At 64.3% G+C, this 55060-nt stretch carries 57 protein-coding genes and 3 tRNA genes (2 of these 60 only partly in view); 23 read left to right on the forward strand and 37 right to left on the reverse strand.

All coding sequences use genetic code 11. The features are described 5' to 3' along the window. From ACE3TJ_RS01625 to recR, 5 genes are all read right to left on the reverse strand, one after another. A protein-coding gene (locus ACE3TJ_RS01625; RefSeq protein ID WP_374593213.1) for a hypothetical protein crosses the window boundary here: on the reverse strand, positions 1 to 646 show its beginning. 1043 nt of this gene lie to the left of the window's left edge; only the first 646 of its 1689 coding nucleotides appear in the window; the start codon lies at positions 644 to 646; the stop codon falls past the left edge of the window. A 105-nt stretch (positions 647 to 751) separates the two neighbouring features. Continuing rightward, on the reverse strand, positions 752 to 1990 hold the full coding sequence (locus ACE3TJ_RS01630; RefSeq protein WP_374593215.1) for a surface lipoprotein assembly modifier: 1239 nt from the start codon (positions 1988 to 1990) through the stop codon (positions 752 to 754). A 264-nt stretch (positions 1991 to 2254) separates the two neighbouring features. Continuing rightward, the gene (locus ACE3TJ_RS01635) at positions 2255 to 2647 is read right to left on the reverse strand and encodes a DUF983 domain-containing protein (RefSeq protein ID WP_374593217.1); all 393 of its coding nucleotides are present in this window, start codon (positions 2645 to 2647) and stop codon (positions 2255 to 2257) included. Further along, on the reverse strand, positions 2647 to 3192 hold the full coding sequence (def, locus tag ACE3TJ_RS01640) for a peptide deformylase (RefSeq protein ID WP_374593219.1): 546 nt from the start codon (positions 3190 to 3192) through the stop codon (positions 2647 to 2649). The genes ACE3TJ_RS01635 and def overlap by 1 nt, the downstream gene beginning before the upstream one ends. A 68-nt stretch (positions 3193 to 3260) precedes the next feature. Next, the gene (recR, locus tag ACE3TJ_RS01645; RefSeq protein ID WP_374593221.1) at positions 3261 to 3857 is read right to left on the reverse strand and encodes a recombination mediator RecR; all 597 of its coding nucleotides are present in this window, start codon (positions 3855 to 3857) and stop codon (positions 3261 to 3263) included. Between the two features lie 68 nt (positions 3858 to 3925). Here recR and fmt point away from each other — a divergent pair, with 68 nt between their 5' ends. From fmt to ACE3TJ_RS01660, 3 genes are all read left to right on the forward strand, one after another. Next, positions 3926 to 4831: a methionyl-tRNA formyltransferase gene (fmt, locus tag ACE3TJ_RS01650; RefSeq protein ID WP_374593223.1), complete on the forward strand. Its 906-nt coding sequence runs from the start codon at positions 3926 to 3928 to the stop codon at positions 4829 to 4831. Then, positions 4831 to 5571 (forward strand): tRNA pseudouridine(38-40) synthase TruA, encoded by a 741-nt coding sequence (truA, locus tag ACE3TJ_RS01655; protein ID WP_374593225.1) that lies wholly within the window; start codon positions 4831 to 4833, stop codon positions 5569 to 5571. Before fmt ends, truA begins: the two co-directional genes overlap by 1 nt. Before the next feature lie 231 nt (positions 5572 to 5802). Further along, positions 5803 to 6171 (forward strand): hypothetical protein, encoded by a 369-nt coding sequence (locus tag ACE3TJ_RS01660; RefSeq protein WP_374593227.1) that lies wholly within the window; start codon positions 5803 to 5805, stop codon positions 6169 to 6171. A 4-nt stretch (positions 6172 to 6175) separates the two neighbouring features. On the opposite strand, the gene ACE3TJ_RS01665 is transcribed toward ACE3TJ_RS01660, so the two are convergent. The 13 genes from ACE3TJ_RS01665 to ACE3TJ_RS01725 all read right to left on the reverse strand — a co-directional run bounded on the left by ACE3TJ_RS01665 (position 6176) and on the right by ACE3TJ_RS01725 (position 22458). Further along, the gene (locus ACE3TJ_RS01665) at positions 6176 to 8095 is read right to left on the reverse strand and encodes an XrtA/PEP-CTERM system amidotransferase (protein WP_374593229.1); all 1920 of its coding nucleotides are present in this window, start codon (positions 8093 to 8095) and stop codon (positions 6176 to 6178) included. Between the two features lie 3 nt (positions 8096 to 8098). Continuing rightward, entirely contained in the window at positions 8099 to 9634 is a 1536-nt protein-coding gene (gene xrtA, locus ACE3TJ_RS01670) for an exosortase A (protein WP_374593231.1), read from the reverse strand. After that, the gene (locus ACE3TJ_RS01675) at positions 9631 to 10875 is read right to left on the reverse strand and encodes a TIGR03087 family PEP-CTERM/XrtA system glycosyltransferase (RefSeq protein ID WP_374593233.1); all 1245 of its coding nucleotides are present in this window, start codon (positions 10873 to 10875) and stop codon (positions 9631 to 9633) included. The genes xrtA and ACE3TJ_RS01675 overlap by 4 nt, the downstream gene beginning before the upstream one ends. 4 nt (positions 10876 to 10879) lie before the next feature. Beyond that, on the reverse strand, positions 10880 to 11932 hold the full coding sequence (locus ACE3TJ_RS01680) for a FemAB family XrtA/PEP-CTERM system-associated protein (RefSeq protein WP_374593235.1): 1053 nt from the start codon (positions 11930 to 11932) through the stop codon (positions 10880 to 10882). Beyond that, complete coding sequence (locus ACE3TJ_RS01685) at positions 11929 to 12807, reverse strand: XrtA system polysaccharide deacetylase (protein ID WP_374593237.1); 879 nt, start codon at positions 12805 to 12807, stop codon at positions 11929 to 11931. Before ACE3TJ_RS01685 ends, ACE3TJ_RS01680 begins: the two co-directional genes overlap by 4 nt. Next, the gene (locus ACE3TJ_RS01690) at positions 12804 to 13883 is read right to left on the reverse strand and encodes an XrtA/PEP-CTERM system-associated ATPase (RefSeq protein WP_374593239.1); all 1080 of its coding nucleotides are present in this window, start codon (positions 13881 to 13883) and stop codon (positions 12804 to 12806) included. Before ACE3TJ_RS01690 ends, ACE3TJ_RS01685 begins: the two co-directional genes overlap by 4 nt. 71 nt (positions 13884 to 13954) lie before the next feature. Next, complete coding sequence (locus tag ACE3TJ_RS01695) at positions 13955 to 15637, reverse strand: hypothetical protein (protein WP_374593241.1); 1683 nt, start codon at positions 15635 to 15637, stop codon at positions 13955 to 13957. 1 nt (position 15638) lies between these two features. Continuing rightward, complete coding sequence (locus tag ACE3TJ_RS01700; RefSeq protein WP_374593243.1) at positions 15639 to 16628, reverse strand: XrtA-associated tyrosine autokinase; 990 nt, start codon at positions 16626 to 16628, stop codon at positions 15639 to 15641. Positions 16629 to 16666: 38 nt separating this feature from the next. Continuing rightward, positions 16667 to 18187, reverse strand: a complete 1521-nt coding sequence (locus ACE3TJ_RS01705; RefSeq protein WP_374593245.1) for an XrtA system polysaccharide chain length determinant — start codon at positions 18185 to 18187, stop codon at positions 16667 to 16669. Positions 18188 to 18282: 95 nt separating this feature from the next. After that, positions 18283 to 18921: an XrtA/PEP-CTERM system exopolysaccharide export protein gene (locus tag ACE3TJ_RS01710; protein ID WP_374593247.1), complete on the reverse strand. Its 639-nt coding sequence runs from the start codon at positions 18919 to 18921 to the stop codon at positions 18283 to 18285. 166 nt (positions 18922 to 19087) lie between these two features. Then, positions 19088 to 20317 carry a pyridoxal-dependent decarboxylase, exosortase A system-associated gene (locus tag ACE3TJ_RS01715; RefSeq protein WP_374593249.1) on the reverse strand — a complete coding sequence of 410 codons (1230 nt, stop codon included), beginning with the start codon at positions 20315 to 20317 and terminating at the stop codon, positions 19088 to 19090. Beyond that, entirely contained in the window at positions 20314 to 21804 is a 1491-nt protein-coding gene (locus ACE3TJ_RS01720; RefSeq protein WP_374593251.1) for an acyl-CoA ligase (AMP-forming), exosortase A system-associated, read from the reverse strand. Before ACE3TJ_RS01720 ends, ACE3TJ_RS01715 begins: the two co-directional genes overlap by 4 nt. Before the next feature lie 3 nt (positions 21805 to 21807). Beyond that, entirely contained in the window at positions 21808 to 22458 is a 651-nt protein-coding gene (locus tag ACE3TJ_RS01725) for a hypothetical protein (RefSeq protein WP_374593253.1), read from the reverse strand. A 107-nt stretch (positions 22459 to 22565) separates the two neighbouring features. Here ACE3TJ_RS01725 and ACE3TJ_RS01730 point away from each other — a divergent pair, with 107 nt between their 5' ends. Genes ACE3TJ_RS01730 through ACE3TJ_RS01740 form a run of 3 tightly spaced genes read left to right on the forward strand, consistent with a single transcriptional unit; the run spans position 22566 to position 24277 of the window. Next, complete coding sequence (locus ACE3TJ_RS01730; RefSeq protein WP_374593255.1) at positions 22566 to 22835, forward strand: acyl carrier protein; 270 nt, start codon at positions 22566 to 22568, stop codon at positions 22833 to 22835. After that, positions 22836 to 23513: a hypothetical protein gene (locus ACE3TJ_RS01735; protein ID WP_374593257.1), complete on the forward strand. Its 678-nt coding sequence runs from the start codon at positions 22836 to 22838 to the stop codon at positions 23511 to 23513. It begins immediately after the preceding gene. Beyond that, positions 23510 to 24277, forward strand: coding sequence for a hydrolase 1, exosortase A system-associated (locus ACE3TJ_RS01740; RefSeq protein WP_374599267.1), 768 nt, complete (start codon positions 23510 to 23512; stop codon positions 24275 to 24277). The genes ACE3TJ_RS01735 and ACE3TJ_RS01740 overlap by 4 nt, the downstream gene beginning before the upstream one ends. A gap of 57 nt (positions 24278 to 24334) precedes the next feature. Here the strand turns inward: ACE3TJ_RS01740 and ACE3TJ_RS01745 are convergent, their stop codons facing one another. From ACE3TJ_RS01745 to ACE3TJ_RS01755, 3 genes are all read right to left on the reverse strand, one after another. Then, positions 24335 to 25066, reverse strand: coding sequence for a PEP-CTERM sorting domain-containing protein (locus ACE3TJ_RS01745; RefSeq protein WP_374593259.1), 732 nt, complete (start codon positions 25064 to 25066; stop codon positions 24335 to 24337). A gap of 163 nt (positions 25067 to 25229) precedes the next feature. Beyond that, positions 25230 to 26255: an alpha/beta fold hydrolase gene (locus tag ACE3TJ_RS01750; RefSeq protein ID WP_374593261.1), complete on the reverse strand. Its 1026-nt coding sequence runs from the start codon at positions 26253 to 26255 to the stop codon at positions 25230 to 25232. Positions 26256 to 26346: 91 nt separating this feature from the next. Further along, positions 26347 to 26423: transfer RNA gene (locus tag ACE3TJ_RS01755), tRNA-Met, on the reverse strand. A 172-nt stretch (positions 26424 to 26595) separates the two neighbouring features. On the opposite strand from ACE3TJ_RS01755, the gene ACE3TJ_RS01760 reads away from it, so the two are divergent. The 5 genes from ACE3TJ_RS01760 to ACE3TJ_RS01780 all read left to right on the forward strand — a co-directional run bounded on the left by ACE3TJ_RS01760 (position 26596) and on the right by ACE3TJ_RS01780 (position 31242). Further along, positions 26596 to 27489 carry a sulfotransferase gene (locus tag ACE3TJ_RS01760; RefSeq protein WP_374593263.1) on the forward strand — a complete coding sequence of 298 codons (894 nt, stop codon included), beginning with the start codon at positions 26596 to 26598 and terminating at the stop codon, positions 27487 to 27489. A 136-nt stretch (positions 27490 to 27625) separates the two neighbouring features. Then, on the forward strand, positions 27626 to 28555 hold the full coding sequence (locus tag ACE3TJ_RS01765; RefSeq protein WP_374599269.1) for an isoaspartyl peptidase/L-asparaginase family protein: 930 nt from the start codon (positions 27626 to 27628) through the stop codon (positions 28553 to 28555). Next, positions 28552 to 29784 (forward strand): NAD(P)/FAD-dependent oxidoreductase, encoded by a 1233-nt coding sequence (locus tag ACE3TJ_RS01770; protein ID WP_374593265.1) that lies wholly within the window; start codon positions 28552 to 28554, stop codon positions 29782 to 29784. Before ACE3TJ_RS01765 ends, ACE3TJ_RS01770 begins: the two co-directional genes overlap by 4 nt. A gap of 19 nt (positions 29785 to 29803) precedes the next feature. Then, positions 29804 to 30739, forward strand: coding sequence for an NAD(P)H-dependent flavin oxidoreductase (locus ACE3TJ_RS01775; RefSeq protein WP_374599271.1), 936 nt, complete (start codon positions 29804 to 29806; stop codon positions 30737 to 30739). A gap of 101 nt (positions 30740 to 30840) precedes the next feature. Then, a complete protein-coding gene (locus ACE3TJ_RS01780; protein WP_374593267.1) occupies positions 30841 to 31242 on the forward strand; it encodes a DUF3775 domain-containing protein in 402 nt (133 codons plus the stop codon). On the opposite strand, the gene ACE3TJ_RS01785 is transcribed toward ACE3TJ_RS01780, so the two are convergent. Then, the gene (locus ACE3TJ_RS01785; protein WP_374593269.1) at positions 31239 to 31979 is read right to left on the reverse strand and encodes a class I SAM-dependent methyltransferase; all 741 of its coding nucleotides are present in this window, start codon (positions 31977 to 31979) and stop codon (positions 31239 to 31241) included. The genes ACE3TJ_RS01780 and ACE3TJ_RS01785 overlap by 4 nt on opposite strands. 125 nt (positions 31980 to 32104) lie before the next feature. Here ACE3TJ_RS01785 and ACE3TJ_RS01790 point away from each other — a divergent pair, with 125 nt between their 5' ends. The 4 genes from ACE3TJ_RS01790 to ACE3TJ_RS01805 are packed head-to-tail and all read left to right on the forward strand — an operon-like array spanning position 32105 to position 35043. Next, on the forward strand, positions 32105 to 33685 hold the full coding sequence (locus ACE3TJ_RS01790) for a hypothetical protein (protein ID WP_374593271.1): 1581 nt from the start codon (positions 32105 to 32107) through the stop codon (positions 33683 to 33685). Continuing rightward, the gene (locus ACE3TJ_RS01795; RefSeq protein WP_374593273.1) at positions 33682 to 34047 is read left to right on the forward strand and encodes a hypothetical protein; all 366 of its coding nucleotides are present in this window, start codon (positions 33682 to 33684) and stop codon (positions 34045 to 34047) included. The genes ACE3TJ_RS01790 and ACE3TJ_RS01795 overlap by 4 nt, the downstream gene beginning before the upstream one ends. Then, entirely contained in the window at positions 34037 to 34723 is a 687-nt protein-coding gene (locus ACE3TJ_RS01800; protein ID WP_374593275.1) for a glycosyltransferase family 2 protein, read from the forward strand. Before ACE3TJ_RS01795 ends, ACE3TJ_RS01800 begins: the two co-directional genes overlap by 11 nt. Next, positions 34720 to 35043, forward strand: a complete 324-nt coding sequence (locus tag ACE3TJ_RS01805; protein ID WP_374593277.1) for a DUF2304 family protein — start codon at positions 34720 to 34722, stop codon at positions 35041 to 35043. Before ACE3TJ_RS01800 ends, ACE3TJ_RS01805 begins: the two co-directional genes overlap by 4 nt. 7 nt (positions 35044 to 35050) lie before the next feature. Here the strand turns inward: ACE3TJ_RS01805 and ACE3TJ_RS01810 are convergent, their stop codons facing one another. From ACE3TJ_RS01810 to folK, 3 genes are all read right to left on the reverse strand, one after another. After that, positions 35051 to 36118 carry a phosphatase PAP2 family protein gene (locus ACE3TJ_RS01810; protein WP_374593279.1) on the reverse strand — a complete coding sequence of 356 codons (1068 nt, stop codon included), beginning with the start codon at positions 36116 to 36118 and terminating at the stop codon, positions 35051 to 35053. Positions 36119 to 36380: 262 nt separating this feature from the next. Next, positions 36381 to 36456: transfer RNA gene (locus ACE3TJ_RS01815), tRNA-Lys, on the reverse strand. A gap of 50 nt (positions 36457 to 36506) precedes the next feature. Continuing rightward, positions 36507 to 37031, reverse strand: a complete 525-nt coding sequence (gene folK / locus ACE3TJ_RS01820; protein ID WP_374593281.1) for a 2-amino-4-hydroxy-6-hydroxymethyldihydropteridine diphosphokinase — start codon at positions 37029 to 37031, stop codon at positions 36507 to 36509. 23 nt (positions 37032 to 37054) lie between these two features. Here folK and ACE3TJ_RS01825 point away from each other — a divergent pair, with 23 nt between their 5' ends. Then, positions 37055 to 37708, forward strand: a complete 654-nt coding sequence (locus tag ACE3TJ_RS01825) for a uracil-DNA glycosylase (RefSeq protein WP_374593283.1) — start codon at positions 37055 to 37057, stop codon at positions 37706 to 37708. Between the two features lie 3 nt (positions 37709 to 37711). Further along, the gene (locus ACE3TJ_RS01830) at positions 37712 to 38290 is read left to right on the forward strand and encodes a lambda-exonuclease family protein (RefSeq protein ID WP_374593285.1); all 579 of its coding nucleotides are present in this window, start codon (positions 37712 to 37714) and stop codon (positions 38288 to 38290) included. Here ACE3TJ_RS01830 and aguB read toward each other — a convergent pair. Genes aguB through ACE3TJ_RS01850 form a run of 4 tightly spaced genes read right to left on the reverse strand, consistent with a single transcriptional unit; the run spans position 38287 to position 41903 of the window. Next, on the reverse strand, positions 38287 to 39135 hold the full coding sequence (aguB, locus tag ACE3TJ_RS01835) for an N-carbamoylputrescine amidase (RefSeq protein WP_374593287.1): 849 nt from the start codon (positions 39133 to 39135) through the stop codon (positions 38287 to 38289). The genes ACE3TJ_RS01830 and aguB overlap by 4 nt on opposite strands. Further along, entirely contained in the window at positions 39132 to 40106 is a 975-nt protein-coding gene (locus ACE3TJ_RS01840; RefSeq protein ID WP_374593288.1) for an agmatine deiminase family protein, read from the reverse strand. Before ACE3TJ_RS01840 ends, aguB begins: the two co-directional genes overlap by 4 nt. Beyond that, positions 40103 to 40846, reverse strand: a complete 744-nt coding sequence (locus ACE3TJ_RS01845) for an RlmE family RNA methyltransferase (protein ID WP_374593290.1) — start codon at positions 40844 to 40846, stop codon at positions 40103 to 40105. The genes ACE3TJ_RS01840 and ACE3TJ_RS01845 overlap by 4 nt, the downstream gene beginning before the upstream one ends. A gap of 1 nt (position 40847) precedes the next feature. Beyond that, entirely contained in the window at positions 40848 to 41903 is a 1056-nt protein-coding gene (locus ACE3TJ_RS01850; protein ID WP_374593292.1) for a Ppx/GppA phosphatase family protein, read from the reverse strand. Between the two features lie 204 nt (positions 41904 to 42107). On the opposite strand from ACE3TJ_RS01850, the gene ACE3TJ_RS01855 reads away from it, so the two are divergent. Next, positions 42108 to 42181 (forward strand) — tRNA-Gln (locus ACE3TJ_RS01855). Between the two features lie 86 nt (positions 42182 to 42267). Continuing rightward, on the forward strand, positions 42268 to 42939 hold the full coding sequence (locus ACE3TJ_RS01860) for a DUF4197 domain-containing protein (protein ID WP_374593294.1): 672 nt from the start codon (positions 42268 to 42270) through the stop codon (positions 42937 to 42939). Here the strand turns inward: ACE3TJ_RS01860 and ACE3TJ_RS01865 are convergent. Genes ACE3TJ_RS01865 through ACE3TJ_RS01875 form a run of 3 tightly spaced genes read right to left on the reverse strand, consistent with a single transcriptional unit; the run spans position 42929 to position 45306 of the window. After that, positions 42929 to 44317, reverse strand: coding sequence for a sensor histidine kinase (locus ACE3TJ_RS01865; protein ID WP_374593296.1), 1389 nt, complete (start codon positions 44315 to 44317; stop codon positions 42929 to 42931). The genes ACE3TJ_RS01860 and ACE3TJ_RS01865 overlap by 11 nt on opposite strands. Position 44318: 1 nt before the next feature. Then, positions 44319 to 44987 carry a response regulator transcription factor gene (locus tag ACE3TJ_RS01870; protein WP_293781605.1) on the reverse strand — a complete coding sequence of 223 codons (669 nt, stop codon included), beginning with the start codon at positions 44985 to 44987 and terminating at the stop codon, positions 44319 to 44321. A 10-nt stretch (positions 44988 to 44997) separates the two neighbouring features. Further along, complete coding sequence (locus ACE3TJ_RS01875; RefSeq protein WP_339711231.1) at positions 44998 to 45306, reverse strand: hypothetical protein; 309 nt, start codon at positions 45304 to 45306, stop codon at positions 44998 to 45000. Between the two features lie 127 nt (positions 45307 to 45433). Here ACE3TJ_RS01875 and ACE3TJ_RS01880 point away from each other — a divergent pair, with 127 nt between their 5' ends. The 4 genes from ACE3TJ_RS01880 (at position 45434) to ACE3TJ_RS01895 (ending at position 51274) form a co-directional block, all read left to right on the forward strand. Then, complete coding sequence (locus tag ACE3TJ_RS01880) at positions 45434 to 47206, forward strand: ABC-F family ATP-binding cassette domain-containing protein (RefSeq protein ID WP_374593299.1); 1773 nt, start codon at positions 45434 to 45436, stop codon at positions 47204 to 47206. An 87-nt stretch (positions 47207 to 47293) separates the two neighbouring features. Continuing rightward, entirely contained in the window at positions 47294 to 49654 is a 2361-nt protein-coding gene (locus ACE3TJ_RS01885) for a TonB-dependent receptor (protein ID WP_374593301.1), read from the forward strand. A gap of 101 nt (positions 49655 to 49755) precedes the next feature. Next, positions 49756 to 50439, forward strand: a complete 684-nt coding sequence (locus tag ACE3TJ_RS01890; RefSeq protein WP_374593303.1) for a Fe2+-dependent dioxygenase — start codon at positions 49756 to 49758, stop codon at positions 50437 to 50439. Between the two features lie 85 nt (positions 50440 to 50524). Beyond that, positions 50525 to 51274, forward strand: coding sequence for an energy transducer TonB (locus ACE3TJ_RS01895; RefSeq protein ID WP_374593304.1), 750 nt, complete (start codon positions 50525 to 50527; stop codon positions 51272 to 51274). On the opposite strand, the gene ACE3TJ_RS01900 is transcribed toward ACE3TJ_RS01895, so the two are convergent. The 5 genes from ACE3TJ_RS01900 to ACE3TJ_RS01920 all read right to left on the reverse strand — a co-directional run. Next, positions 51275 to 52171 (reverse strand): FAD:protein FMN transferase, encoded by an 897-nt coding sequence (locus ACE3TJ_RS01900; protein ID WP_374593306.1) that lies wholly within the window; start codon positions 52169 to 52171, stop codon positions 51275 to 51277. 92 nt (positions 52172 to 52263) lie between these two features. Beyond that, positions 52264 to 53082, reverse strand: a complete 819-nt coding sequence (locus ACE3TJ_RS01905; protein WP_374593308.1) for a DUF4198 domain-containing protein — start codon at positions 53080 to 53082, stop codon at positions 52264 to 52266. A gap of 13 nt (positions 53083 to 53095) precedes the next feature. Next, positions 53096 to 53611, reverse strand: coding sequence for a DUF2271 domain-containing protein (locus tag ACE3TJ_RS01910; RefSeq protein WP_374593310.1), 516 nt, complete (start codon positions 53609 to 53611; stop codon positions 53096 to 53098). Positions 53612 to 53622: 11 nt separating this feature from the next. Next, entirely contained in the window at positions 53623 to 54264 is a 642-nt protein-coding gene (locus tag ACE3TJ_RS01915; RefSeq protein ID WP_374593313.1) for a PepSY-associated TM helix domain-containing protein, read from the reverse strand. Positions 54265 to 54356: 92 nt separating this feature from the next. Then, positions 54357 to 55060 carry the 3' end of an ABC transporter transmembrane domain-containing protein gene (locus tag ACE3TJ_RS01920; RefSeq protein ID WP_374593315.1) on the reverse strand. The gene runs 1078 nt beyond the window's last position, so only the last 704 of its 1782 coding nucleotides appear in the window; its start codon lies beyond the right edge, outside the window; it ends in the stop codon at positions 54357 to 54359.

A 55060-nucleotide genomic window follows, 5' to 3' on the forward strand; every position in this document is an offset into this window, starting at 1 on the left:
CGAAGTAGTATTCCTGAAGGTTCGTATCGATCGTGAACGTGCTGCGGTCGAAGTCGAACACGGTCGGCCCAGTCCCCGCAAATGTCAGCGGATCGCGGCCGACCTGCGTGGTTAGCCCGAACACGTCCGTCGTGTACTGCGCGGAGCCCATGCGCGGCACTGCGACGGTCTCGGTCGGAAAGCCATAAACGAACACGTCGAAGGCCGTGTTCTGCAGGCTGCCACTGCGCGTGTTGGACTGCCAGAACCCAAGACCCACAAAACGCGTCCTGAGATCGGATGTGTACGACGTGTCGATGAGCGTAAGCGCTTCGGAAGACCCGGTTGTCGTGACGACATACCGGCGGTCCGCATCGCTGCTGGTCGCCACGCGGTCAGCGGGCGAGAAGCTCTGGGTGATGCCGTCGCGGGTCATCGTATAGGTGCCGGTCCCCGCGTTGAAGGAGATGCTGATCTCCCCCAGGTTCACGGACGTATTTTGGACGATCCCCTCGGGCATCTGAAGCGACACCGTGTTCCGGCTCGAAGGTCCGGTGAAGGTCTGGCTCTCGACAAGGTCCGCGATATCAGGGTCGGGAGCCGGGGTCGGGGTGGGTGTCGGCGTAGGTGTCGGGGTTGGTGTGGGCGCTGGCGGTGTCGTCGTCACGCCTCCCCCTCCGCCGCCTCCGCAGGCCGCAAGCAGGAGAGAAACCGCGCCAAGGGGCGCCCATTTTACCCGTCCAATCGACTTCATTACGCTACTCCCAGCCCACTAGAACGCTGCCGTGACCCCGACTTCTCCTGAAACGCGCGTGTAATCATATAGTTCTATGGTCGACGTGTTCCGCTCACGAGAAAGTTTCAATATGGGCGCGAATGAACCTATCCTGAACTTTCTTAACGTTGCTGAAAGACCGACCTCATAGCGGTCATCGACACGCCGCTTCGGATAGAGAAATAGTCGGCGGTCGGCTTCCAGATGCTCGTATTTCGCGCTGAGCACGGTCGTGACCTTGCCCATCTCCAGAAACAGGTACCCGCCGATGCCCCCGCTCGCGGTGGAATAGCCCGGGTCGCGCGCTGCCTGCCGCAGGCCGGAAACCTGCACGCCGCCTCCAAAGCTGGATGTAAAGGCCCGGTCGATGCCGACGGACAGGCTGTAACGGTCCGCATCGCGCAGCGACGACCGGTGATCCTCGCTCCGCGTCGCCGCGCCGTCCACGCGCATCTGCCCCCGCCGCCCCAGCGGGTGCTGGATATTGCCGGTAAGGCCGTAGGAAAATTCGTACGGCTTGCGCCCATACCACCGCCAGGCCACCAGTCCCGAAAGGCTGATCCTGTCCGTACCCGAGAGCACCTGAGGTCCGGCCTGAAAAGACGCCGCGTAATCGTCGAACTCGCCGTCGCGGTACACGCGCGCCGCGCCGGAAGCGCGCAGCAGGATGTCGACATTGGGGTCAATGGGCGCGCGCGCATAGGCCTGCCCCCGCAGAGACACGCCCAGCCCCGATGTTTCCCGCGCATCCCGGCTGAGGTCGAAGTCCCCGATCACCGTTCCCAGCGTTTCGGAGCGCGTGGCGCGATTGACGTTGCTGTCCGGCGCAAATGCGACCTCCAGACTGCCGCCGAAAGGCTTTCGCGCACCGAGCGCCTGCGCATAAAAGCGCACCAGCCTCTCGATTTCCGGCGGTAGCCCAGCCGCCTGCGCCGCCCGCAATTCGCGTTCCGCCGCGCCAAGGTTTCCCATCAGCGCCTGAACCCGCGCCAGTTCGACCCGCACGCGCGCCGCGTTCGGCTTTTCATCCAGAATTTCGCGAAAAAGAACCGCCGCCTCGCGATACTGCTTCCGCGTGTCCGCCAGCATCATGGCGAGACGAAACCGGGCCTCGGTGCGGATTTCGATGTCAGGGTTCGCGGCCAGCGCGCGATAGGCCGTCTCAGCCGCCTCAAAGTCCTCAGCGGCTTGCGCCTGCTTGGCAAAATCGAACAGCTGCGCTGCCGAAAGCTCCATCGATTGCTGCGATGGAGGCTCAGCGTCGCGGGTTTGCGCGGAGGCTTGAACTGGCCACGCCAAGACCAGCATACCCACAAGGTAATGCAAGGCCTTAAACATGCGAAGCCGCGACCGAAGCGAATACTGGAAAATCACGCAACACGTTTCCGGCCTTTTCGCATTCTGACGAAACAGGACCGATGGACTAACGCCAAAACCTGAGCGTTTTATTGCTGAATCCCGCAGCACGTCGCCGGGGCAGGTTTTGGTACGGGGCCGCCCCTACTCCGCCGTCTCTCCAAACCCGTGCAGCCGCCTCGCCCACTGATACCCGATCACCGCGCCCTTCACGGGCTGCAGCATCGCCAGCGCCAATGCGGCGGTGAGGCTGATCCAGATCGGGATCTGCCATTCGTAGGGTACATCGAACGCCGTGTTCACCTCGTACATCGTCGGCACGAGGATGTGGCCGAGCAGAAGGATGACGATGTAGGGCGGGAAGTCGTCGGCCTGGTGATGGTGCCATGCCTCGCCGCAGCTCGGGCAGTGATCCACGGGTTTCAGGAAGCTGCGGAATAGCTTCGCCTCGCCGCAGGCCGGGCATTTGCCCGCGAGCGCGCGCGGCAGGAAGTTCCGGAAGCTCCGGTTTTCGTCGTCAGCGGTCTCGATGGTCATCAGGCAGCCTTTGAACCTTTGCGGAGCTTCGCGAGCTTCTTCAGCAGCATGTCGCGCTTCAGCTTGGAAAGATGATCCACGAAGAGGATGCCTTCGAGGTGGTCCATCTCGTGCTGGAGACATGTGGCGAGCAGGCCGTCGATCTCCTCATCATGTGTCTTGCCGTCGTAATCGAGCCACGTCGCGCGGATGCGTGCGGGACGGTCGACGTCCGCATACTGTTCGGGCACGGAGAGGCAGCCCTCGTTGTAGGTCGCCAGCTCCTCGGATTCCCAAGTGATTTCCGGGTTCACGAAGTAAAGCGGCTTTTTCACGCGGTTCGCAGGCACGTCTTCCGCGCCTTCGGCCGGCTCCTGCAGGTCGATCACCAGCACGCGCTTCGCCACGCCCACCTGAATGGCGGCAAGGCCGATGCCGGGCGCGTCGTACATCGTCTCCAGCATGTCGTCCATGAAGCGGCGAAGCTCGTCGTCCACGCGCTCCACGGGTTCGGAAACCTGCCGCAGCCGGGCGTCCGGCGCCTCGAGAATGGGTAGAATGGCCATGAACGCTAGCTAGGTACGCGGGCGCACGGGGTCAAGGTGCCTGAATGTCGCGCGGAGCCCGCACCCGATCAGGCCACGGGACGCCGCGCGCGCAATGCCTGCGCGATCGTGCCTTCATCGAGGTAATCGAGTTCGCCGCCCACGGGTACGCCGTGCGCAAGCTGTGTCACTGCAACGCCGGAGCCCGCCAGCCGCTCGGCGAGGTAGTGCATCGTCGTCGCGCCTTCCATCGTGGCGTTCATGGCGAGGACGACTTCATCGATGCCGCCCGCCGTCACCCGCGCCATCAGCTGCCCGATGCTGAGGTCGTCCGGCCCCACGCCCTCCAGCGCAGAGAGGCGCCCGCCGAGCACGTGGAAGCGGCCCGGGAACAGCCGCGCACGATCCATCGCCCACAGGTCCGCGACTTCCTCAACGACACATAGCAGCTTCGCGTCGCGGCGCGGGTCGGTGCAGACACCGCAGGGGTTCGCCGTGTCCACGTTGCCGCAGATGGCGCAGGTGGCAAGGTTTTGCTCCACCGCCTGCAGCGCCGCGATCAACGGCTTCAGCGCGATCTCGCGGCGTTTCAGCAGGTGCAGCACCGCACGCCGGGCCGAGCGGGGTCCGAGGCCGGGAAGCCGCGAGAGCGCCTGCGTCAGCGCATCGATTTCGGGGGACGACATAGGATGCCCATGTATCGGCGCGCGCGGGCGTCTTGCAAGTGCTCCGCGCGGGGGTTAGCGGGGCGGACATGCGGATTGTCTTCATGGGAACACCGGCCTTCGCGGTGCCGGCGCTCGAGGCCCTCGTGGCGGCAGGGCATGATGTCGTCGCCGTCTACACACAGCCGCCGCGCCCGGCGCAGCGCGGCAAGCAGCCGCAGGCGTCGCCGGTGCAACAGGCAGCCGAGCGCCTCGGCCTTCCCGTTCGATACCCCGTGAACTTCAAGGAAGAAGCGGATCGGCTCGCCTTTGCCGCGCTCGATGCCGACGTTGCTGTCGTCGCAGCCTACGGCCTCATCCTGCCGCAGGCGATCCTGGATGCCCCGCGTCTCGGCTGCCTCAATATCCACGCCTCGCTCCTCCCACGCTGGCGCGGTGCGGCCCCGATCCAGCGCGCCATCCTCGCCGGGGATACGTCAACGGGCGTCACCATCATGCAGATGGAGCGCGGGCTGGATACCGGCCCGATGCTGCTCGCCGCCGAAACACCGGTGGCCGCAAAGACCGCTGGCGAACTCACCGAAGAGCTGGCCATGATGGGCGCAGACCTGATCGTGGACGCCCTCACCCGTCTCGATGCGTTGGCCGCCGAGACGCAGCCCGCCGAGGGCGTCACCTACGCACACAAGATCGACAAGGCCGAAGCCGCGCTCGATTTCACGAAGAGCGCCGTAGAGGTCGAACGCGCCGCCCGCGCCTTCAACCCCGCACCGGGCGCCTTCACGCTGCTTGGGCAGGAACGCCTGCGCATCCTCGCCTGCACTGCTGTGGAGGGCGCGGGTGAACCCGGCACGACGCTCGATGACCGGCTCACCATTGCCTGCGGCACAGGCGCGATCCGCCCGACGCTCGTGCAGCGCCCCGGCAAGCGCGCGATGGATGTGGCCGAGGTGCTCCGGGGCTTCCCCGTTCCGGCGGGCACACGGCTCGGCTGATGCAGCGCTTCAAGCTGACCATCGAATATGACGGCCGGCCCTTCGTGGGCTGGCAGCGGCAGGATAATGGCCCAAGCGTCCAACAGACGCTGGAGGAGGCCGTCTTCGCCGTCACGCAGGCGGAAGCGCTCGTCTATGGCTGCGGGCGCACGGACGCAGGCGTTCATGCCGAGGGCCAGGTCGCGCACGTCGATATCGGCAAGCCGCTTGCCGCATTCCGCCTCCAGGAGGCGCTGAACGCGCATCTGCGGCCCGCACCGGTCGCGGTCGTTGCGTGCGAGGTTGCCGCGCCCGATTTCCACGCACGTTTCGACTGTACGGGCCGCCGCTACCGCTACGACATCATCAACCGGCGCGCTCCACTCACCTGGCAGTCCGGCCTCGCGTGGCATGTCGCGCGCCCACTCGACGCCGACGCGATGCACGCCGCCGCGCAGATCCTTGTCGGGCGCCACGACTTCACGACGTTCCGTTCGGTACACTGCCAGTCCGCGAGCCCTCTCAAGACGCTCGACCAGCTCGACGTCGTGCGGGACGGTGACCGGATTGCGATCCACGCCGCCGCCCGCTCGTTCCTGCACCATCAGGTCCGCTCGATGGTCGGCTGCCTGAAGCTGGTCGGCGACGGCAGCTGGAGCGCCGACGATCTTCGCCATGCCCTTGATGCAGTAGACCGCACGGCGCTCGGGCTAAACGCCCCACCGGACGGGCTTTTTTTCGCCTCCGCCTGTTATGGTTAAGTGTCGAAATTCTTTACGTTTTCACCAACTTCATTCCGGTTCTGTCACAAGCTGTGTCGTAACATCCTTGAAACACGCACGTTTCCCATTTTGGCACAGTCTATGCATTTGTTGCGTACAGAATTCGAAGAGTAACAAACTCTCAAGTCCTGAGTCGTAGGGAAAAGACCGGTGGCGCCTGTCGCAGCTTCGAAAACGAAGCCATGGCAGCTGCCGGAAGAAGGGTTGAAAATGGCGTCACACGTCCGCACGGAACGGCACACGGCTGCGCGTAACACGATTCTGCTCTGGCTGGCCGGGGTCATCCTCTTTGCCGGCATCGGGCTTCTGCTCACCTATCACGCACTGCGCGACAGCTCGATCTATGCGAGCACGATGACGCCGCTGATGTCGGAGCGAGACCAGACGCGCCCGGCGTCCAACCTGAAAACCGTGCAGGTCCGCCGCCAGACGGATGCGGCTGCCGATATTGCGCGCGCACATTCAAGCGCAGTCGCCTCAGCCAAGAGTGGCGCGGACGCGGCAGCACCTGTAATCGCACAGCCTGAAACCGCGCCTGCCGAAGCACCCACCGCCACACCGACGGCATCGGCTTTGTAACCCGTCAGGCGGCGAGCGCCGCCGCAGGCGTTGCCGTGAGCGCCGCGAGCGACCCTTCCAGCATCAGCATCTGCCACAAGAGCCGGCTGTGATCCGCGCGGCCGCTGCGATGCGCCGCCGCGCACGACGCGAAATAGGTCATATCGAACCAGCCGCTCCCTGCCACGTTGGAGCCGTTCGCGAGCGCCGCGACACGGTCGGCGAGCGCGCCCCGGAACCAGCGGTCGATCGGCACCGAAAACCCCATCTTGCGCCGGTACAGGATATCCTTCGGCAGATAGGGCTCCATCGCCTTCTTCAGCAGCCACTTGCCTTCCCCGCCGCGCAGGCGGAAGTCGCTCGGCAGGCCGGCCATCCAGCCGACGAGTTCGTGGTCGAGCAGCGGCTCGCGCGCTTCCAGGCTCACCGCCATGCTGGTGCGGTCCACCTTGGTCAGGATGTCGCCGGGCAGCCAGATCATCATGTCGGCGTATTGCGCGCGGCCGAGCATATCGTCGGCGGGCGCGTTACGCATCGTATCGGCATAGAGCGTTCCAGCCCAATAGCCGCCGATCTCGCGTTTCAGTGCATCCGAGAACAGGCGTGAACGGATGCGGTCCGGTGTCACGCTCACCGCGTGGAAATAGGCTTCCGCGCTGTCCATCGCGATGGCTTCGAATGTCGATTTCGCGCGCAGCACGCGCGGCGCCCAGTCGAGCTTCGGCCATGCGCGGCCCAGCCGTCCGAAGACGGTCTGCCGCAGTCCCGGCGAAAGCGCCCCGCGCACCCGCTCCTCGTTCATGTAGAGCCGGTAGCGGCGATAGCCCGCCATCGCCTCGTCCGCACCGTCACCCGAAAGCGCCACCGTCACCGTCTCGCGTGCGAGTTCGCTGACACGATAGGTCGGCAGCGCGGATGCATCGGCGAACGGCTCATCGAACGCGCGCACGAGCGTGTCGATGAGGCCGTAATCGTCGGTCGTCACCGTGCGGGCGCGGTGGTGCGTCGCATAGCGCTTCGCGATCGCCTCGGCATGGCCGGTCTCGTCGTAGGCCGGGTCGTCAAAGCCGATGGAGCAGCTGTTGACCGGCGTATCGATCAGTCCCGCCATCAGCGCGACAACCGCACTTGAATCGACCCCTCCCGAAAGGAACGCGCCCACCGGTACGTCCGCGACCAGTCGCAGCGCCACCGCCTCGCGCATCCGCGCGGTCAGTTCCTCGGCCAGCGCCTCGGGCGTTCCCTTCACGCGATTATCGAACGCGATGTCCCAGTAGCGGCGCGGGCGGGCGGGCGCAGAAGAGCCCCAGCGCAGTGTCAGCGTGTGCCCAGCGGGGAGCTTTTTCACCGCGCCCAGCAGGCACTTGTCGTCCGGCACGTAGCCGTAGGCGAAATAATCCTCGATGGCGCGCGGATCGATGGCGCGGGAAAGGCCCGGCCACATCAGCAGCACCTTCATCTCCGATCCGAAGATGAACCGCCCGTCGCCGAGATCGGCATAATAGAGCGGCTTCACGCCGAGTCTGTCGCGCGCGAGGAACAATGTGCGCGCGGTCTCGTCCCAGATCGCGAAGACGAACATGCCGCGCAGCTTGTCGACGCAGGCCTCGCCCCAGGCACGCCACGCTTCGATGATCACCTCGGTGTCGCTGTCGCGCTTGAACGTGTGGCCGAGCGCCTGCAGTTCCTTCCGCACCTCGCGGAAATTGTAGATCTCGCCGTTGAAGATGATCTGGATCTTGCCGTCTTCGCTCGGCATCGGCTGCACGCCGCCCGCAATGTCGATGATCGAGAGCCGCCGGTGGCCGAGCCCCACGCCGGGCGCGCGGTAGAAACCGCTACCGTCGGGTCCGCGGTGCGCGATCACGTCGGTCATGGCGCGGAGCACCGGCTCCGGGATGGTCCGGTGTTCGCGCTGGTCGAAATATCCGGCGATGCCGCACATGCCCTAGCGCTCCACCGTAGCGGTTTCGATCGCGGTATCGACGGGACCGAGCGCCGCCGCGAAGCGTTCGATCGCCGGCATGGCGCTTACGAGCTCGTCACGCCTGTCCGCCGAGATGACGAGCGTGCCCGCCAGCGTCTCGCCGCCAAGCAGCCGCGATTTCAGTCCCTCGATCTTGGCGGTGTAGTCGCTGCCGGTGAGCGTGCCGTTCACGAGGAAGAACTGCCAGTTGTCACGTACCGTGCCGCCGTTCTTGATCTGCTGCGCGCGGCCGTTCGCCGGCCCCTTCTCGTTGCGCGCCCACGACCATTCGGTCTCGGGCGGAAGCAGGCCCTGCTTGTAGCCAATGAGCTCGCCGTCCTCGCTCTGCCGGTCGAACACGCCGATGTAGAGGTCGATCGGTTGGCCTTCGCCATCCACGTAGCGTGCGATGGCTTCCGCGGAAACGCCGTTGTAGTGTGGCTGCCATTCTGGGCGCCCTTCGATCCGCTGCCAGCCCGCCACCTCGGGAAGAACGATTGCGGCGGTCTGGGTATCGGGCGCACGGTTCGCAACGACAAGTCCATACACGGGACCCGCCGCCATCGCGGCGATACCGATCGCCGCCGCAACATAGGCTGCGCGTGGCGCGGACGGCGCCGGGGGCGCAGGCTGCAGCCGCGCCGGATCGAACGCCGGGTCGTCGACCGGGCGGTCGAAGAAGCGCCAGCCGATCGCGACCAGCAGGAACATGACGATCGCGAAGAATATCCAGCCGTAGATGATGTGGTCCACACCCGCCGCGAAGCCCGGTGTCGTCAGGTGCGAGATGTAGATCGTGCCGAAAGCGCGGATGCCGTTCGCGATGATCGACAGCGCGATCGCCGAAAGCACGAACAGAATGCGCCGCGTCCAGCTCTTGAAGCACAGGTTTGCAACGAGCACGCTGAACGCGATCATCGCGATCAGGAAGCGCACGCCCGAGCACGCCTCGGCGACTTCGAAATTGCCGTTCGGGATGGCGATGAACACGCCGTCGATGAAGGCCGGGATGCCCGACCATTCGAGGAGCTTGATGCAGATCGCGGCCGTAACCGTCTGCAGGATGGGCACGAGCTGCTCGCCCGCCGGGATCATGAACAGCGCGAAGAACAGCACGAACGCGAGCCCGCGCGACACCGTGAGCCCGAAAACGAGCGGCACGCTGACGATGAGGAGGCCCACGACCGCCATATGGCGAAGCAAAGCGACGCCCGAAGCCTCGCCCACCAGCCAGCCCGCGCCGCCGATCACCATCAGGATCGCCGCCGGATACCAGGGCTTGGGTGTCAGCGCGGAAAGCTCGCTGCGACGCTGCCACACCAGATAGGCAAGGATCGGCGGGATCAGCAGGCAGTGCCCGAACGTGTCGGTATTCCACCAGAGGTTGAAGATGTGCGCGACATCGTTGCGAAGCAGCAGCAGGATCGCCACGGCCACCGCCGCCCAAGCGATGATCGCCGCGCGCCATCCTCTTCCGGTCGCACCTGTGCGGGCTTCGAACTCGCTCATATCGTTCATGCCGCTTCTACTTTCGGATCTGCCGCGCCGAGCCCCAGCCACGCGTCGAGTTTCGCGAGCTGAGCGGACCATGCGTAGCGGCTTTCGACTTGTCGCCGTCCGCTTTCGGAAAGGCGCGTGCCGAGCGCCGGGTCTTCCAGCACGGCGCAAACACCTGCAGCGAAGGCTGCCGCGTCGTCGCGCACGAGGAGATCCCGTTCCGGTTCGGCGTCGATGCCGGACCACGCCGCGTCGGTAGCCACCACAGGCCGGGCCATCGCCATCGCTTCCAGCACCTTGTTCTGCACGCCGCGCGCAATGCGGATCGGCGCGACCGCTACATCCGCCGCGGCAACATAGGGCCGCACATCGGGCACGCGCCCAGTCACGATAATGCCTTCGCGGCTGCCGAGCGCCTGCACCTCCGGTGTCGGCTTGCCGCCAACGATGAAGAACCGCGCTTGCGGATAGCGCTTACGGATAAGCGGCAGGATGGCATCGGCGAACCAGCAGACGGCATCGGCATTGGGCCGGTAGTCCATTGCGCCGGTGAATACGAGCTTCGGACCTGCCCCGATCCCGGCCTCATCGCCAAGCGGAGCGAAGTCGGCGCTGGGCGAGAAGTAATCGAGATCGACGCCGTTGTGCAGCGTATCGACCGTGTGCGCGTAAGAGCCGGCGATCCGCTTGAACATCGCGGTTTCCGCGTCGGAGACGAACAGGCTGACGTCGACATGGCGCGCCACCTGCTTCTCGAAAGACTGGAGCAATTTCGCCTCGCGCGCATAGAGCCACGATTTCGGCCAGCGGCTCTCCTTAGCGTACTGCGCGAACTTGTCGGAATCGATGTCGACGAAATCCATCACCGTGCGCCGGCCCTGCGACGTATGGCCAAGCGCATAAGGTGCCATTTGACTTGAAAACACGAACATGCGGTCGATGTCGTGCTGCTTCACGCGGTCCCACACCCAGCGCTTCATCGCGCGGTCGTCGAACAGCGAGATGCTGAGTGCCTCGCCCTTGCGCCAACCCGAAAACGCGCGCTTCAGCTTGTCCTTGGGGTCCATCGGGATGAGCTTCACGGATTTGCAGACGCTCGCCAGGAAATCGGCGTGCTTCATGTCCTCGGGATCGTCCACGAACGCCCCGAGATGGACCGGCGCGCGTTCCGCGACATATTTCAGGATGTTCCACGAACGGATCTTGTCGCCCTTGTCGGGCGGATACGGGATACGGTGCGCAAGGAACAAAAGATCACCCATCGCCCTACCCCAGCGACCGCGAAACGAGCGGCCCCATCCGGTTCGCAAGCCACAGCGGCAGGCGGCTCCATACCTCGGTCATCAGCTTGTACTTGGGGTTGTTCGGATTGACGTCGGGCATCGTGCGCCCCTCCGCCAACCGGTATTCGTAGACGAGCGGCTGCGGCTCGAAACCCCAGTTCTTCTTGAATGCGAACGCGCCTGTATCATACTTCGAACGCCCGAAATCAAACGCCCGGCGCCCGCGCGCCACGGCATGTTCCATCAGCATCCAGTACATGTGATCGTTGGCGCGCAGCGCCCGCGCCGCCGCCGTCCCGCCGCCGTAATAGGGATAGACCGTCTCCGCATCGTATACCGAAAGCACCGAGGCCACGGGCACGTCCTGATGGTAGACGGTAAGGATATCCGCATCCTCGCCGAAATGCCGGACGATCTCAGCAAACAGCCGCGCGGGAAACACCGGCGTGCCGAGATTGCGGACGCTTTCCGAATAAACGGCGAAATGGTCGCGCAGCGCCTTTTCGTCCGAAGCGACGCGCACGCTGAGGTCCATCGTCAGCGAGCGGCGGACTTCGGCGCGCTGCTTCCGCGGGATCGCCTTCAGGTTCGCCTCGCTGTCGGCTTCGAGCGGACGCACGAAGTTCGCATAGGTCTCGGCCTTCACCGCCCAGTCCGGATGCAACGCCTCAGTGCCGCGATATTCGAGCACGCCAATGCCGCCCGCCTCGGCGATCGCCCATGCAGCCTTGTCGAGCGCCGCAAGTGCCCGCGGATCGGCGGCAAGCGGCCCGCCGCGCACGGCGAAGGCATTCGAGATGAGCGCCGAACCGAACAGGCCGGACCTGAGCGCGATGAGCGGCAGCACGGCATCGCCCGCCATCAGATAGTGCGGAGTGTGCCCAAGTGCGTCGCGGATCGCCCTGCCCCACGCCGTGCGATGAAACGGCGTTGCGCCCGGATGCTTGAGGACCGCGGCGTCGAATGCCGCGGCAGCCCCCGCATCGTCGATATCGATTTCAACGACCGTCGGTGCGATTGGACTTTCCGCGTTCATGCCGCCGCCTTCAGCGTCTCGCGGCCAAGGAACACGCGGTCCATCCGGTCCCAGCGGAACCGATCCAGCAGGCGCGCGAGCTTCGCTTCCATCACATCAAGGTTCGTATAGTGGCGGATGCGCGATTTGAGCGGCGCGCCTGGCACCACGGGCTGTTCGGGGTCGATCTCCCACGGATGGAAGTAGAACACCGTCGCCTGCCCTTCGACCCTGTTCACACGATCGATCGCCCATTCGGAAAGACCGTATGGCAGAAGTCGGAAGAAGCCACCGCCGCCACACGCCATGCGGCGTCCCGCATACTCCACCGTCGTTACCGGCACCTCGACCATATCCGATCCAGCGACTGGCGTGTGCGGAAAGCGCGGCGCTTCCGGCCAACCGTAGTGGTCGTGCCGGATCGGCGCGACCGACGAACTGTACGCGTAGCCTTCTTCCGCCAGCACTTCGAGCGCCCAGCGATTGCCGCTGCCGATCGAGAAGCTGGGCGCACGATATCCCTTCACTTCCGCACCCGCGGCATCCTCGATCAGCGCCCGCGCCCTGCGGATATCCGCCCGGAAGCTCTCGGGCTTGAACGTGTGCACACGGTCGTGCGCGTAGCCGTGATTGGCGATCTCGTGGCCGTTCTCAACGATCCGACGGATCAGCGCCGGCTCGCGCTCCGCAACCCAGCCGAGCGTGAAGAACGTCGCGGAGACGCCCTTGTCGGCGAAGAGCTGAAGCGCGCGTTCGGTGTTGCGGACGACACGGCTATCCCAGCGCGGCCAGTCCTCTCGTCGGATGGTCGTTTCGAAGGCACCGACCTGGAAGTGCTCTTCCACATCGACCGACATCGCATTGCAGACGCCGCGGTTGGCCGCCGCGCCGCTCATGCGCTTCGGCTGACGCCGTATGGGCCGCGCTCGACCTCGTTCTGCTCGACGAGATCGGAAAGAATCCGCAGCACTTGCCGAAGGTTACGATCATTTTCTGAAGCATAATGTTCAAGGCGATCGATGCGCGCGAGCAGACGATCGTCGAGCGCCGCAACAGCACCGCCTGCCATACCAACCACCGGCTGAACCTGCTGCACGGCAGGAACGGCGGCGAATGATCCGCTGTTCGGCTGGATGATCTTTTCGCGGTCACGCGGTGCGTTGTCGCGCTGCAGATCGTCGGTCACCTCGCGCACGATCGAATCGTCGATCTCGTGCTTTTCTTCGAGCGCACCGAACAGCAGCACGCGCGCGCACAAATTATTCAGCTTGCGCGGAACCCCGCCCGAATAATCGAACAGGGCGTCGTAAGCATCTTCAGTAAAGGTCGGATCGCCGGCCCATCCGCAGAGCGCCAGCCGGTTCTCGACATAGGCGGGGATTTCGTCGCGCCGCATCGGCTCGAGATGGTGCGACGCGATCACGCGCTGGCGAAGCTGCTCAAGCTCCGAGGAATTGGCGAGTTTCTCGCGGAATTCCGGCTGCCCAAGCAGAATTGTCTGGCTGAGCGGCTGCGCGCCGGCGCTGAAGTTCGAGAGCATCCGAAGCTGCTCAAGCGAGCCGATCGGCAGATTCTGCGCCTCGTCGACGATCAGCAGCACGCGTCGGCCCTGCTGATGCTGCACACGCAGGAAATTCTCGATGCGCGTGAGCAGCGTCGCGACATCCAGGTTCTCGGCGTTGATGCCGAGCCCCGTTGCGATCATCTTGAGGAGATTGTCTGCATCCACCAGCGAGGTGACGATGTTCGCAACGACAAGCTTCGAGCGGTCGATCGTCTGCAGCAGGCGGCCGACGAGCGTCGTTTTGCCCGCGCCGACATCGCCGGTGATGATGATGAAGCCCTCGCCCTGGCCGAGACCGTAGGTGAGATAGGCCATCGCCTTCCGGTGCGTCTGCGTGTCGACGTAGAAGCGCGGATCAGGCGTCAGCTGGAACGGGCGTCCGTTCAGATTGTAGAACTCGGTATACATGCTCTTGCCTGTGTTCCTTGAAAACGCCCCTCAGCTTACCCCGAAGTCGTGACGTTTCAGTCAATCCGCCGTCAGAAATTATATCTCACACCCACGGATGCCGTGAAGGTTGACGAATCCTGACGTGTTTCCGTGATGCGGTGCGTGCCATAGAGCGAGGCATTGCCGCTTAGATTTTTGCTCAATCGGCGCGAATACTGCGTGCCGAGCGTCAGTTGCGTATCCTTGCGCTGGGACGACAGCGCATAGCTGTTGCGCGCCAGAAGTGCGTCGAAGCCCAGCGTCTGAAGCTCACCAAGCCGAAGTGCAACCCGGCCACGCACGCCGAAAGATTCGTCATCGCCGAAGAGATTAGGGGGAAGTTCCACCTCGGTAGGTGCCTGCAATTGCTGCGAATCTACATAGCGTCGCTTGTCGTAGTAGACCGTTGCCGACCACGTCAGCGCCTCGAGCGAGCGGGAAACCATCAGGAGCCCGCGATCAGACTTAAAGGTTGCCGGCGTCAGCGACTGCGTCAGTCCACGGTAACAGCCACCATCATCCGACGCCGGGTCTATCCCGAAAACACACAGCGGAACACCAAGCTGATCAAGACCGCCGACACGTGTCATACCAATAGGTACGCCGTTCTCGTACATCGTTAGCAAACGACTGAAACTGTTCAGCGTCTGCTGGAAATTGGCCCGAACCGACATGCCGTTTCGCGACCGGTGATTGAAATTTAAGAAGAAGTTCGCCGAACCGTACCGCTCACCGGCCCGGAATTCGAACGATGTGCGACGCGACGGGGTATAGCGAAATCCCGCATTCCAATAAGCGCCGCTGAAATCGTATGCCGTGCGACGGGGCATATCCGGGTCAACCTGGAAGTGACCATCCTCATCCAGGTCGGGCAATCCGGTTTCTTCATCGAAGAGAATAGAATCTTGTGTATTATCAATATCTTCGTAGCCACCACTCACCGTCAGCTCCAGCTTTCGAGAGATCCGGTATCCAAGCTCTCCGCCTGCGCTATAGCCACGATATTTCTGGTTTAGCTGATCGACGTCCTCGTGCGTGCCCTGCGCATTGAGCGACCAGTTGATCGTATTCGTCGCGCGTGTGGACGCCAGCGTTACGCTGGCCGTCTGCGTGATTGAATCGCTCAGCCTTGAACCGATGCCATCGCTCGGATCAAGCCCGATTGACCCGGGATTGCTGAGCCCTTCGCGCGGGGAATCCACCGATACGGCACCCACGCGATAACGCCCTTGAAACGTGGCGAAATCGCCGAAGCGTTGCTGGACGCTGGGCTCTAAATAACCTGAAAAAACCTGTGACTGGTTTCCGCTTTCATCATCCGGGTTCAAAGCATTGAACCCACGAAAGTCCGTTGAATACTGTGATGCCGTGCCGCCGGCATCCAGCATCAGAAAATCATCAATCAGTTCCGCCCGAATTTCGGCATTCGCATTGTGCCGGTTCTTCTGATTGATATTGCCGAATTCCTCCATTCGGCGCGCATAGCGATAGTTGAACTGGCCGTCGACGCGGTTCGTGTCGAGCAGCGCGGCAAAGCCGGCCCCAGCTTCCAGCCATCCCCGACCATCGCGGTTGGACCCATCCGACACGACTTGACGGAGGGACACGAACGGATTGACTTCGACCTCGGCCGACGCGGTGGTCGGCACCATCACCGCCAGCATCGACACGACCGCCGTCGCAATCGTCCGGCAGCGACCGCAGTTCCCGTCGATCTTTGTCAAATCGCCCACGTCAGCTTCCATAGCCGTAATAGGTTCCAAAGCGCCTACCCATGCCCGCATAGCGCACCTTGTTGATAAGCAGCTGCACGTGCTCGCAGCCGTTCATCATCGAAAGACCGTCGCGAAGCTCGGTTTCGCGGGTGTTTTCGGCTTCGACCACGAACATCACCTGGCCCACGTGCATCGCGAGCACCGAGGCGGCGGAGGATGCCAGCGCGGGGGGGGAATCGAAGATCACGATGCGGTCGCTGTAGCGCTTGGCGATTTCCTCGACCATGTCACCCATACGCTCCGACGCGAGCAGTTCGGTCGTGAGATTATGCTGGCGCCCTGCCGGCAGTACCGAAAGATTCTCGATGTTGGTGCGGATGAGGCAATCGGAAAGGTCAAGCGACGGATCGGCGATCACGTCGATCAGGCCCTTGCCGCCTTCGAGGCCGAGCGTCGAGAGAATCTCGGGCTTCGCAAAGTCGGCATCGACGAGCAGCACGGTAAGGTCGCGCTCAGAGGCGATCGAAAGCGCAAGGTTCGTCGCGCAGAAGGTCTTGCCCTCGTTCGGCTGTGCCGAACACACGAGGATAAGGTTTCCGTTGCGGATCTCGTTGTCACCGCGCGCCATGGCGTTGATGAGGAGCTGCCGCTTGACGATGCGAAACTCTTCCGCCGTGGCCGTGGCTGGCGCATCGGGCACCACATAGCCAAGGTCTCGAAGCTCCGCGAGATCGATGACGCCGCGGCGGCTGATGCGATTGCCGTCGTCCGCAGGCAGGTGCACTACGGGCGTTTCCGGCGTTGCGAACTGCGGCTGCGGGGCTGGTGCCGCGACGGCAGGAGCCGCCGGTGCGGGCGCCCGCGGTGCAGCGGCGGGAGCGGAAGCGGGAGCCGCCGCCACGGCAGGACGCGCCGCCGCAGGTTTCGCCCCTGTATCCTGATCCAGCCGTCCGGCGGCCCGCTCAAGCAGCGAGGCGCGCGGCGTTCCGGACGGTTTCTCTTCACTCATCTTCATTACCTTCCGCGCGCACAGCCAGGGCCAGGGCGTTAAACGAGTTCATACAGCAGCAGGGCAAGATAGATCACGATGAGCCCAAGGCTGAGCACGCCGAACCCCCACAGCCACACCCTGTTCTGGGCGCGCTGGTTGTCCGAAACGATCTCCGTGACCGAACCCAGCACCGGATAGTCGAAGCGCTTTTCGAGCTGCGCCGCCGTGATGTAGGTCGTGTGCAGCTGGCTCAGCAGGAACGACAGCGCCGCTCCCGCACCCAGCCCGACCAGCAGCACCAGGCTGAGGTAGAGCGGGCGGTTGGGCGCGATCGGCTCACGCGGCTGTGAGGGCGGATCGACGACGCGGAATTTCACCTGCTGCGTCTTGGTTTCGACATCGCTCCTGAGGCGGACTTCCTCACGCGATTTCAGCAACTGGTTATACTGCGACTGCAGCACTTCGTAATCGCGGTTCAGCTTGGCCTGCTCGGCAACGATGCCTGGCTGCTGGACCTGACGTGACGACATCTGGGAGATGGCGCCCTGCAGCTGCGCGCGACGCGCTTCCAGCGCCGCAACAGCGGACTGGCGCTCGAAAACCATGCTTCTGAGGTTGACGTAGACCGGGTTCGCCTGCGCAGCCTGCTGGCGAAGCGCGGGGTCTTTCGCTTCACGCGCGGCCTGCTGTTCGAGGCGGCGCACCTGCGCCTTCGTGGCGACGACGTCAGGGTGCTGATCGGTCCAGCCGCGCGCATACATGTCGCTGAGGCTGCGGCCCAGCGCCGCGATCTGCTGCTGCGTCGGGCTGGCACCCATTGATGAACTTTCGATCACGAACGAAGGCGCATTGATGGTCGAAGGCGTTCCGCCGATCTGACGCTGCAGGGCCTGAAGCGAATTCCGCGCCTGCGCAAGCTCGATCTCGACATTGTCCAGATTGTTGCGCGACTGCGACAGCCGGGTCGAAATGTTGCCCTCACCGGGCAGCATTCCGAGGTATTTCTCCTCGAACTCCGCCTTGCGCCGCTCGGCCTCTTCGAGCTGGCGCTCGCGCTCGGCGAGCTGGTCCTCGAAGAAGCGGATCGCCTCGTTGATGTCGTCGCGGTCGGACGCGACATTCTCTTCCATGAAGATCTGGATGAGGTTGTCGACCACGCGCCGCGCGAGATTGGCATTCTGGGCGTTGCTACGCTCCGGATCGTCGGACTTGTAGACGATCGTGAACAGGTCGGCCTGCTGGCTCTGAACCGCAATATTGTTCGTCATCCGCTCGATGAGCGCGTCCAGATCCTTGTCGTTTTCGAGGCCGACATCGAGTTCGGTGCGGCGAACGACCTTCTCCATGTTCACACGCGACGTCAGCGTGCGCCGCACGACGTCCACCTGCCGTAACAGGTTCGTCCCCTCGTAGCCGAGCTTCTCGGGAATCAACGACGCCCAGTCGACATAGACGCGGGCACGCGATTCATAGGTGTTGGGGATCGTTGCCACGAACACCCAGCCGATGAGGCACACGGCCCACATCAGCGCAAGCCCGTACCAGCGTTTGCGCCAGACCCCGTAAAGGGTCGTCATCACTTCTTCCTGGATCGAATTCATGGCTCTCGCGGACCGCCTGCGTGACTGGAATGAACGGCCAACGGCCGACCACCATAACTAGCCCGGAAAGCTTAGAAAAAGCTTTCCGGGATGATGATGACATCGCCAGGCTGCACGGCGATGTTCGCGTTCGTCTTGCCGCCTTTCAGCAGGCTTTCGATCTTGACCGCGTATTCCTTCTGCGTGTTGCTCGCCTTGTCGTACCGGATGAGGCGTGCACTGTCGCCGGCGGCATATTCGGTGAGACCGCCGACCGCGATCATGACGTCGAGCAGCGTCATGTTCGAACGGAACGGGATCGCCTGCGGGCGCGCGGCTTCGCCAACGACGCGGACCTGCTGCGAAAGCGGCCCGTTGAAGTTGTTCACGATCACCGAGACGATCGGCTCCTGAATGTAGGTCGCGAGCTTCTGTTCGACTTCGCGGGCGAGCGCCGAGGGCGTCTTGCCCGTCGCCACCATGTCCTCGATCAGCGGCGTCGTGAAGCGACCGTCAGGACGCACCGTCACCGAGGTCGAAAGCTCCGGGTTGCGCCACACGAAGATGCTGAGGGAATCGAGCGGGCCAACCACGTATTCGGCACCGGGACCATCCTCGGAAGCCTGGAATTGCGCGGGCGGCAAGGTCGGCAGCCCACCGTTCGAGGCGCAGGCGGAGAGCGCCAGGGCCGCCGCCAGGGCCGGAACGACCACATTAAAAGATTTCGCCATCTGAGATGAGTCCCCTCTTCAAACGCCCCCGCGTCCGCGGGAGACAAAATCAGGCCGACACGCCCTATGCGTGCCGGCTGGCCGCCTTTCCGCCCCTGAACCCGATACCGTCTAAAGGTTACGGCATCGTTCGTTTCCCTGCCTTTCCAATAGCAAATTTTGCAATTTATGCAAGCATTTCGGCGGGAGGGTCGTGGCTCAGGAAGGCTGTTGGGCTGGCTGTAAGGCCATAGGCGCCTGCCATGAAAACCGCAATGACGTCACCAACCTCGGTTGCCGGAAGCATGACCTTGTCGCCAAGCCTGTCGAGCGGCGTGCAGAGGCAGCCCACGACGTTCAGGCTCTCAGCGTCCCTGGCGCCGAAACGGCTTGCGTTCGCAAGGGGATAGTTGCGCCGGATCACCGTGCCGAAGTTGCCGCTTGCCGCCAGCTGATGATGCAGGCCGCCATCGGTGATGATAAACACCTCGTCCTGGCTCATTTTCCGGTCGATGGCGCGCGTCAGATACACGCCACTCTCGCCCACGAGATAGCGCCCGAGTTCCACGACGAACCGTGTTTCCGCCAGGATCGGATCACGCGCCGCGAGCGCCTTGCCGAGCGCCTGGCCCACGGCCGCGAGATCAAGCGGCTGGTCGCCCGGAAAATACGGCAGGCCGAAGCCGCCGCCGAGATTGACGAGCGGCGGCGGCACGGCCGCGTGCTCCGCAAGATCCGCTACCAGATCGAGCGTCTTCCTCTGCGCATCGATGATCGCCTCCGCGGAGAGGTTCTGCGAACCGGCGAAGACGTGAAACCCACGAAAATCCGCGCCTTCGGCCGCGATCTCGGCGAGCAGCGCGGGCACCTTGTCGGCATCGACGCCAAAGGGCTTGGCCCCGCCGCCCATCCGCATCCCGGAGGCCTTGAGGTCGAACGGCGGATTGACACGCACGGCGGCGCGCACGCGCTTCCCGAGCCTGTCGCCGATCGCCGCGGCACGCGCAAACTCCCGCGCGGATTCGATGTTGAGCGTGACACCGGCGCCGATCGCCAGCTCCAGCTCGAAATCACGCTTCCCCGGCCCCGCGAAGCTGATGTGTGCCGGATCGGCGCCGGCGGCGAGCGCGACACGCAGCTCTCCGGCCGAGGCGACATCCAGACCGTCCACCTGCCCCGCCATCCACGCGACGAGTTGCGGCATCGGATTCGCCTTCATCGCGTAGTGGATGCCGACCTCTGTGGGCAACGCCGCGCGCAGCTTCGCGATTTTCGCGGCGATCACGGAGCGATCGTAGACGAACAGTGGCGTGCGCCCGCCCGCCGCGGCGATCCATTCGGTCGCCGTCCGGCCCGCAATCGCGAGTTCGCCGTCCTGCTCGCGGAATAGAGGGTGGATACGGTGATCGCGGCTCATTGAACGTGCCTCGCACGCAGCACGGCACGGTCGATCTTTCCGTTCGGATTGCGCGGCAGCTCGGTTTCCCAGATGAAATGGCGCGGCACCATGTAGGCAGGCACTAGTCCCGTCAGCTCCCGCCGCGCAAGCGCTTCCGCTTCCATCTCACCCAGCCCCGCAGCCCGCACGCCGACCGCAACGATCGCCTGCCCCAGACGATCGTCCGCCACGCCGAACACCGCGACCGCACTCACCGCGCCGGTCGCAAAGATCGCTTCCTCCACCTCGGTGGGGCTCACACGGTTGCCCGAAATCTTCATCATCTCGTCGTCACGGCCGACGAAATAAAGCAGCCCCTTATCGTCCTGCATCACCGTGTCGCCCGACCACACCGCCATGCCCGGATGCGCGAAGAACGCGGGCGCGGGGCGAAAACGCACGGCGGTCCGCTCGGGATCGTTCCAATAACCCTTCGCGACCAGCGGTCCGGCGTGGACGAGCTCGCCCGGCTCACCCGGCGCTGCGGGTGTTCCGTCGGCACGCAGCACGTGCAGCTCCGCACGCGGGATCGCACGTCCGATCGAATCGGGGTGATCATCGACGAGCGCCGGATCGAGATACGTCGAGCGGAACGCCTCGGTGAGGCCGTACATCAGGTAGATCTTCGTATTGGGCAGAAGCGTGCGCAGTCGTTTCGTCAGTGCTGCAGGCATCCGCCCGCCGGAATTCGTGATGTAGCGCAGGCCGCGCGCCTCGGCGGGCCATTCCACCTCGGCAAGCTGCATCCAGAGCGGCGGCACCCCCGCAAGAGCGGTCGCCTTGTGGCGAATCACGGCCTTCACGACGTCGCGCGGCAACAGATAGTCGAGCAGGATCGCCGCCCCGCCCTGTTTCAGCGCCGTCAGCACCTGGTTGAGGCCGTAGTCGAACGCGAGCGGCAGCACGCAGAGGATGCGTTCTTCGGCGCTGATGCCCAGATATTCGGAAACGCTTGTCGCGCCGAGCACGAGATTCGCGTGTGAAAGCATCACGCCCTTGGGTCGCCCGGTGCTGCCCGAGGTGTAGAGAATCGCGGCAAGGTCATCCGGCGCGCGATCCACGGCCACAGGCGCGCCCGTCATCAGCGCCCCCCAATCCTTTTCGGCGCGCAGGACACGGCACGTGCGCGGCGTATTCCGCAGCGTTTCGGCACGCGCATTGTTGGTCAGCAGCACCGTCGCGCCGCTGTCGGCGATGATGTGTTCGACCTGCGGCGCCTTCAGCACCGGATTGACGGGAATCGCGACCGCGCCCGCGCGCATCGCGCCAAGCAGTGCGGCGATGTTGCCCGTGGTCTTGCTGAGCCACACCGCGACCCGGTCGCCGGGGCGCACGCCAATCGCGGCAAGCCCGCTCGCCATCCGGCTGACGAGCGCCTCGAGTTCAGCATAGGTCGTTGTGTGCGCGCCTTCGATGAGCGCTGCGCGCGCGCCGTCGTGGCCGAGATGAAGCGCATCCACCCGCATGGTTCAGCAGCCCCTCAGATCGCAGATCGCGGGCGCCCCGGCCCCGGCGTGCACGACCGCAGGCCGCACGCCCGCCGCGATCTGCAGCGCACCGACCCGCGCCGCCGTAAGCATACCGAGCGTTCTGCCTCCCATGCGCTCATGCGGGCGCAGCGAGCCGAGGTTGTAATCCGCGATTCGGCTCAGCGAACGCGTGAGGCCCCGTTCCGCCAGCCATGCGCCGGTTCCCGCCCAAAGCGCAGCGAATGCGCGGCCGAGACGACGATCCTCGCGTATCCAGAGCCCCGTGTCCCACGCCGCGTCGCCGGGAAGCAGAAACCGCACGTCCACCTCATCCTCGTCATATTGACCCCGTGCCAGCCAGTTGACCCCGACCAGCACCTCGCCGTCGAACGCACCGAGGCAGATCAGCCCGCGCGCAAAACGATCCGCCTGTACGTCTAGGGGCGCATCAATGACTAAAGTCTTGAGTTCGCCCGAGGAAAGTTCACGCACCGAATGGCCGCGCGGCATCTTCGGCATACCGGAAAGCGGCACGGCGATCAGCCGATAGCGATGCCAGGAAACGCCCGGAATCCGGGCTGCGATGCGCCCCATCGCGTAGGACAGCGTCGTCGTCGTGCCCAGCGCCCGCCATGTTTCACGAAACGACATCCGCCCCTTTGTCCGTCCCTGTCCGCTCTGCCGTCTCGCCTGCATTTACCTCTGCAAACGGCGCCAGTATACCGCCCGCGGGCAACGACAGTGCATACAGGGTGGAGATGACCGCAGACACCGCTTCTCATGCCGACCAGATGCGGCGCATTCTCATAGAGGTGCTGGGCGTTTCCGAAACGACCGCTGCCGGGCTCGACGCCGCCTCGCCGCTGTTCGGCGCGCTGCCCGAGATCGATTCGATGGCGGTTGCGGGCCTCCTCACCGAGATGGAAGATCGCTTCGGCATCGTGATCGACGACGACGAGGTCGACGCGGACCTTTTCGCGACGTTCGGCAATCTCGTGGATTTCATCGCGCGGAAGGCTGCCGCCTAGGTGGAGCCGTTCCGGTTCACGCTGCTCAGCGCCGGGCCGTACGACCTGCCGACCATCCTGCGTGGCCCCGAAACCGGGCCGTGCGTGCTGTTCATCCCGCCGCTGTTCGAGGAAATGAATCGCACGCGGCGGCTGCTCGCCGATCTCGGCCGTGCACTCGCGGCGAGCGGGATTGGCAGCGCCCTCGCCGATCTTCCGGGTACGGGCGACGCTTCTGGAAGGCCCGATGTCGCCGCGTGGCGGCAGGCGACAGCACATCTGATCGAAACGCTGGCGGGGCGCCCGCTTCGCGTGCTCGCCGTGCGCGGCGGTGCACTCCTCACGGACGGCTCCGGAAGCGAAGGCCTCTACCGCGTATCTCCCGCCTCCTCCGGCGCCGGCCTCCTCCGCGAAATGATGCGCGCGCAGGCGATCGCGGATCAGGAGCGCGAAGGTGCCCGCGTCTCCCCATCGACTTACGAAACGCGCTTCGCGCATGGCGAAACGGTCGCACTTACCGGCTATGACGTCACGCCCGGGCTTGCCGCGAACCTCAACACCCTGGCGCTGCCTGACGCCGCGGTGCCGCTGCGCGTGTCCACTGTGGAAGGCCCGCCGGTGTGGCGGCAGGCCGAACCCGCCCCGGCTCCGACGTTCGCCGCCGCGCTCGCCGAAGACATCGCTGCGTGGATGCGATGATCCGCCCGCTCGCCATTCCTTGCGGGGAAACACCCCTCGCCGCCACGCTGCACCCCGGCGAAGGCCCGCTCGCCGCGCTCATCGTCTCGGGCGGCGTACAGACCAGGGCCGGGCCGCATCGTCTGTTCACCGCGCTTGCGGAAATGCTCGGCGCCCAAGGGATGGCCGCGCTGCGCTTCGACCGGCGCGGTGTCGGAGACAGCGAGGGCGAGGATACGGGCTTTCTTGGCAGCGCGGACGATATCGCCGCCGCCGCATCGGCGCTTCGCCGTGAAGGCCTCGCAGATATCGTCGGCATCGGCCTTTGCGATGGCGCCGCGGCGCTCGCGCTGTTCGGTTCAGCGAGCGGCATTCAGCGCCTCGTCCTGCTCAATCCGTGGAGCTTCGACAGCGACGTCGCCGAAATGCCCGCCGCCGCGCAGCGCGACCGCACGCTGAGGCGCCTTCTCAATCCCCGCAATTGGCCGCGCATCCTGTCCGGCGGGATCGATGTGAAGGGCGCGCTGAAAACGCTGTTCAGCAAGAATACCGCGCCACAAAGCGCCCTCTCCGCGCGCCTCGTTGCCGCGATCAATGCGTTTCCGGGGCGTATCCTCGTGCCGCTCTCACGCGGCGACGCAACGGCAGAGGCTTTCGCGGCGCTGCTCCCCGCCCTCGGCGCGCACGTCCATCCTGTTTGGCTTGAAAATGCCGATCACACGCTGACCCGGCCGGAAGCACGGCAGGCGCTGTTCGCAGCAATCACGGATTGGCTCGCCAAATAGCATCGCGCCGGGATGGACCAGCCACCCCGGCGCGAAACTCAGCGATCAAGCGACGCTTCAGGCCTTGCGGCGACGCGCCACCGCGGCAAGCGCGAGACCAAGGCCGAGCAGACCGAGCGCACCCGGCTCCGGAACGTCCGTCACCGGCGTGCCGTCACCCTTGTCCTTGAAGAAGCCGACCGTGTGGTTGTCGGATTCATATCCTGCACCGCCCGGCGCCTGGATGAACTCGATGCGGTCGAACGTGCCGCCGTCGTAGAAGAAGTTCAGGAAGACATAGGGCTCGCCCGAGTTCTCGCCCGTCACAGGGTGGCCCCAGTAGTCGGGCTGGCCGCTGACAAGAGCAAGGACGTCCACGGGGGTGAACGAGAAGATCTCCGAACCGCCGCTGTAGAACTTCACCGTGTTGCCCGCATCGAGCGCCGACAGCCAGTAGCCGAAGTAGTTGACGCCAGCGCTGCCCGACTGCGTGATGTCGATCGCGTAGCTCAGCGTACCGTAGCCGAGGCCGGCAACCGCATAGTCCGAACCGCCGTCGCCGCCGTACTGGTCCGCGTCGATCACCTTCACATCGCTGTAGGTCAGTTCGATGGTGTTGCCGTCGTAAGTGAACGAAGACGTGAAGTCCGTCTGTCCGATCTTCCCGTCGAACGTCTCGACACCATAATAGTCGAACGTTGCCGTCGTGGTCGTCGCACCCGGCGCTTCGTAGGAAACGCTCATCGTCGCGGCCTGCGCGGTCGAAGCCGCAAGCAGAAGCGCCGCTCCACCGATCATCTTCATGTTCATCGCAACACAACTCCTGATCCTTGCATTGCGGAAACAATAAGCAACGCGTGTGCCAATTTCCAAAACGGCAAGGAAAGTCAGAAGTGAAAATGGTTAACCGTCACGCCACAGAAACGAGTCTGTAAAGATTCCCGACGCTGTTTGTGGGCTCTTTGCGGCGTTTCTAGCCGTTGGCGCCGCGGACTTTGCCCACCACCTCGTTGACGGCCCTCACGACGGCATCGGGCCGATCCATCTGAATATAATGGCCAGCATCGGGAAAAATCTCGTGCCGAGACTGTGTCGACCAGCGCGCCTCGTCGCGGTGCAGATCAAGCCATTTCGCCATTTGGGCACGGCCTTCCGCTTCGGTCATGTCCTGCGCCGCAAGCACGTCCTTCGGATAGGGCTTCGAACCCGTGAGGACCACGAGCGGCCGATCGCCGAGGCTTCTGAGGGCGCCACCTTGGCGAAGTGTCGTTTCAAGCGAGTCAAGTTCGTCGATCATGCCGGGCATGCTGGTCGGCGTGTAAGCCTCGCGCAGCGGCGTGATGGGGCTGTCCTCGTCCGGAGACAGCATCCCCGAAAGCACGCGGGGCAATCCCGTCCAGCCGAGCGTACGCATCGCCCGAACCGCAATCGGCACTTCCACTTTCAGCTTTTTCTCGCCGGGCTTGGCCAGCTTCTCGAGCTGATCGGGGTGCGATGCGTCCACGAACACGAGCCCGCCGACCGACGCGCCGAACTGGCGCGTGTAATTCATGATGTAAGGGCCGCCGAGCGAATGGCCGACGAGAACGATCGGGCCTTCGATGCCTTCGGCGGTCAGCGTCGCCTGGAGATCGCGCGCGACATGATCGCCGTCGCGCACGTCCGGCGAGGGATCGCTCCACATGATTCCAGCACGGTCGTAGGCACAGGTCCGTGTCGTCTTCGCGAGCGTGTCATGCACTTTGTGCCACGAGAGCGACCCGTTGATGTCGAGCCCGGATTCGAGCACCACGGTCGGCGTCCCGCTACCCCGACAATCCAGATGGATCCTGCGCCCGCCGATATCCACCAGCAGGCCCGGCGCCGGATACTGCGAAGCCGCGTTTCGCCGCGCGAAAAACTCGTAAACGGCGCCCGCCAGCACAAGGAACAGCAGGAGCGCGAGAAGCCCGATCGCGATACGGCGGACCCACAACCAAAGCTTCGAGCCAATCGCCATAAGTTTTCTCTTCAGGACAAGTTTTTCAAAACCTGCCACCTTCGCCATAAAGGCGCAAGATAGAGAAGCCGCAGCGTATCGGTGGTGTGGGTGGTAGCGGAGGAGGGACTTGAACCCCCGACACGCGGATTATGATTCCGCTGCTCTAACCAACTGAGCTACTCCGCCCCGAAGGCCTGTTCGGCCCGAAAGCGGGGGTCATATAGGCGTGAGGGCTCCCCCGGTCAATCGTTCCTCGGCACCCGACCGTTAGAGGTTCAATCCGTTTTGATTCCGCGTTACTATGCGACTGGGCAGAATGGGGGAAATCGTGAAACTGGGGAGGGATATCGCGCGCGCCTTGCTCGCGCAGCTCGAACCTGTTGCGCGCCGAATGGCGCCAAAACTTGACATTCCGCCTATCTTCATCGTGGGCCTCCCGCGTGTCGGCTCCACCCTCGCCTCGATTCTGGCAACCCGGTATCTGCGCAGCGCCTATTTTTCGAACCTGCTGATGGCGACGCCGGCAAGCCCGGTGTTGACGGCAATGCTTGCAGGGCCTCGACGTGCGTTCGGTGGCACCGACGATCTTGCCAACCGGTTCGGCGAGACCAGCCATTCCCAAGGGCCCAGCCAGGGCTACCGGTTCTGGAACCTCCATCTCGGCACATCCGAGACCCCCGCCCCGCTCGATGAAACCCACAAGGCCATGCTGCGCCAGACGATCGCGGCGCTTCAGGGCATCGCAGGCGGGCCCTTTATCAACAAGTGGCAGAAGAACGGTCTGCGTATCCCGTTTTTGGCGGATTTGTTCCCGGGCAGCGTCTTCATCGAGATAACGCGCGATCCGCTGGAAACTGCGTTGTCGATCCTCTCGGCGAGGCGCCAGAGCCATGGCGGCGAAGCCGGCTGGTTTTCGGTACGCCCCTCGACACTCACGCTTTCCGACTATTTCAGTGTTCACGAGCAGATTGCCGCGCAAGTTGCAGCGACGCGGGCGATTCTCGATCGTGATCTGGGCGGGCTGCCCAGCGCCAACGTTCAGACCTATGCCTACACCGCGATCTGCGCGGACCCGAAGGCCTGGCTGAAACTTGTCGCTGCGCGCTACGAGGCGACAACGGGTGTACCGATCGCACTCAGAGACGTTCCGTCGGTAAAGCTCAGCGCACGCCGCCCCCAGGCCGAGCGAACGGATCAACGCCTTCTCGACGCGGCGCTCGCACGGTTCGAAGGCGCGTTCCCCGCCTCCTGACAGCGACCTGTTGCGCTCCCTCCCCGCACTGGGTAAGCCCTGCGCCAACGGTTGGGGAGACTGGGCCCGAATGCGATATTCGCTTGGCATTGCAGCAACCTTCACCGCCTTCTTTCTTTCGAGTGGGGCCTTCGCCATGCAGGACTGGACGCTTCTCATCCACGGCGGTGCCGGCGGTATGGAGCGCGGCAAGATGACGTCCCGGCAGGACGCCGCCCAGCGTGCCGGCCTCTCCGCAGCGCTGGAGGCGGGAAAGACCGTGCTCGCTTCGGGCGGTAGTGCCCTGGATGCTGTCGAGGCCGCCGTGAAGGTTCTGGAAGACGATCCCGGCTTCAACGCAGGTCGCGGCGCCGTGTTTACATACGAAGGCGTCAACGAGCTTGATGCGGCGATCATGGACGGTCGCAACCGCGCCGCTGGTGCGGTTGCGGGCCTCACGCGGACACGCAACCCGGTCACCGCTGCGCGCGCAGTCATGGAGAAAAGCCCGCACGTCATGCTGCAAGGCCCGGGCGCGGACCGCTTCGCGCGTGAACGCGGCCTTGATCAGGTCGATCCATCGTATTTCCGCACCGAGGAGCGCTGGCAGCAACTCCAGAAGATGAAGGAGAATGCGAAGACCGGCACGGTGTTCGATGCCGACATGAAATACGGCACGGTCGGCGCGGTTGCAAAGGACGTGCATGGCAACCTCGCCGCCGCCACCTCCACCGGGGGCCTCACCGGCAAGCGTTGGGGCCGCGTCGGCGATTCGCCGGTCCTCGGCGCGGGCACCTATGCCGACAACCGCGGCTGCGCCGTCTCTGCCACAGGTTCGGGCGAATTCTACATCCGCGTCGGCGTCGCACACGAAATCTGCGCGCGTATGCGCTTCGGCAAGGAAGACGTGCAGACGGCGGTCGATGCGGTGCAGGGCGAAGTGAAAGCGCTCGGCGGTGTCGGCGGCGTCATCGCAGTCGCGCCGGACGGTGCTTCCGCCTTTTCTTTCAATACGCCCGGCATGTATCGCGGGCGCGCCACCTCCGGCGGAGAATTCGCCGTTCATATCTATGGGGATGAAGAGTGAGCACGAGCGACGTTCTGATTGTAGGCGCGGGACAGGCCGCCGCCCAGGCCGCCATCAGCCTTCGGATGGCGAACTTCACGGGCACCATCACGATGGTCGGCGCCGAAGCGGTTCCGCCCTACGAACGCCCGCCGCTTTCGAAGGACTATCTCGCCGGCGAAAAGGAAGCCGCCCGGCTGCTGCTCCGCCCCGAGGCGTTCTGGGCCGACAAGGACGTGACGCTGCATCTCGGCACGCGTGTCGCGGCGGTGAACCCGGAAGCGCGCACCGTCACCACCGATGCGGGTGAGCATCTCGGCTACGGCGATCTCATCTGGGCGGCGGGCGGCAGCCCGCGCCCCCTGCCCCTTCCCGGCGCCGACAGCCACAACGTCCACATGATCCGCACGATCGCGGATGTCGATGCGCTCCGCGCCGACCTTGAAGGCGGCGGACCGGTGGTCATCATCGGCGGCGGCTACATCGGTCTCGAAGCGGCTGCCGTTCTCGTCAAACAGGGCCACAAGGTCACGCTGCTCGAAGCGCTGCCGCGCGTGCTTGCGCGCGTCGCTGGTGAAGCCGTGTCACGCTTCTATGAGGAGGAACACCGCGCGCACGGCGTCGACCTGCGCCTCTCCGCCCAGATAGAAGCGCTGGAAACCGATGCCGGCCGCGTCACGGCCGTGCGCCTCGCAGACGGTGAGCGGCTGCCCGCGGCCGCCGTCATCGTCGGCATCGGCCTTATCCCCTCCGTCGAGCCGCTTCTCGATGCAGGCGCGAGCGGCGGCAATGGTGTCGATGTCGACGCCTTCTGCCGCACCGCCCTGCCCCACATCTACGCGATCGGCGACTGCGCAGCGCATGAAAACCGCTTCGCGGAAGGCGCGCGCATTCGCCTCGAATCGGTGCAGAACGCAGTCGATCAGGCGAAAACCGCCGTCGGCGCCATCCTCGGCGATCCACAGCCTTACTCGGCAACGCCATGGTTCTGGTCCAACCAGTATGATCTCCGCCTGCAGACCGTGGGCCTCTCCACGGGCCACGACGCCACCGTGCTGCGCGGCAATCCGGACGCACGCAGCTTCAGCCTTATCTATTTGAAGGGTGGCCGGGTCATCGCGCTCGATTGCATCAGTGCGGCGAAGGATTTCATTCAGGGGCGCGCGCTCGTGGAGAAAGGGGCGGTCATTGATCCGGCCCGCCTCGCCGACGCCGGCACACCGCTGAAGGAGCTCCTGGCCGCATCATAGGGGGACTTTCGCCTTGACCATGCCAGCGCTGTTTCGCGGGCGGCTTTCGATCCCGGTGATCGGGTCGCCGCTGTTCATCATCTCGAACCCCGATCTCGTCATAGCGCAGTGCCGCGCGGGTGTGGTCGGCAGCTTTCCGTCGCTGAACGCGCGGCCGCTGCCGCAGTTCGAGGAATGGCTGCAGCGCCTTTCGACCGAGCTGACGAAAAAGGACGCGCCCTACGCAGTCAACCTCATCGTCCACAAGTCGAACGACCGACTGATGGACGACCTTGCGCTCTGCGTGAAATACAAGGTGCCGCTCATCATCACTTCGCTCGGCGCGCGCGAGGATGTGAACGCCGCGATCCACAGCTACGGCGGCCTCGTCTTCCACGACGTCATCACCAATGCGTTTGCGAAGAAGGCCATCGAAAAGGGCGCGGACGGCCTCATTCCCGTCGCCGCGGGCGCGGGCGGCCATGCGGGCACCCTCTCCCCCTTCGCGCTTGTGCAGGAAATCCGTGAATGGTTCGACGGGCCCATCGCCCTGTCCGGCGCGATCGCGACCGGTAGCGCCGTGCTCGCAGCTGAAGCGATGGGCGCCGATTTCGGCTACATCGGCTCAGCCTTCATCGCCACCACCGAAGCGCGCGCCGACGAGCGCTACAAGCAGATGATCGTCGAAAGCCGCGCTTCCGATATCGTCTACTCGAACCTCTTCACCGGTGTGCACGGCAACTATCTCGCCCCCTCCATTGTGAATGCCGGCCTCGATCCCGCGAACCTGCCCGTCAGCGACCCTTCGAAAATGGATTTCGGCAGCGGCGGCAACACCGGCGCCAAGGCGTGGAAGGACATATGGGGCTGCGGCCAGGGCATCGGCGCGGTGAAGGCCGTGCTGCCCGCCGCCGAGCTCGTCGCGCGCCTGAAACGCGAATACGACGCTGCAAAAGCGAAACTCTGCACCGCCTGAACCGTTCTTTTTTTGACGCGCCTCAAGAAACCGCCAAGCCGCTGTGGCATGGTTGGCTGCAGAACAAACCGCGACTCGAAGGCAAGGATCGGAAGCGCACGATGGAACTGACGATTTCTCTCGAAGACGTATGCCGCATCGTGCTGCGTGCCCGCGAATACGACGCGCAGGTCCCCGCGGTCGACCCCGACGATAGCTCGAACATGGCCGACGACAAGGCCGTGGACGTTCTCGAAGACTCCTCGAACACCTCTGTGGAGGAAGAGCTGCGCAGCATGATCGAGGACCTGAACGACGATGAGCAGGTCGAGCTGTACACGCTGATGCTGGTAGGCGCCGGCGACTACGACGCCGGCGAATGGGACGAAGCCCTCGCCACCGTCACCGACGAGGTGTCAGACATCCCCGGAGCCCTCATGCGCACGCCGATGCTAGCCTCACTCCTCGAAACGGGACTGGCCGCCTTTGGACTCGACTGTGACGGGATGGGGACGGCGGGCTAGGCGGAGATGGGTTTAACCCAAGCGATCGTCAGATACTTGTTGCAGAATCCGTCCACGACCGTGGAAATTAGCCTTTTCGAAAAAGCTGCGGGGTTTCGCAGATAGTATCCAGCCATATTTTTCCGCATATCTTCAAGCCTTGCTTCCTGTCCGCGCACGATTTTCAACGGACTGAACGGTTGCACCTGAAACAGCGAATCTATCTCTTTCAGACCTAAATCGGCGCCCAGAGATCGGAAGGATTTCGGTGTAAAGTCATGGAGATGATAGGGATTCACGTCCACCGAAGGCGTGACCGGAACCGATGCAATCAGCGTTCCGCCCGGGCGAAGCAATCGTCTGAAATTCTGAAGGAGCGCCGAGGGGTCGGGGACATGCTCTACCGTTTCCAATGACACGATCGTGTCGAAACCGTCCGAATCTTCGAGCTTGCACCCATCCGACTGCAGAAAACGCACCCTCTCGGAGATGTAGGATCGAGCGGCATATCCCACGGCTGCCGCATCAATATCCACTCCAAGGACCTGTTCAGGTGTCTGCTCCGCTCCCGCAAGGACTGCCGTGCCATAACCGACGCCGCAGGCGCAATCGAGGACACGCCCGCCCTTAACGAAGCCTGCCGCGAACCGATAGCGTTCCATATGAAGCGCCAAGGTCTCTTTCCCCGTGGCGTCTGTACCATCCAGTGCATTGGGGACGAGGCGTTCAAGGGAGACTGTCGACGGTGTGACGTTCATAGGGGACTACTTCGACATCGTTGGCAAGAAACGTACACTTGAAAGGCAAAAGTTAAATAGCTGCTAACGATATTCTTTCAGACTTTGAAACCGGTAATTAACTACTCGAACGCCATTTATATTTAATGGCACGATCGTCGTACATAGCCGGACAAACGCCGCTGCACGCCTCACATCAGTTCTCACCGAACATTTGCTATGTGGCGTTTAGCACTGCGCTCTTTGCCGTCTGGATCGGCTTTTATCTCTTTGAGCCATTCGGGTTTGATAGCCCGGGCCGCGACACTTGGCATCATGTTGCCGTCTTGCGCGAACTAATGGCGGCACCCTTTGCGCCATCTAACCCGCATATTCCGACAGAGGAGCCATCGCGCTACTTCACGCCCGTGAATGTCGTAGCCGCCTTGTTGGGCAAATTGCTCGGATTATCTCCATACGCACTCTTCGGAGTCATGGGCGCCGCAAGCTGTGTCGGCCTCGTAATCGGATGCTGGATTTTCGCGCGTCGCTACTATGGCACTTCGTGGTCACCCCTTGCTCTTCTCCTGAGCCTTCTGTTCGTTTGGGGGCTACAGCGCGGACATGCAGGTTTACACAACTACGCCACATTTCTGACCAGCGCGGCATACCCTTCGACCATCGTTTTCGTGGTTGGCTTCTTCCAATGGGCACTGGTCCTCGGCGTTATGGAAGAAAAGAAGAATTTTATTTCTCGCCTTCTTGCAATCGCGGGTCTCACCGCTTTTTCCTTGATCGTTCATCAACTCAGCGGCGTGATTACAGCAGTCATGGCCGGCAGCTTTGCGGTCTTCCATCCGCGTGCAAATGCAAAGGCAAAGACTGCGGCAGTCGGAGCGATAGCGATTGGCACCTTGATCATATTAGGATGGCCTTACTTCAATATCCTCGATGTTCTATCTTCGACTTCTGATCCCCGGTGGAGATCCGCCGATACAAGTATGGACGCTTTATCCACGGCGCTGATACTCGCAGCACCCGCATTGATTGGTATTCTTGCATTTCGCAAAGCACCGAACGGTTGGCGATACGAAATACTGTTCCCAGCTCTTTTCTTCACTCTGATTTATACGGCACTCGAAATCCAAGATAGTTCCATCGCACATCGTCTGGTCCCTGCAATTGTCCTTGTAGGCCAGCTGGGCACGGTATGGCTCATTGTAGATTATCTCGACAATGCCGATCGTCCCCGCAGCCTTCGTTTGGCGGTTGCGGCGGCATTTTGCTTCGTTTGCGCCCTCTCTGCAGGCGCAACCGGACTCAAACGTTCGAACGATTTGGAAATGCGTGCTTCCAAGGGCTCACTGCGCTCCACCGCGGAAGCACTGGCTGCCCTGCTTCCGGTGGGCTCCGTCGCATTCGCAACCGAGAACATCGTCTTTCCACTCCAATCCACCGGAAGACGTGTCGTTTCCATTCCTCGCCCGGAACCGGTCGCACCCAGCCTAGCGACCCGCCAGGCGGCGACAGACCTGTTTTTTGACGATCGCACAAACAACACTGAGCGCCTCAAGCTCATCGCACGCTGGCAGGCCACTCATGCCGTGTTCGCAGCAACAGACTTGCAACCAAAAGTGGTCGCGGCACTCCGAAAACTGGGCGCATCGACTGAGCTTTCCAACACTGTGGACGTGGTAACATTCAATCTGCGCGACACGGGATCAGCCTCGCATGGGAACGGCCAATGACCTTTCGACCGCTCCTCTGGATATTGCTCATCAGCTTTCCGATCGGCGTCGGCGCGGGGCAGGTTTTGCTCAAAATGGCCGCGCAGCAAATGCAGGTTCGCCAGTCGATTATCGAGATCGTCACCAATCCGCTCCTGATCGCAGCTTTCAGCCTTTATGCGACTCTTGGTGTTGTATGGCTGCTCATCTTGAAAGAGCTGCCGCTGAGTGTCGCTTATCCGTTCGTCGCCCTTTCGTTCGCCGTCACGCCGCTTCTCGCGTGGCTAATGTTGGGTGACAAACCGCAAGGTCTCTATTTCCTCGGCATCGCCCTTATTTGCGCAGGCGTCGCCATCACACAAAGAGCAATCCATGCCAATTGACGCCAACAATCTTTGGGTCGTCATCCCTGCCTACAACGAAGGCAAGATGATCGCGCGCGTGGTCGAAGATGTCAGGCGACTGTTTCCAAACGTGGTCGTCATTGATGACGCGTCCGCCGATCAAACGGCGGAGGCGGCCAAACGCGCCGGCGCCCATGTTCTGCGCCACCCCATCAATCTCGGACAAGGCGCCGCTCTCCAGACAGGCTTCGAATATGCCTTGAATGCGGGCGCGACATTTATTGCGACGTTCGATGCCGATGGGCAGCATCACATCGAAGATGTCACCTTGATGCAGGAAAGGCTGATTGAGAGCGGTGCCGATCTCGCGCTTGGCAGCAGATTTCTTGGCAACACCGTTGGGATGACGGAGGGAAGGCGCCTGCTCCTTCGTGCAGCAACGCTATTCACCAACATCACGACCGGTCTGTCACTGAGCGATTGTCACAACGGTCTCAGACTTCTCACAGCGCGTGCAGCAAGTGTCCTCACACTCCGTCAAAACCGGATGGCACACGCATCCGAAATTCTCGCCGGTATCAGGAAACACAGACTGACCTTTATCGAGGTTCCGGTGACGATTTCCTACACCGAGTATTCGCGGCAGAAGGGACAGACCTTCATCGACACTTTCGTGATCTGCCGCGATCTCATTGCTGCAAAGATGCTTCCATGATCATCCAGATCATCTTGTCCGTCGGACTTTCGGTCTGCGTCTTTTATGTTGTCAGCCTCAGACGTTCGTTCTCGGCGGCGCAAATCGGTCTGTTGGCCGTGATCATGTCGGGATATGTTTTCGTCTGGTTCCCTGGCCTCACCAATACGATCGCATCGCTTGTCGGGGTCGGCCGCGGCGCGGATCTCGTAACGTACGTCTGGATCGTTCTCAATCTCGCCTTCATTCTCCGGCTTCATCTCAAGTTACGAGAGCAGGCCGAAACACTCACGAGATTGGCGCGTCAGATCACGCTCGCACAATCCGAAAAGCCGGATTGAAACAAATTCAGTTCGCGTTCCGGGTTGAGAGGTACCGCTCCACCCCCCGCCACACCGCATACGTTCCCGCAAAGGCAACGAGCCCGTCCACGGCGTAATGCCAGCCGAGGTGGATCGAGCCGATGAACGTCGTGAGTGCGAAGAGCGAGGCGATGAGGCCCGCCGTGCGTCCGATCCGGAAGGCGAGCAGCACGTAGAGGAAGGCGATCGCATTGTGGAGCGAGGGCATTGCGGAAATACCCATCGAGAAAGCGATCGTGTCCGTTTCGTGCGCGGTCCAGAGCATATTCTGCCACTGCAGCGCGCCAAGGCCCATGCCGCCGTCCGCCTTCAGCGCTGTATCGATCGCGGCGAGCCTCTCCATCAGCCCGGTAAATTCGGGCGCGGAGGGCGAGGCCATCGCCGCAAGGAAGCACGGACCCGCGGAGCTGCCGATGTAGGCACCGAACACGCCGAGCACGATCCAGACGGCAGTGAAATTCAGGAAGAAGCGCGCCCGCTCGGCACCCGGCGCAATCAATGCGAAATAGCCGATCGCCACGGAAAGCCCGAAAACCCACAGCGTGTAGAGGCGATCGATCACCAGCGTCGCGTCGGCGGACCCGAAAAGCGCGTGCGTCAGCTCCCACGGCTGCCGCCCCAGGAACAGCAGCTTGTCCGCTGCGGTGAACAGGTCGTCGAGATAAAACGGCATGATATGCGGGATCTGCATTTTCAGCATACCCATCGCCGCAAACAACACCGGCATCAGCGCCAGCGGCAACAGCCGGGAGACGAGCAAGCTCGTATCCTGAAGTTGCACGCGCAGAGAAGCCAACATGCGGGACAACGGCTGCGCCTCTCCGGAGAGCAGTGCACGGATCAAATGATAGAGAAGCCCCAGCGACACCACGAGCGGAATCGCGCGCAGTGCCTTGCCCATGTAGTCGGCAACCAGCGCAGCCGTTGAGGCCCCGTTCCACTGCGCCACCACCTCGGAAACGCCGTAGATTCCGGCGACCATCAGAAAGAGCGGCGCAAGCCATGCCCATTCTTCACGCGCGATGGAAAACGGCTTTCCGAGAACAGCGTACATGAGCGCCCGATCGATAGCTGCAGGTGTGATGAGCACTATCGAAAAGGCATTAACGATCCGTGGAAGCCGTCGCCGCAGGTGCGCTCAGCGCCCGACCCATTGCGATTCCGTTCCAATAACATGTTGATAATACATCGCATCTGTGCGAGCAGCCGACCCGCGCGAGCATTTCTATTCTCGCGTTGTTTACATCCCAGTTTGACTGGCCCGGCCCTTCCCAGCGGTCGGGCCATTTTTTCGCGGAAGAATGGGATGGAACCGCTGGTGAGCCCTGCTGGATTCGAACCAGCGACCTACTGATTAAAAGTCAGTTGCTCTACCGACTGAGCTAAGGGCCCATCGCCATGCGGCGTGTGCGGGGCTGATCTATGGAGCGCGGGGGCTTCGGTCAACCGTTTCTGAGACGGGCGTGCATCTGGCGCACGGTGAGGCCGATAACGGGATGCCTCCAGTCCGGCGCAACCGCGAGCATAGGCGTCAGCACGAAGTCCCGGAGGTGCATGGATCGGTGCGGTGCGGCGATGCCCCGCGACTGCCGCCAGAGCAATCGCCCCGGCCATACGCCGGCGCCCCACGCGATGAGATCAAGGTCGAGTACGCGCGCACCCCAGCGCCGTCCGCGCCGGCGCCCAAAGCTGCGCTCCACCGCCTTCAGCGCTGCGACGATCTCAGGCGGCGTGAGCACCGTCGATGACGTCATGACGGCATTCGCATAGTTGCGCCCGCCCGGTCCCACGGCCCGCGTGCCGAGGATCGGCGACACCGCAGCGGCTGGAAACCCCGCCGCGCCGAGCGCCTTCACAGCGGCGCGCACGACGCCCGCCGGGCGCCCATGGCGCCCGTGCGGGCGGTTCGATCCGATGGCGATCACGATGGATGTCTCGGCGGGTGTTGCGGCGGTTGCTAAGCCCATGCGCGCCGCTTAATCGGAAAGCCATGCTCATGGAAAGCCCGCTTCCCCAAACCGAACCACCGCGCGACTGCCCGCGCTGCCCGCGCCTTGCCGGTTTCCGCGCGGAATGCCGCGCCGAGTACCCCGATTGGTGGAATGCCCCCGTCCCCGCCTTCGGCGATCCCGACGCGTGGCTCGGCATCATCGGCCTAGCGCCCGGCAAGCACGGTGCGAACCGCACCGGGCGGCCGTTCACGGGCGATTATGCTGGCGATCTTCTCTATGCAACGCTCGACAAGTTCGGGCTTTCGACCGGCACCTATGCCGCCGATCCGAACGACGGCCTCCGCCTGAAGGGCGCGATCATCATCAACGCGGTGAAGTGCCTGCCGCCCGAAAACAAGCCCACGCCCGAGGAAATGAACACCTGCCGGCCCTTCCTCGAAACACAGATCGCCGCGCTGCCCCGCGCGCGTGCATTCATCGCGCTCGGCCTCATCGCGCACCAGTCGACCCTGCGCAGCTTCGGGCTCAAACCCTCGCATCACAAGTTCGGGCACGGCGCACGCCATGCGCTGCCGGGCGGGCGCACCCTGTTCAACAGTTACCACTGCTCGCGCTACAACACGAACACCGGCAGGCTGACCGCGCCGATGTTCGAGGACGTCTTCCGCATGGCGATGAGCGAGGCCGTATAGTCCATGCCCTTCTCGATCGTCGACCTCGATCAGGGCAACGCGCGCTGGCTCCAATGGCGGAGCGGAGGCCTCGGCGCCTCGGATGCGCCTGCCGTGATGGGCGAGAATCCGTGGAAAAGCCGCAAGCGTCTGCTCAAGGAAAAGGTCGATGCGATGGCGGGCGTCGTCTCGCACTGGCGCGGCAACGCCGCCATGTCGCGGGGCAACGCGCTGGAGCCGGAAGCGCGGCGGCTCTATGCCGGCCACACCGGGCACAACGTTGCGCCCGCGTGTCTCCAGAGCAATCGCTACGAATGGCTGCGCGCCAGCGTCGATGGCATCTGCTTCAGCGCGGGCGCCGTCGTCGAGATCAAGTGCGGCGACAAGGCCTATGCGCACAGCAGCGAAAAGCGCGCCGTTCCGCGCTACTACTACGGCCAGCTCCAGCACATCCTCGCCGTCACCGGCTACCCGCGGATCGATTTCTGGTGCTGGGTGCCCGGCCGCCAGCCACAGCACATCGAAATCACGCGCGACGCGCCTTACATCGACCGGATGCTCGATACCGAAGCCGCCTTCTGGGACGAGGTGCTGGCGGGCTAGATATCCTGCGCCAGCCGCCCGTAAAGCTCCGGCCGCCGATCCCGGAAGAAGCCGAACGCCGCGCGGTGTTTCTTCACGCGCTCCAGATCGATCTCCGCCGTCAGCACACCCGTTTCCGCCGCACCGAACTCCGCGACGAAATCGCCGCGCTCGTCGGTGATGAAGCTGTGCCCGTAGAAGCTCATCGCGTCCTCGGTGCCGATGCGGTTCGCGGCCACCACGGGCACAACGTTCGAAACCGCGTGGCCGATCATCGCCCGCCGCCACAGCCGCGATGTGTCAAGTTCCTCCGCCGCCGGTTCGTCGCCGATCGCTGTGGGGAAGAACAGCACGTCCGCGCCCATCAGCATCATCGCGCGCGCGGTTTCAGGATACCACTGGTCCCAGCAGACGCCGACGCCCACGGTGCCGTACTTCGTCGGCCACACCTTGAAGCCCGTATTGCCCGGCCGGAAATAGAACTTCTCCGTATAGCCGGGGCCATCGGGGATGTGGCTCTTGCGGTAGGTGCCCATCACCTTGCCGTTGTCGTCGATCATCGCGAGCGTGTTGTAATAGTGCGGCCCGTCCGCCTCGAAGAAGCTCGTCGGGATATAGACCTTCAGCTCGGCAGCGAGCTTCTGCATCGCCAGCACCGATTTGTGCTTACTCACCGGCTTCGCGGTCGCGAAGAAGCGCTCATGCTGCACCTGGCAGAAATACGGCCCTTCGAAGAGCTCGGGCGGCAGGATGATCTTCGCGCCCTTCCCCGCCGCTTCGCGCACAAGCTCACTGACGCGCGCGATATTGCTGTCGATATCGCCCCCCAGCGGAAGCTGAAGCGCAGCGACGTTCATGGTGCTCATAGCGCGGGAACCTGCTGGGTGATGCAATGGAAGGAGCCGCCACCGGTCAGGATATGATTGGCGGGAAGCCCCACCGCCTTGCGACCGGGAAACAGCGCCTGCACGGCGGCGACGGCAGCCTCGTCATTCGGCTGGCCGTAGATCGGCACGATCACCTTCTTGTTGGTGATCAGGAAGTTCATGTAGCTCGCCGGAATCGCCTCGCCGTCGGCGTCAACAAGGCCCGGCGAGGGAATCGTCTTCACCTCCAGACCCGCAGCCTCCAGCGTCCGCCGTGCTTCGGCATAGGCATCGGCGTTCGGATCATCCGCGCCCGCCGCTTCCGGCACCACGACGACGCCCTCGGCAATGAACCGCGCGAGGTTGTCGACATGCCCATCGGTGTGGTCGTTCAGAAGCCCGTCGCCAAGCCAGATCACCGTGTCGAGCCCAAGGTCGGCGGCAAGCCGCGCCTCGATCTCCGCCTGCGAGAGGTCGGGATTGCGGTTCGGATTGAGCAGGCACTGCCGCGTCGTCACCACGCGGCCCGTCCCGTCCGGTTCGATCGCGCCGCCTTCGAGCACCCAGTCGTGCCGGGTGAGCGCTGCGCCCTGCGTTTCCGCGACGAACTCGGCAACCGTGTCGTCGCCTTCCAGCTCATACTTACCGCCCCAGCCGTTGAAGCGGAAACCCGCCGCGCTGCCGTCCGAAAGGAACAGCGGCCCGGTGTCGCGCAGCCAGATGTCGCCGAACTTGCGCTGGTGGATGCGCACGGAGGGGTGATCGGCAAGCGCAAGCCGTGCAGTCGCCTCCGCCTCCGGGCCATCGACGAGAAGTTCGACCGGTTCGCCGCCGTCCGCGATGATCGCGGCCACCATCGCGGCGACCTCCGCCTGCGCGGGCTCAAGGTCTTCCTGCCACAGCGAGGCGTCAGAGGGCCACGCCGTCCAGATCGCGGCGTGCGGCGCCCATTCGGCGGGCTGACGTTTCATGAATTCTCCTCTTGCGCGAAGCCGGTTTCGTCGGCGCCTCTGCCATTTGAACCGTCCCCGGGCAACGCTGTTCCCTTGAACCCCTGCGCGACCACATACCATTCGGACGAATCCTTGCGGCTTGCGGGCGGCTTCGAGTGCTTCACCGTGCGGAAATTGCGTTTCAACTCCGCGACAAGCGCATGGTCCGCGCCGCCTGCCAGCACCTTGGCGACAAACGTGCCGCCGGGCGCGAGGATCTCGCACGCGAAATAAAGCCCCGCCTCCACCAGCGCCATCGTGCGCAGATGGTCGGTCTGCTTGTGACCGATGGTGTTCGCCGCCATGTCCGAAAGCACGAGGTCGGCCGCGCCGCCGAGCGCCGCCTTCAGCGCATCCGGTGCTTCGTCGGCAAGGAAGTCCATCTGCAGGAAGGTCACGCCTTCCAGCGGCTCCATCTCCAGAAGGTCGATGCCCACCACCGCCGCCTTCGGATGCTTCTCGCGCAGCACCTGGCACCAGCCGCCCGGCGCCGCGCCAAGGTCTACCACCCGGCGCACGCCGCGCAGGAAGTGGTACTTCTCGTCGAGTTCCAGCAGCTTGAACGCCGCGCGCGAGCGATAACCCTGCGATTTCGCCGCCTTCACATAAGGGTCGTTGAGCTGCCGCTCGATCCAGCGCGTAGACGCTGCCGAGCGCCGCCGCGCCGTCTTCACCCGCACCTTGCCGCCTACGGAGCGGCCGCCGATACCGTTCGCCATGCTAAAGCCTGTGACCGTCGCGCCGCATCAGCGTGCGGAGAATGCCTTCGCGGATGCCGCGATCGGCAACGCACACCTCGCGCGCCGGGAACATCGCAAGGATGGCATCAAGGATGGCGCATCCCGCGATGATAAGGTCGGCGCGCTCGTTGCCGATGCAGGCGAGCGCGGCACGCTCGGCGTGCGCCATGCGCGACAGCGAAACGCCCACCTCGCGAAGCGCCGCCGCGGGTACGCTGCAGCCATCGACCCTGCGCCGGTCGTAGTGCGCGAGGCCGAGGTGCAGGCTCGCAAGCGTCGTGATCGTGCCCGATGTACCCAGAAGCTGCAGCGCTTCCGGGCTGCACGGCGGATGCAGATGTTCGCGCGCACCCGCAAGATGCTCTGTCACGCGCGCGATCATCCGCTCATAGGCCGCCTCGCGTTCCTGTGCGGTCTCGAAGTGCGTCGGCTCCGTTTCGGTGAGCGATACGACGCCCCACGGCACACTGGCCCAGCTCACGATCCGCTCGCGACCGCCCGCGCCGATCTCGACAAGGATGATCTCGGTGCTGCCGCCGCCGATGTCGAAAACGAGAGCGTGGCCCCCGCTGCGGTCGAGCAGCGTCTGGCAACCGAGCACGGCGAGCCGCGCTTCCTCTTCGGGCGAGATCACGTCGAGCGCGATGCCGGTTTCGGCAAACACGCGGTCCACGAAAGCGTCGCGGTTGCTCGCCCGGCGACAGGCCTCGGTGGCAACGTTGCGGCTCACCCACACGCCACGACGGCGTATCTTTTCGGCGCAGGCCTTGAGCGCGGCCACGGCGCGGTCCTGCGCGGCGTCCGAAAGCCGCCCGGTCTCCATCAGCCCCTCGCCCAGCCGCACGATCCGGGAGAACGCATCCACCACATAAAACCCACCCCGCGCGGGCCGGGCGATCAAAAGGCGGCAGTTGTTGGTGCCAAGGTCGAGCGCGGCATAGGCGCGCCGCTGCGTCTGGCCCATATCGCCGCGCGGCAGCGCGGGCGGGGATTCGGTAACGCCCGCGTCGGGCGCGGTATTCACGTCGAAAGGCATGATGGTCGCCCTGCAATCAAGACGGTGAAAGCCCGAAGAGCCCCGCACCGTTCACTTGAAAGCGAGGCTAACACCCTTTTATGAAAATTCGCAACCTCCGCGCATAAGCCGCACGCATCTCACCGTTTGACATTGCCCTTTGACATTGTCTTGGCGCCCCCATATTACGCCCACCGCAATCGGGCGGCACCCGCCGCCCATTGGTGCCCTGTCGTCTAATGGTAAGACTACGGACTCTGACTCCGTCAATCGAGGTTCGAATCCTCGCGGGGCATCCATCTCCTCTCGCGAATTGACTGCCGCACGATTTCCCGTCGGGCGGCGCTATGATAAGCTCTCCGCATATCTGGTGGGGAGAAAGCGCATGACCAGCAGCATCGTTGTTCGTGGGTTCCTGGCCGCAACGCTTCTTGTCGGCACGCTCTCCGCCGCTCCGCCTGCCGCGGCGCAGGGGCTCGGCGCCCCGGTAAAGTCCATCCTCGGCGACGCTTCAGACAGCGCGCTCGACAAGCTCGCCCAGCCCGGCGCCTTTTATGCCGACAAGGCGATCCGCATCCTGCTTCCGGGGCCGCTCAAGAAAGCCTCCAAGCTGCTGAAATACACGGATCAGGCCGGTCTCACCGGCAATCTCACGAAAAGCCTGAACGATGCCGCCGGTTTGGCCGCGAAGGAAGCCAAGCCGATCTTCCGCAGCGCGATAAACGATATGACTCTGCAGGACGGCGTCAGCGTGGTTTCGAAGAGCGACGGCGCGACCCGGTATCTGGAAGAAAGCGCGGGCGACGACCTGCAAGCCAAGGTCCGCCCCCTCGTCGCCGCCGCGCTCGGTAAAGTCGGTGCCTTCGATCAGCTGGACAAGCTCGGTGCCGGTTCTTCGCTCCTGTCGGGCGCAGGCCTCAGCCGAGACGGCCTGACGGACAGCGTTACCGATCAGGCGCTGAAGGGCATCTTCCAATATATCGGCACCGAAGAGGCGAAGCTGCGCGCCAACCCGCTCGACGCCGGAAAGAAGCTGTTGAAGACCCTCAAGAAGTAGCCGCCGGTAGCCGCAGTGTCGCGGCGAGACCGCCGAGATCCTCGCTGCTGCCGAGCGTGATGCTGCCGCCGTAGATTTCGGCCACGTCCTTCACGATGGAAAGGCCGAGACCCGTGCCGGGCTTCTCGGTGTCGAGCCGCGCGCCGCGCCCGAAGATTCGAACGCGCTCGGCTTCCGCGATGCCGGGGCCGTCATCCTCCACGACGATCTCGATGAAGCGTTCCGGCCCGTCCGTGCGCGAGACCGAGACGAACACGCGCCCGGCGCCATACTTGGCGGCGTTCTCGATAAGGTTGCCGGCCATTTCCTCGAGATCCTGCCGCTCGCCGTGGAAGACGGCGGCGCGGTCGCCGTCGAGATCGATCGTGACCTCGGGATAAATGCGGCTGATCGCGCGGCGCAGGCCTTCGAGCGCGGACCACACCTCGGCGCGCGCGTTCACCGCCGATCGGCGGCCGAGCGCGCGGGCGCGGGCAAGGTGGTGATCGATGTGGCGCCGCATGATGGCGAGCTGACCGCGCACCGTGACCGCGAGCGGGTTCGCCTGTCCCTCCGCCTCGTTCATCACGATCGCGAGCGGCGTCTTCAGGGCGTGCGCGAGATTGCCGGCGTGCATCCGCGCCGCTTCCGCCTGCGCCTCCGTGTGATCCAGCAGTTCGTTCAGTTCGGCGACCATCGGCGACACTTCCGCCGGGAAATCGGAGGAGACGCGCCGCACCGCACCGCTGCGCACCGCGGCGATCTGGTCGCTGATCCGGCGCAGCGGCCAGAGGCCGTAGCCCGTCTGAAGCCCCGCCATGCCGATGAGCCCGATGCCGAGCACGCCGAGCGACCACAGCACGGTCGCGCGCACGCGGGCGAGCTGGCGGTCGAGTTCCGCCCGGTTTTGCGCAGCCTGCACATGAAGCATGATCGGGCTGTCGGGCAGCACGATGTCGCGTTCCACGATGCGCAGCCGTTCGCCTTCGAAGGCGTCGCTGTCGTAGGCCACGGGTTCCTTGCTGGCATCGAACGTACTTGGGGTCAGCGCGCGGTCCCACAGCGAGCGCGAGCGCAGCGGCTCCTGCCCCGCCATGCTGATCTGCCAATAGAGGCCCGAATAAGGCTCCTGAAAGCGTTGATCACCGAGCGAGCGATTCAGCCGGATTTCCCCCTCGGGGCCCAGCTCCACGGTCGCGATCAGCCCGGTAAGCACGCTGCGCAGACGCTCATCGAAACCGTCGACGATAATGCGCCCGACCGTGCGTTCGAGCGCGTAGCCCCCCATCAGCAGCAGTGTGATGATCCACAGCGCCGATACCGCCAGCATACGGCGGCTGAGCGAACCGCGCCGGAAAAGCTGGCCGAAACGGGATTCGCGTGGCGCGGTGACGGCCACCTCAGGCAGCTTGCGGATCGTCCAGGCTGTAGCCGAGACCGCGGATGGTCTGGATGAGGTCAGCGCCCAGCTTCTTGCGGATGCGCGTGATGAACACCTCGATGGTGTTCGAATCGCGGTCGAAGTCCTGATCGTAGATGTGCTCGATCAGTTCGGTGCGCGAAACGACCTTGCCCTTGTGGTGCATCAGATACGCGAGCAGTTTATATTCCTGCGCGGTGAGCCGCACCGGCGTGCCGTTCAGCGTCACGCGCCCGGAGCGCATGTCGAGCCGCACGTCGCCCGCTTCGAGTTCGGAGGAGGCGTTCCCCGTCGAGCGGCGGATGAGCGCGCGCAGCCGCGCGATCAGTTCCTCCATCTGGAAGGGCTTGGCGAGATAATCGTCCGCGCCCGCGTCGAGCCCCGCCACCTTGTCGGACCAGCTGTCGCGCGCCGTCAGCACCAGCACGGGGATGGCGATGTCGGCCTTGCGCCACTTGTCGAGCACGGTGAGCCCGTCCATCTCGGGAAGACCGAGATCGAGCACGATCGCGTCATAGCTTTCGGAGGAGCCGAGGAAGTGGCCCTCCTCGCCGTCGTTCGCGACATCGACCGCATAGCCTGCGCCTTCCAGCGTCTCGCGAAGCTGGCGTGCAAGCGTGGGTTCGTCTTCGACGATCAGCAGGCGCATGGGGAAACCTTCAGTTGCCGTCTATATCGATGATATGGCCGGTCTTGGCGTCGACGTCCACCTCGACGACCGAGCCCTCGCGCAGGTAGCGCAGCCGGTAGCGCTTCCGATCCATGTCGAGCTTGCTGCCGACGAGTTCGCCGCCCACACGGTTGCCGACGCGGCTCTTGATCTCGCCGAGCGAGCGAATCTCGCCGCTTTTCGTCGCCGCCCGTGCCGCATCGTGATCCTTCATCTTCGGATCGAGTGCCTGCGCGGGCGCCGCGGTTGCCGCGGAGACGCAAAGGGCAAGCCAGACAAAGGCGAAACGAAACTTCACACGCGGACTCATTCCTTGGAAACGCCCGACACGATTACCGCCCGCGCGGTGAATAGCCCATGAATATTGCGCAGACGCCGCAATCACCCTAACTCCCCCTCGTTCCTCTCGCCTGGAAGTCTAACGCGTGTCCGCCCCTATTGTCTCGCTTGAATCCATTGGCCTCGTCCAGGGCACGGGCTGGCTGCTCCGCGGCCTCGACCTTTTCATCGGCGAGCGCGACCGGCTGGCGCTCATCGGCCGCAACGGCGCGGGCAAGACGACGCTCTTTCGTCTCATCGCCGGGCTCGTCGATTTCGACGAGGGCGAGCGCAAGGCCCGCCCCGGCACGCACATCGTGCTGCTGGAGCAGGATCCCAAGGTCACCGGTTTCGCCACCCTGCGCGATTTCGCGATGCGCGGCCCCGGCGCGCCGGAGGCGCATGAGGTAGACGCCATCGCCGATCAGATCGGCCTCGATCTCGACCGCGCCGCCGAAACCGCGAGCGGCGGCGAACGGCGCCGCGCCGCGCTCGCCCGCGCGCTCGCCGAAAACCCGGACCTGATCCTGCTCGACGAGCCCACCAACCACCTCGATCTCGCGGCGATCGAATGGCTCGAAGGCTGGCTCGGCCGCTACACGGGCGCGTTCGTCGCGATCAGCCACGACCGCACCTTCCTCACCCGCCTCACCCGCTCCTCGCTCTGGCTCGATCGCGGCCAGGTCCGCCGCGCCGAGATCGGCTTCGGCGGCTTCGAGGCGTGGACCGAGCAGGTCTATGCCGAGGAAGCGCGTGCCGCAGAGAAGCTTGATTCGAAGCTCCGCGACGAACTCCACTGGCTCCAGCGCGGCGTCACCGCCCGCCGCCGCCGCAATCAGGGCCGCCTCGCCAAGCTGCAGGAGATGCGCGCGCAGCGTGCGAGCATGATCGGGCAGGCCGGCAAGGCGAAGCTCGGACTGCAAAGCGACGATGCCAAGGCCAAGATCGTCATCGATGCGGAGGGCGTCAGCAAGAGCTACGACGGCCGCACGATCATCAAGGATCTGACGCTCCGCATCCAGCGCGGCGACCGCATCGGCATCGTCGGCCCCAACGGCGCGGGCAAAACGACGCTGCTGAGGCTCCTCACCTGCGAGATCGCGCCCGATACGGGCACGGTGAGGCGGGCGAAAACGCTCGCGGGCATCACCATCGATCAGCAGCGCAAACTTCTCGAACCCGGCAAGCGCGTGCGCGACATCCTTGCGGACGGCGGCGACTGGATCGACGTGCGCGGCGAGAAGAAGCACGTCATCGGCTACCTCAAGGAGTTCCTGTTCGATCCGGCCTATGCCGATGCGCCTGTCGATGCGCTCTCCGGCGGCGAACGCTCCCGGCTGCTGCTCGCGCGCGAATTCGCCCGCGCCTCGAACCTCCTCGTTCTCGACGAGCCGACGAACGACCTCGACCTCGAAACGCTCGACCTGCTGCAGGAGGTGATCGCCGACTACGAGGGCACCGTCCTCATCGTCAGCCATGACCGCGACTTCCTCGATCGCACGGTCACGATGGTGGTGGGCCTCGATGGCAGCGGCCGCGCCGATGTTGTCGCGGGCGGCTTTGCCGACTGGGAAAAGAAGCGCACGCAGCGCATCGCCCCCAAGACAAGCAGCGCCCCCGCCGCCGAAGCCCCGCGCACCGCCCGCACCAAGCTCAGCTACAAGGACCAGCGAGAGCTTGATCTGCTCCCCGGCGAGATCGAGGCGCTGAATACCGAAATCGCCCTGCACGAGAAAAGCCTTGCCAACCCCGCGCTCTACACGCGTGACCCGGACGGCTTCATGCGCATTTCCGCCGCGCTCGATGCCGCGCGCGGCCGTCTCGCCACCTGCGAGGATCGCTGGCTCGAACTTGCCGAGCAGGCCGAAGCCCTCGGATAATTATTGCGACTGACTCGTAATAGCGTTGACTCTGCAAATCACTCTCAATAACACGCCCGAACCTTGTAACTGTTTGGGGGTGTTCCAATGTCTGCAGAACCAACCGCCCGCGCGTCCGTCGCCGGCCCCGCTTTCCTTGCCCTGTCTTGCGTGGGCTTCGTCGCCAGCGCGCTTCCTGCGCACGCACAGGATCAGCAGCAGAAGCTCGGCGGCGTCACCGTCACCGGCACTGCGATCGAAGAGCAAATCAAGGTCGAGAAGGCCGAGTCTCCCAAATATGTGCGCCCGCTGCTCGATACGCCGCAAACCATCACCGTCATCGGCAACACCACGATCCGCCAGCAGAACCTGCTGACGCTGCGCGAGGCGCTGACGACCATTCCGGGCATCACCTTCGGCGCCGGTGAAGGCGGCGGCGGCTACGGCGACAGCATCAACCTGCGCGGCCAGAGCGCCAACACCGATCTCCAGATCGACGGCGTGCGCGACAGCGCGCAGTACAGCCGCTCGGACACGTTCAACCTCGAGCAGATCGAGGTCGTGAACGGCGCCAACTCGGTGTACGGCGGCTCGGGCTCGATCTCGGGCACGATCAACCTCGTCACCAAGCGACCGAAGGGCGAAGACCTCAGCGTCGTTCAGGCGGGCATCGGCACGGACAATTATTATCGCGCCACGGTGGACAGCAACCTCCGCCTGTCGGACCTCGTCGCCGTCCGCCTCAACGCCATGTACCACGAGAACGACGTTCCGGCCCGCGACTTCGATCACTACGAGCGCTGGGGCATCGCGCCGTCTGTCACCATCGGCATCGACGGGCCGACCAGCCTGACGCTGCTCTATGTCCATCAGAAGGACGACAACACGCCGATCTACGGTGTGCCTTATTATTCGTCGGTCGGCGGACTGCTGCCAGGCGCCGATTACGGCGGCTACTACGGCTACAAGGATGTCGATTATCAGAAGCAGACGGTCGATCAGGCAACCGCGATCTTCGAGCACGCCTTCAGCGACAAGGTCTCGCTTCGCAACCTCGCGCGCTGGCAGCGCGTGGAACAGGATCTCGTCGTCAATCCGCCGCAGGGCACCTACTGCCTCGATAGCGGTACGCTCTACACGGGCGCGGCGTGCGGAGCCGGGCAGCTTCCCGGCATGTATTACCCCTCGGGGCCGCGCGGTACGTCGCGCTTCTCCGAAAACCAGATGCTCTACAATCAGCTCGATCTGAAGGCCGTGTTCAACACGGGCGGTATCGAGCACACGGTTACGATCGGCGCCTCCTACGCGCAGGAAGACTATGATCTGTCGAACGGCAACTCGCTGCGGAATGCGGGCGGCGCGACGCCGAACCCGACACTGCCGCCGATCGACATCTCGGACCCCGATCCCATTTACGGCGGCCCGATCAACTACATACCGACGGCGTTCTCGCAGGGCGACACGCGGAACATCGCCTTCTACCTGTTCGATGCCATCAAGCTTTCCGAGCAGTTCGAGATCAACGGCGGCATCCGCTGGGAAAACAACAAGGCGGATTTCCGCGCCGATACCATCATCGGCACGCCGGGGCCGACGTTCGGCAACGTAACCCGCGGTGTCGTGCAGCGGTCGGACGACAACCTGTTCAGCTACCGCGTCGGCCTCGTCTACAAGCCGGTGCCCAACGCCAGCCTCTACGCGGCTTACGGCAACAGCCGCACGCCGACCTCGTCGAGCGTTCGCGGCGGCTGCGGCCTTGCGACTGCGCAGAACCTGAACCTCGATCCCTGCACGGTCGCGCCGCAGGAAGCCGTCAACTACGAGATCGGCGGCAAGATCGATCTCGTCGGCGGCAGGCTCCAGCTCACCGCCGCGCTGTTCCGGAACGAACGCACCAACTATCCGGTGGCCAGCAACGATCCCACGCTCGGCACGCTTCAAGTGCTCGACGGGCAGAGCCGCGTGGACGGTCTCGCGCTCGGCGCTTCGGGCAACATCACCGACGCCTGGGCGATCTTCGCGAACTACACCTACCTCGACAGCAAGGTGAAGCAGAGCGTTTCGAACTACTGCCTTGCCAATCCGGGCGCGACATTCACGCCTCCGGGCGGCACGGCGATCACCTGCCCGCTCACGGATACGCAGGCCGGCAATCCGCTGACCAACACGCCGAAGCACTCTGGAAGCCTGTTCACCACCTACACGCTCCCCTTCGGCCTGCAGGTCGGTTACGGGTTCACCTATCAGGGCAGTTTCCTGCTCTCGAACACGGCAACCCCGTTCCCGAAATCGAAGGATTGGCTCACGCACCGCGCGTTCGTGTCCTATCCGTTCGGCAACGGGCTGACGGCGCAGCTCAACGTCCAGAACTTCACGGACGAGAAATACTACACCGGCATCCGCAACAACGGTTGGGCGACGCCCGGCGAAGGGCGGTCGGCCGTGCTCAGCCTGTTCTACAGCTTCTGAGCATGGCTTGCGGGCAAGAGTGGTTCAGGGGGATCGCTCTTGCCCACCAGCACCGCCGGTGCTGATATCTCAGTAGGTCCAACGAAGATCGGTTTCTTGGCATGATGATCGCGATTCCCGACGTGCTCGATGCAGAGGCGCTCGCCCGCGTCCGCGCGATCATCGATGCCGCCCCGTGGGTCGACGGCAATGTCACCTCCGGCTACCAGTCCGCGCTTGCCAAACGCAACATGCAGCTCCCCGAAGACAGCGCCGCAGCGCGCGAAGCGGGAACGATCATCCTCGATGCGCTCGGCAAGGCACCATTGTTCATCGCCGCCGCGCTGCCGCTCAAGGTCTATCCGCCGCTGTTCAACAGCTATGAGGGCGGCCAGACCTTCGGCGTTCACATCGACAACGCCATTCGCATCCAGCGCGGCAGCGAATTCCGCATCCGCAGCGATCTTTCGGCAACGCTGTTCCTCGAAGACCCCGACGACTACGACGGCGGCGAGCTCACCATCGAGGACCAGTTCGGCGTCCAACAGGTGAAGCTGCCCGCCGGGCACATGGTACTCTATCCGGCCTCCAGCCTGCACCGTGTCGAGCCCGTCACGCGCGGCAAGCGCACCGCGAGCTTCTTCTGGATTCAGTCGATGGTTCGCGATGGCGAAGCCCGTCGCTCGCTGTTCGAGCTCGATACGGCGATCCAGACGATCGCGCAGGACCGCGGCCACGACGATGCCGCGATCATCCAGCTCACCGGCGTCTATCACAATCTCCTCCGCCGCTGGGCGACGACCTGACGCAGGCGCGCAATCAATAATGCGATTGATTTGCATTATTTGAGGCTTTATTCAGGCCTGGCACGACGGCAAACGGGGCGTTCGAATGCACACGGTTCTTGCACGCAGCGCGGATGACGCGTTCGACGACATGCAGCTTCAGGAGCGCGTGTCGGCTGTTGCGGCACCGGTATCGAAACCGGCCACGCATCAAATGGAAATGGCGAAATCCGGCGGATATCAGCCTGCTCGTCTCGATTGGCGCATGCTCCTCGTCGTCGGTGCGCTTCATGTGGGGCTCGGCGCGGTGCTCATCCGCACGCAGGTGATCCCGCCGCACAGCGTGCAGACGGCGATGGACCTGCTCGATCTTTCGGCCCCGCCCCCCGCGCCCGAAGCACCGCCACCGCCCGAGCTTGCCGAGCCCGAAATCTACGTACCGCCGCCCGCCGTCGAATTCGCCCGCGAAACACCGCCGATCGTCGCGACCGCCGATCAGCCGCAGGCCGCGCCTCCGGCCCCCGTCGCGATCAAGGCCCCGCTCGCACCGCGCCCGGCCGCGCCGCCGACGCTGGTCGCCGACGATCTCGGCGCCACGATGATCTCGGCAAAGCCGCCGTCCTATCCGTTCGAATCGCGCCGCAAGCGCGAGCAGGGTACGGTCGTTCTGGCGCTGACACTCGGCACGGACGGAAACGTCGCCGACATCCGCCTCGCCAAGAGCAGCGGCTACGACCGGCTCGACCGCGCTGCGCTCGGCGCCGTCCGCCACTGGCGCTGGTCCCCCACGATCCGCGACGGCGTCGCCGTCGCCGTGCGGGGCACCGTGGAAATCCCCTTCGTCCTGCAGGGGTGATCAGTCGAGCATCGCCGTGAAGGCAAGGCTCATCGTCTCGCTCCCGTCGCGGGAAACGATATGCGCGGCGAGGCCGAGGCTGTTGGCGAAGCGCAGGCCGTCTTCGGCACCCAGCACCGTGATCGCCGTCGCATAGGCGTCGGCGTACATGCATTCCGCGTGAAGGACGGTGACGGAAGCGACACCCTCCGTGGGCCTGCCGCTACGCGGGTCGATGGTGTGCGCGAAGCGCTCACCGTCCGCTTCGAACCAGCGCCGATAGTCGCCCGATGTCGCCGCCGAGAGGCCATGCAGCGCAAGCCGCAGCGGCGGCAGCGCCGCGACCGGCGGCATCTCGATATCCACCCACCACGGCTGCCCGTCCGGCTTCACGCCCTCCCCCACGAGTTCGCCGCCGACCTCGACAAGAAAGTGCCGAAACCCCCGGCTCTTCAGCCATGCCGCCACGCGGTCCGCCCCGAACCCCTTGGCGATCCCGGAAAAGTCGAGCGCAAGCGTATCGGTCCGCCGTGCCCGCTGCAGCAGCGTATCACATTCCACCCGCCGCCAACCCGCCGCAAGACGCAGCGTCTCGGTCGTCTCCATATCCGGCACCGAAGCGACAGCACCCGCCGCTCCAAACCCCCAGGCATCCACGATCGCCCCAATCGTCGGATCGAACGTCCCCCCGCTCTCCTCCGCGATGCGGAGCGCAGCGGAAAGCACGGTCAGGAAACCCGGCGGCATCGCCTGCCACGCCCCAACCGCCGCGCGGTTGAACCGACTGATGTCGGACGATCCCTCCCACGTGCTCATTTCCGCGACAACAGCGTCAAGCACGCCCTGCACGCCCGCGCCAATCTCCGCGAGCCTGCCCGGCGCGAACACGACAAGGCGCACCGACCAGCGCGTCCCCATCGTCTCGCCCGAAAGCGCCGCGATGTGCCCCGTCGGCTCCCTCAGCGCAAAGGCCGCGGCGGAGAGCGCCTTCGGGACGAGGATGCGGGCGGTCAGGGCGCCAGCACCTCGAGCGTCGAGACATAACCGAGGCGGCGCTGCTCGGCGCCCTTCACGCTGACGTTCTTGTCGCTGGCTTCGGCACTCATCCAATAGAGGCCCGGGTTCGGCCACGTGATCGTCACCTTGCCCTCGGCGTCGGTCTTGAGGTCCATCTGGCCGAGCTGGTCACGGTAGCGGATGCCGCCCGGCACGACCTCGATTTCGATCCCGGCCGCAGGCTTGCCATCGATCACGAACTGGAACGTCGCCGCTTCGCCCGAAACAAGGTCGTTCGGGTGAGTCACCGGCACCAGCTCAAGCCCCTTGCCACTCGGCTTCAGCGTCGCGTCCGTCGGCGCGCCGAGTGTTACGAAGATCTCGTTGCGGCTCCAGCTCTCGGAAAGCTTCACATCGGTCGCGTCCACGGGGATCAGCTCCTCGATGTCAGCCGCCGAAGCGCCGCGCGGCAGGCGCTTCTCCTCGCCGTTCTCTTTGTAGCTGCCGAAGATGCCACCGCCGGCATTCGCGATCTTGTAGGTCCCCTGCTGCTTCAGCTCGACATCGAAGGTGCTGCGGTAGCGCCCCGTCGACTCGTTCTGAAGCACCACTTCGCTGCCGTCCGGCGCCCACGCCTTCACGTTGCCGAGCCGCACCGGCTGGTGCTCGAAATAGAACAGGTCATTGGAGACGGCGGCATCCACCGTCACCCAGCTCGACTGGCCCGAAAGCACGGTCGAGGAGGGCAACATCCACTGGCGGTGTGCCTCAGCGGCGGTTGCGCTGAACAAAGCTGTCGAGATGGCGAGCGCTCGCAGGATTCCGGTTTTCATGAATATTGTCCTTTCAGCGTTTGAAGGTAGCGCTAACCGCACCGAGTTCTTCGCTCCCGGCCGCGCTCACGGCCTTGCCGGATTTCGGCGGCCAGCTGAACGGCAGTTTCACCAGTTCGCGGCCACCCACCTCGCGCGCGGCCTCCACAAGCAGCGTGTAGTCGCCGGCATCCAGCTTCCCGAGCACATCCGCGCCGAAGCTCACCTTGTGCGTGCCCGGCGCCTTCGTCGCGCCGGTAATGCCGTCCGCCGGGAAACTGAGCCCGCGGCCCGAGGCGCGCCACCACTGGCGCACATCGCGGAGCCACTTGGTGCCCTCATTGTCCTTCATGTCGTGGTCGTACCAGATGGCGAGCGTCTTCGCCGGCGCGCCCGTCTTTTCGAGCCAGATCGCGACATAGGGCCGGTGATACTCGGCAACGCTGAGGCGCGGGATGGTGACGGTAAGGTCAATGCTCTGCGCGGCCGCGGGCGCCGCCAGCCCCGCGAAAGCCGCGCCGGTCATCACGATACGCGTGGAAAGCTGCATACTGGAACCCTTCAGTGAATGAATATCAAGGCGACGAGAACGGGGATGAGCAGCCCCACCCCCACGATCGGCCACGTGCTCGGCCGTTTCGCGGCATGAAGCTGGAGGAGGAACAGGCCGGTAAATGCAAACACGAGGCAGGCGCCTGCGAAAATATCGATGAACCACTTCCACGCCGTGCCTGAATTCCGGCCCTTGTGAAGGTCGTTGAGGTAGGAAATCCAGCCGCGGTCGGTGCTCTCGGCCGTCGTGTCGCCGGTTTCGCGGTCGATCGCGACCCACCCGTCCCCGCCGGGGCGCGGCAACGCGAGATAGACCTCTTTGGGAGACCATTCCGCCTCGCCGCCCGCCTTCACGGAAAACGTGTCGGCTACCCATTGCGCGACCGATGCAGGCAGCGGTGCGCGTTCGGCCTCGCTGTCTTTCGGCGTGATATGCGCGAGCAGGTTTGCGGGAAGCTGCGCCGTGCGCTCCTCGATCACCGGTTCCGCCTCGATCTCGGCGGCGTGATTGAGCGTGATCCCGGTGATCGTGAACAACACGAGGCCAACGAAGCTGATGGCAGAGCTCATCCAATGCCACGTATGCAGCTGTTTCAGCCAGAACGCCTTGCGGCTTTTCTTGACCGCCTTGTTAGGCGTCACGCTGTGCATCGGCGCTGAATCAATCCTGTTCCTGATCGGCAGCGATGTTAACGCGAACGATTATCAGTTACAATATAAATTCCGAACCGGGCTCGGCCGTCTCAGGCCGCATCCTCGAACTGCAGACGCGCGAGCCGTGCGTAGAGCCCGCCGCCCGCCATCAGCTCATCGTGCCGCCCCTGCCCCACGATCCGCCCCTCGTCCATCACGACGATGCGGTCGGCGCCGCGCACCGTGGCAAGGCGATGCGCGATCACCAGCGTCGTGCGTCCCTGCATCAGCCGCTCAAGCGCTTCCTGCACCAGCCTCTCGCTTTCGGCATCGAGCGCCGATGTCGCCTCGTCGAGCAGCAGGATCGGCGCATTGCGCAGCACGGCGCGCGCGATCGAAAGCCGCTGCCGCTGCCCGCCCGAAAGCCGCGTTCCCGCCTCGCCGAGGAAGGTGTGGATGCCCTCCGGCAGCGCGCGCAGGAATTCCGAAGCATTCGCCGCGTCCGCCGCGGCCCACACCTCGGCCTCGGTCGCATCCGGGCGGCCATAGAGGATGTTGTTGTAGGCGCTCTCGGCGAACACCACGCTTTCCTGCGGCACCATCGCGATACGGCCGCGCACGGCGGAAGGGTCCGCGTCGGGCAGCGCAACGCCGTCCACGCGCACCGTTCCGGCCTCCGGATCGTAGAAGCGCTGGATGAGCTGGAACAATGTCGATTTGCCTGCGCCCGATGGGCCCACGACCGCGACCGTCTCCCCCGGCGCGATGTCGAGCGAGAAGTCGCTGAGCGCCTTCGTTTCCTTGCGCGTCGGAT

This window comes from Sphingosinicella sp., assembly GCF_041916975.1.
GTDB lineage: Bacteria > Pseudomonadota > Alphaproteobacteria > Sphingomonadales > Sphingomonadaceae > Sphingosinicella.

Bases quoted from the DNA above. Each gene is read 5' to 3' on its own strand.
- aguB (WP_374593287.1), bottom strand. From the start codon at position 39,135: ATGAGCACCATGAACGTCGCTGCGCTTCAGCTTCCGCTGGGGGGCGAT.
- ACE3TJ_RS01840 (WP_374593288.1), bottom strand. From the start codon at position 40,106: ATGAAACGTCAGCCCGCCGAATGGGCGCCGCACGCCGCGATCTGGACG.
- def (WP_374593219.1), bottom strand. From the start codon at position 3,192: ATGGCCATTCTACCCATTCTCGAGGCGCCGGACGCCCGGCTGCGGCAG.
- ACE3TJ_RS01730 (WP_374593255.1), top strand. From the start codon at position 22,566: ATGACCGCAGACACCGCTTCTCATGCCGACCAGATGCGGCGCATTCTC.
- ACE3TJ_RS01890 (WP_374593303.1), top strand. From the start codon at position 49,756: ATGATGATCGCGATTCCCGACGTGCTCGATGCAGAGGCGCTCGCCCGC.
- xrtA (WP_374593231.1), bottom strand. From the start codon at position 9,634: ATGAACGATATGAGCGAGTTCGAAGCCCGCACAGGTGCGACCGGAAGA.
- ACE3TJ_RS01825 (WP_374593283.1), top strand. From the start codon at position 37,055: ATGCTCATGGAAAGCCCGCTTCCCCAAACCGAACCACCGCGCGACTGC.
- fmt (WP_374593223.1), top strand. From the start codon at position 3,926: ATGCGGATTGTCTTCATGGGAACACCGGCCTTCGCGGTGCCGGCGCTC.
- ACE3TJ_RS01790 (WP_374593271.1), top strand. From the start codon at position 32,105: ATGGCACGATCGTCGTACATAGCCGGACAAACGCCGCTGCACGCCTCA.
- ACE3TJ_RS01675 (WP_374593233.1), bottom strand. From the start codon at position 10,875: ATGGGTGATCTTTTGTTCCTTGCGCACCGTATCCCGTATCCGCCCGAC.
- ACE3TJ_RS01680 (WP_374593235.1), bottom strand. From the start codon at position 11,932: ATGAACGCGGAAAGTCCAATCGCACCGACGGTCGTTGAAATCGATATC.
- ACE3TJ_RS01765 (WP_374599269.1), top strand. From the start codon at position 27,626: ATGCAGGACTGGACGCTTCTCATCCACGGCGGTGCCGGCGGTATGGAG.
- ACE3TJ_RS01710 (WP_374593247.1), bottom strand. From the start codon at position 18,921: ATGGCGAAATCTTTTAATGTGGTCGTTCCGGCCCTGGCGGCGGCCCTG.
- truA (WP_374593225.1), top strand. From the start codon at position 4,831: ATGCAGCGCTTCAAGCTGACCATCGAATATGACGGCCGGCCCTTCGTG.
- ACE3TJ_RS01705 (WP_374593245.1), bottom strand. From the start codon at position 18,187: ATGACGACCCTTTACGGGGTCTGGCGCAAACGCTGGTACGGGCTTGCG.
- ACE3TJ_RS01690 (WP_374593239.1), bottom strand. From the start codon at position 13,883: ATGTATACCGAGTTCTACAATCTGAACGGACGCCCGTTCCAGCTGACG.
- ACE3TJ_RS01720 (WP_374593251.1), bottom strand. From the start codon at position 21,804: ATGCGGGTGGATGCGCTTCATCTCGGCCACGACGGCGCGCGCGCAGCG.
- ACE3TJ_RS01870 (WP_293781605.1), bottom strand. From the start codon at position 44,987: ATGCGCCTGCTGATCGTCGAAGACGAACCCACGCTTGCACGCCAGCTT.
- ACE3TJ_RS01660 (WP_374593227.1), top strand. From the start codon at position 5,803: ATGGCGTCACACGTCCGCACGGAACGGCACACGGCTGCGCGTAACACG.
- ACE3TJ_RS01895 (WP_374593304.1), top strand. From the start codon at position 50,525: ATGCACACGGTTCTTGCACGCAGCGCGGATGACGCGTTCGACGACATG.
- ACE3TJ_RS01780 (WP_374593267.1), top strand. From the start codon at position 30,841: ATGGAACTGACGATTTCTCTCGAAGACGTATGCCGCATCGTGCTGCGT.
- ACE3TJ_RS01740 (WP_374599267.1), top strand. From the start codon at position 23,510: ATGATCCGCCCGCTCGCCATTCCTTGCGGGGAAACACCCCTCGCCGCC.
- ACE3TJ_RS01910 (WP_374593310.1), bottom strand. From the start codon at position 53,611: ATGCAGCTTTCCACGCGTATCGTGATGACCGGCGCGGCTTTCGCGGGG.
- ACE3TJ_RS01860 (WP_374593294.1), top strand. From the start codon at position 42,268: ATGACCAGCAGCATCGTTGTTCGTGGGTTCCTGGCCGCAACGCTTCTT.
- ACE3TJ_RS01795 (WP_374593273.1), top strand. From the start codon at position 33,682: ATGACCTTTCGACCGCTCCTCTGGATATTGCTCATCAGCTTTCCGATC.
- ACE3TJ_RS01635 (WP_374593217.1), bottom strand. From the start codon at position 2,647: ATGACCATCGAGACCGCTGACGACGAAAACCGGAGCTTCCGGAACTTC.
- ACE3TJ_RS01830 (WP_374593285.1), top strand. From the start codon at position 37,712: ATGCCCTTCTCGATCGTCGACCTCGATCAGGGCAACGCGCGCTGGCTC.
- ACE3TJ_RS01685 (WP_374593237.1), bottom strand. From the start codon at position 12,807: ATGAGCGGCGCGGCGGCCAACCGCGGCGTCTGCAATGCGATGTCGGTC.
- ACE3TJ_RS01630 (WP_374593215.1), bottom strand. From the start codon at position 1,990: ATGGAGCTTTCGGCAGCGCAGCTGTTCGATTTTGCCAAGCAGGCGCAA.
- ACE3TJ_RS01905 (WP_374593308.1), bottom strand. From the start codon at position 53,082: ATGAAAACCGGAATCCTGCGAGCGCTCGCCATCTCGACAGCTTTGTTC.
- ACE3TJ_RS01745 (WP_374593259.1), bottom strand. From the start codon at position 25,066: ATGAACATGAAGATGATCGGTGGAGCGGCGCTTCTGCTTGCGGCTTCG.
- ACE3TJ_RS01805 (WP_374593277.1), top strand. From the start codon at position 34,720: ATGATCATCCAGATCATCTTGTCCGTCGGACTTTCGGTCTGCGTCTTT.
- ACE3TJ_RS01715 (WP_374593249.1), bottom strand. From the start codon at position 20,317: ATGAGCCGCGATCACCGTATCCACCCTCTATTCCGCGAGCAGGACGGC.
- ACE3TJ_RS01900 (WP_374593306.1), bottom strand. From the start codon at position 52,171: ATGGGGACGCGCTGGTCGGTGCGCCTTGTCGTGTTCGCGCCGGGCAGG.
- ACE3TJ_RS01665 (WP_374593229.1), bottom strand. From the start codon at position 8,095: ATGTGCGGCATCGCCGGATATTTCGACCAGCGCGAACACCGGACCATC.
- ACE3TJ_RS01750 (WP_374593261.1), bottom strand. From the start codon at position 26,255: ATGGCGATTGGCTCGAAGCTTTGGTTGTGGGTCCGCCGTATCGCGATC.
- ACE3TJ_RS01850 (WP_374593292.1), bottom strand. From the start codon at position 41,903: ATGCCTTTCGACGTGAATACCGCGCCCGACGCGGGCGTTACCGAATCC.
- ACE3TJ_RS01800 (WP_374593275.1), top strand. From the start codon at position 34,037: ATGCCAATTGACGCCAACAATCTTTGGGTCGTCATCCCTGCCTACAAC.
- ACE3TJ_RS01700 (WP_374593243.1), bottom strand. From the start codon at position 16,628: ATGAGTGAAGAGAAACCGTCCGGAACGCCGCGCGCCTCGCTGCTTGAG.
- folK (WP_374593281.1), bottom strand. From the start codon at position 37,031: ATGGGCTTAGCAACCGCCGCAACACCCGCCGAGACATCCATCGTGATC.
- ACE3TJ_RS01810 (WP_374593279.1), bottom strand. From the start codon at position 36,118: ATGTACGCTGTTCTCGGAAAGCCGTTTTCCATCGCGCGTGAAGAATGG.
- ACE3TJ_RS01915 (WP_374593313.1), bottom strand. From the start codon at position 54,264: ATGCACAGCGTGACGCCTAACAAGGCGGTCAAGAAAAGCCGCAAGGCG.
- ACE3TJ_RS01845 (WP_374593290.1), bottom strand. From the start codon at position 40,846: ATGGCGAACGGTATCGGCGGCCGCTCCGTAGGCGGCAAGGTGCGGGTG.
- ACE3TJ_RS01785 (WP_374593269.1), bottom strand. From the start codon at position 31,979: ATGAACGTCACACCGTCGACAGTCTCCCTTGAACGCCTCGTCCCCAAT.
- ACE3TJ_RS01725 (WP_374593253.1), bottom strand. From the start codon at position 22,458: ATGTCGTTTCGTGAAACATGGCGGGCGCTGGGCACGACGACGACGCTG.
- ACE3TJ_RS01775 (WP_374599271.1), top strand. From the start codon at position 29,804: ATGCCAGCGCTGTTTCGCGGGCGGCTTTCGATCCCGGTGATCGGGTCG.
- ACE3TJ_RS01885 (WP_374593301.1), top strand. From the start codon at position 47,294: ATGTCTGCAGAACCAACCGCCCGCGCGTCCGTCGCCGGCCCCGCTTTC.
- recR (WP_374593221.1), bottom strand. From the start codon at position 3,857: ATGTCGTCCCCCGAAATCGATGCGCTGACGCAGGCGCTCTCGCGGCTT.